Source organism: Glycomyces albidus, assembly GCF_009451885.1.
GTDB lineage: Bacteria > Actinomycetota > Actinomycetes > Mycobacteriales > Micromonosporaceae > Glycomyces > Glycomyces albidus.
Genome location: NZ_WIAO01000014.1, coordinates 1 through 57,671, shown reverse-complemented (window position 1 = coordinate 57,671; position 57,671 = coordinate 1). Strand labels below are relative to the sequence as shown.

42 protein-coding genes (1 of these 42 running past the window's edge) are annotated in these 57,671 nt (G+C 71.5%); 23 read left to right on the top strand and 19 right to left on the bottom strand.

Annotated features, from left to right (window positions below; all coding sequences use genetic code 11):
* The 3 genes from cydC to GFD30_RS12990 form a co-directional block, all read left to right on the top strand.
* Positions 1-1,094, top strand: the 3' portion of a protein-coding gene (gene cydC, locus GFD30_RS13000; protein WP_194201952.1) for a thiol reductant ABC exporter subunit CydC. The gene continues 652 nt to the left of window position 1, outside the view; 1,094 of the gene's 1,746 nt are visible here — the last part of the coding sequence; its start codon lies off the left edge, out of view; its stop codon occupies positions 1,092-1,094.
* A 97-nt stretch (positions 1,095-1,191) separates the two neighbouring features.
* On the top strand, positions 1,192-1,833 hold the full coding sequence (locus GFD30_RS12995) for a 2'-5' RNA ligase family protein (RefSeq protein ID WP_153025632.1): 642 nt from the start codon (positions 1,192-1,194) through the stop codon (positions 1,831-1,833).
* A gap of 302 nt (positions 1,834-2,135) precedes the next feature.
* Positions 2,136-3,761: a stealth family protein gene (locus tag GFD30_RS12990; protein ID WP_153025631.1), complete on the top strand. Its 1,626-nt coding sequence runs from the start codon at positions 2,136-2,138 to the stop codon at positions 3,759-3,761.
* Between the two features lie 205 nt (positions 3,762-3,966).
* On the opposite strand, the gene GFD30_RS12985 is transcribed toward GFD30_RS12990, so the two are convergent.
* Positions 3,967-6,021: a M3 family metallopeptidase gene (locus GFD30_RS12985; RefSeq protein ID WP_322633211.1), complete on the bottom strand. Its 2,055-nt coding sequence runs from the start codon at positions 6,019-6,021 to the stop codon at positions 3,967-3,969.
* Positions 6,022-6,170: 149 nt separating this feature from the next.
* On the opposite strand from GFD30_RS12985, the gene GFD30_RS12980 reads away from it, so the two are divergent.
* Positions 6,171-6,965: a metallophosphoesterase gene (locus GFD30_RS12980; RefSeq protein ID WP_153025630.1), complete on the top strand. Its 795-nt coding sequence runs from the start codon at positions 6,171-6,173 to the stop codon at positions 6,963-6,965.
* On the opposite strand, the gene GFD30_RS12975 is transcribed toward GFD30_RS12980, so the two are convergent.
* A complete protein-coding gene (locus GFD30_RS12975; RefSeq protein WP_153025629.1) occupies positions 6,962-7,285 on the bottom strand; it encodes a hypothetical protein in 324 nt (107 codons plus the stop codon). The genes GFD30_RS12980 and GFD30_RS12975 overlap by 4 nt on opposite strands.
* A gap of 429 nt (positions 7,286-7,714) precedes the next feature.
* Here GFD30_RS12975 and GFD30_RS12970 point away from each other — a divergent pair, with 429 nt between their 5' ends.
* The 3 genes from GFD30_RS12970 to GFD30_RS12960 all read left to right on the top strand — a co-directional run bounded on the left by GFD30_RS12970 (position 7,715) and on the right by GFD30_RS12960 (position 10,807).
* Complete coding sequence (locus tag GFD30_RS12970; RefSeq protein WP_153025628.1) at positions 7,715-8,953, top strand: helix-turn-helix domain-containing protein; 1,239 nt, start codon at positions 7,715-7,717, stop codon at positions 8,951-8,953.
* 248 nt (positions 8,954-9,201) lie between these two features.
* Positions 9,202-10,026 (top strand): Nif3-like dinuclear metal center hexameric protein, encoded by an 825-nt coding sequence (locus tag GFD30_RS12965; protein WP_153025627.1) that lies wholly within the window; start codon positions 9,202-9,204, stop codon positions 10,024-10,026.
* Between the two features lies 1 nt (position 10,027).
* Positions 10,028-10,807 (top strand): zinc ribbon domain-containing protein, encoded by a 780-nt coding sequence (locus tag GFD30_RS12960; RefSeq protein WP_153025626.1) that lies wholly within the window; start codon positions 10,028-10,030, stop codon positions 10,805-10,807.
* Positions 10,808-10,972: 165 nt separating this feature from the next.
* On the opposite strand, the gene trpD is transcribed toward GFD30_RS12960, so the two are convergent.
* Together trpD and GFD30_RS12950 are read right to left on the bottom strand one after the other, a co-directional pair.
* Positions 10,973-12,037 (bottom strand): anthranilate phosphoribosyltransferase, encoded by a 1,065-nt coding sequence (trpD, locus tag GFD30_RS12955; RefSeq protein WP_153025625.1) that lies wholly within the window; start codon positions 12,035-12,037, stop codon positions 10,973-10,975.
* Positions 12,030-12,479, bottom strand: a complete 450-nt coding sequence (locus GFD30_RS12950) for a hypothetical protein (protein ID WP_407649044.1) — start codon at positions 12,477-12,479, stop codon at positions 12,030-12,032. Before GFD30_RS12950 ends, trpD begins: the two co-directional genes overlap by 8 nt.
* A 203-nt stretch (positions 12,480-12,682) precedes the next feature.
* On the opposite strand from GFD30_RS12950, the gene ctaE reads away from it, so the two are divergent.
* The 6 genes from ctaE to GFD30_RS12920 all read left to right on the top strand — a co-directional run bounded on the left by ctaE (position 12,683) and on the right by GFD30_RS12920 (position 19,018).
* The gene (gene ctaE, locus GFD30_RS12945) at positions 12,683-13,297 is read left to right on the top strand and encodes an aa3-type cytochrome oxidase subunit III (RefSeq protein ID WP_322633209.1); all 615 of its coding nucleotides are present in this window, start codon (positions 12,683-12,685) and stop codon (positions 13,295-13,297) included.
* Positions 13,298-13,486: 189 nt separating this feature from the next.
* Positions 13,487-14,293: a cytochrome bc1 complex diheme cytochrome c subunit gene (qcrC, locus tag GFD30_RS12940; protein WP_322633208.1), complete on the top strand. Its 807-nt coding sequence runs from the start codon at positions 13,487-13,489 to the stop codon at positions 14,291-14,293.
* On the top strand, positions 14,287-15,411 hold the full coding sequence (gene qcrA / locus GFD30_RS12935) for a cytochrome bc1 complex Rieske iron-sulfur subunit (protein ID WP_407649043.1): 1,125 nt from the start codon (positions 14,287-14,289) through the stop codon (positions 15,409-15,411). Before qcrC ends, qcrA begins: the two co-directional genes overlap by 7 nt.
* The gene (gene qcrB / locus GFD30_RS12930) at positions 15,408-16,991 is read left to right on the top strand and encodes a cytochrome bc1 complex cytochrome b subunit (RefSeq protein WP_322633206.1); all 1,584 of its coding nucleotides are present in this window, start codon (positions 15,408-15,410) and stop codon (positions 16,989-16,991) included. Before qcrA ends, qcrB begins: the two co-directional genes overlap by 4 nt.
* 159 nt (positions 16,992-17,150) lie before the next feature.
* On the top strand, positions 17,151-17,642 hold the full coding sequence (locus GFD30_RS12925; RefSeq protein WP_153025621.1) for an SRPBCC family protein: 492 nt from the start codon (positions 17,151-17,153) through the stop codon (positions 17,640-17,642).
* Between the two features lie 242 nt (positions 17,643-17,884).
* A complete protein-coding gene (locus GFD30_RS12920) occupies positions 17,885-19,018 on the top strand; it encodes a lipase family protein (RefSeq protein WP_194201951.1) in 1,134 nt (377 codons plus the stop codon).
* 82 nt (positions 19,019-19,100) lie between these two features.
* On the opposite strand, the gene GFD30_RS12915 is transcribed toward GFD30_RS12920, so the two are convergent.
* From GFD30_RS12915 to GFD30_RS12895, 5 genes are all read right to left on the bottom strand, one after another.
* Positions 19,101-20,816, bottom strand: coding sequence for a RelA/SpoT family protein (locus GFD30_RS12915; RefSeq protein WP_227996197.1), 1,716 nt, complete (start codon positions 20,814-20,816; stop codon positions 19,101-19,103).
* A 273-nt stretch (positions 20,817-21,089) separates the two neighbouring features.
* On the bottom strand, positions 21,090-22,847 hold the full coding sequence (locus GFD30_RS12910) for a DEDD exonuclease domain-containing protein (protein ID WP_153025618.1): 1,758 nt from the start codon (positions 22,845-22,847) through the stop codon (positions 21,090-21,092).
* Between the two features lie 9 nt (positions 22,848-22,856).
* Positions 22,857-25,211 (bottom strand): transglutaminase TgpA family protein, encoded by a 2,355-nt coding sequence (locus tag GFD30_RS12905; RefSeq protein WP_194201950.1) that lies wholly within the window; start codon positions 25,209-25,211, stop codon positions 22,857-22,859.
* Positions 25,208-26,452, bottom strand: a complete 1,245-nt coding sequence (locus GFD30_RS27940; protein WP_153025616.1) for a DUF58 domain-containing protein — start codon at positions 26,450-26,452, stop codon at positions 25,208-25,210. The genes GFD30_RS12905 and GFD30_RS27940 overlap by 4 nt, the downstream gene beginning before the upstream one ends.
* A gap of 2 nt (positions 26,453-26,454) precedes the next feature.
* A complete protein-coding gene (locus GFD30_RS12895) occupies positions 26,455-27,453 on the bottom strand; it encodes an AAA family ATPase (RefSeq protein WP_153025698.1) in 999 nt (332 codons plus the stop codon).
* A 322-nt stretch (positions 27,454-27,775) separates the two neighbouring features.
* On the opposite strand from GFD30_RS12895, the gene leuS reads away from it, so the two are divergent.
* Positions 27,776-30,589 (top strand): leucine--tRNA ligase, encoded by a 2,814-nt coding sequence (gene leuS / locus GFD30_RS12890; protein ID WP_153025615.1) that lies wholly within the window; start codon positions 27,776-27,778, stop codon positions 30,587-30,589.
* 40 nt (positions 30,590-30,629) lie between these two features.
* Here leuS and GFD30_RS26280 read toward each other — a convergent pair whose 3' ends face one another.
* Entirely contained in the window at positions 30,630-31,097 is a 468-nt protein-coding gene (locus GFD30_RS26280) for a hypothetical protein (protein WP_194201949.1), read from the bottom strand.
* 238 nt (positions 31,098-31,335) lie between these two features.
* On the opposite strand from GFD30_RS26280, the gene GFD30_RS12880 reads away from it, so the two are divergent.
* Positions 31,336-32,742: an endo-1,4-beta-xylanase gene (locus tag GFD30_RS12880; RefSeq protein WP_194201948.1), complete on the top strand. Its 1,407-nt coding sequence runs from the start codon at positions 31,336-31,338 to the stop codon at positions 32,740-32,742.
* A gap of 100 nt (positions 32,743-32,842) precedes the next feature.
* Here GFD30_RS12880 and GFD30_RS12875 read toward each other — a convergent pair whose 3' ends face one another.
* On the bottom strand, positions 32,843-33,313 hold the full coding sequence (locus tag GFD30_RS12875) for a Dps family protein (protein WP_153025612.1): 471 nt from the start codon (positions 33,311-33,313) through the stop codon (positions 32,843-32,845).
* Positions 33,314-33,533: 220 nt separating this feature from the next.
* Between GFD30_RS12875 and GFD30_RS12870 the strand changes: the two genes are divergently transcribed.
* Genes GFD30_RS12870 through xylA form a run of 3 tightly spaced genes read left to right on the top strand, consistent with a single transcriptional unit; the run spans position 33,534 to position 38,426 of the window.
* Entirely contained in the window at positions 33,534-35,831 is a 2,298-nt protein-coding gene (locus GFD30_RS12870) for a TIM-barrel domain-containing protein (RefSeq protein WP_153025611.1), read from the top strand.
* The gene (gene xylB / locus GFD30_RS12865) at positions 35,832-37,238 is read left to right on the top strand and encodes a xylulokinase (RefSeq protein WP_153025610.1); all 1,407 of its coding nucleotides are present in this window, start codon (positions 35,832-35,834) and stop codon (positions 37,236-37,238) included.
* Between the two features lie 15 nt (positions 37,239-37,253).
* Complete coding sequence (gene xylA / locus GFD30_RS12860) at positions 37,254-38,426, top strand: xylose isomerase (RefSeq protein WP_153025609.1); 1,173 nt, start codon at positions 37,254-37,256, stop codon at positions 38,424-38,426.
* A 199-nt stretch (positions 38,427-38,625) separates the two neighbouring features.
* On the opposite strand, the gene GFD30_RS12855 is transcribed toward xylA, so the two are convergent.
* Both GFD30_RS12855 and GFD30_RS12850 read right to left on the bottom strand, forming a co-directional pair.
* Positions 38,626-39,174 carry a GNAT family N-acetyltransferase gene (locus GFD30_RS12855; RefSeq protein ID WP_153025608.1) on the bottom strand — a complete coding sequence of 183 codons (549 nt, stop codon included), beginning with the start codon at positions 39,172-39,174 and terminating at the stop codon, positions 38,626-38,628.
* A 59-nt stretch (positions 39,175-39,233) separates the two neighbouring features.
* Positions 39,234-39,722, bottom strand: a complete 489-nt coding sequence (locus GFD30_RS12850) for an Imm1 family immunity protein (RefSeq protein ID WP_194201947.1) — start codon at positions 39,720-39,722, stop codon at positions 39,234-39,236.
* A gap of 274 nt (positions 39,723-39,996) precedes the next feature.
* On the opposite strand from GFD30_RS12850, the gene GFD30_RS12845 reads away from it, so the two are divergent.
* Positions 39,997-42,879, top strand: coding sequence for a BTAD domain-containing putative transcriptional regulator (locus tag GFD30_RS12845; protein WP_153025606.1), 2,883 nt, complete (start codon positions 39,997-39,999; stop codon positions 42,877-42,879).
* A gap of 52 nt (positions 42,880-42,931) precedes the next feature.
* On the opposite strand, the gene GFD30_RS12840 is transcribed toward GFD30_RS12845, so the two are convergent.
* From GFD30_RS12840 to GFD30_RS12820, 5 genes are all read right to left on the bottom strand, one after another.
* On the bottom strand, positions 42,932-43,765 hold the full coding sequence (locus GFD30_RS12840; protein ID WP_153025605.1) for an ABC transporter permease: 834 nt from the start codon (positions 43,763-43,765) through the stop codon (positions 42,932-42,934).
* Positions 43,762-44,721 carry an ATP-binding cassette domain-containing protein gene (locus GFD30_RS12835; RefSeq protein WP_153025604.1) on the bottom strand — a complete coding sequence of 320 codons (960 nt, stop codon included), beginning with the start codon at positions 44,719-44,721 and terminating at the stop codon, positions 43,762-43,764. The genes GFD30_RS12840 and GFD30_RS12835 overlap by 4 nt, the downstream gene beginning before the upstream one ends.
* A 153-nt stretch (positions 44,722-44,874) precedes the next feature.
* The gene (locus tag GFD30_RS12830; RefSeq protein ID WP_153025603.1) at positions 44,875-45,810 is read right to left on the bottom strand and encodes a carbohydrate ABC transporter permease; all 936 of its coding nucleotides are present in this window, start codon (positions 45,808-45,810) and stop codon (positions 44,875-44,877) included.
* Positions 45,807-46,790 (bottom strand): ABC transporter permease, encoded by a 984-nt coding sequence (locus tag GFD30_RS12825; protein ID WP_153025602.1) that lies wholly within the window; start codon positions 46,788-46,790, stop codon positions 45,807-45,809. Before GFD30_RS12825 ends, GFD30_RS12830 begins: the two co-directional genes overlap by 4 nt.
* Positions 46,791-46,872: 82 nt before the next feature.
* Positions 46,873-48,558, bottom strand: a complete 1,686-nt coding sequence (locus tag GFD30_RS12820; protein ID WP_153025601.1) for a type 2 periplasmic-binding domain-containing protein — start codon at positions 48,556-48,558, stop codon at positions 46,873-46,875.
* A gap of 293 nt (positions 48,559-48,851) precedes the next feature.
* On the opposite strand from GFD30_RS12820, the gene GFD30_RS12815 reads away from it, so the two are divergent.
* From GFD30_RS12815 to GFD30_RS27935, 3 genes are all read left to right on the top strand, one after another.
* A complete protein-coding gene (locus GFD30_RS12815; RefSeq protein WP_227996193.1) occupies positions 48,852-50,144 on the top strand; it encodes an ROK family protein in 1,293 nt (430 codons plus the stop codon).
* Positions 50,145-50,372: 228 nt separating this feature from the next.
* Positions 50,373-53,201 carry a glycoside hydrolase family 3 protein gene (locus tag GFD30_RS12810; RefSeq protein ID WP_153025600.1) on the top strand — a complete coding sequence of 943 codons (2,829 nt, stop codon included), beginning with the start codon at positions 50,373-50,375 and terminating at the stop codon, positions 53,199-53,201.
* Entirely contained in the window at positions 53,201-54,193 is a 993-nt protein-coding gene (locus GFD30_RS27935; RefSeq protein ID WP_322633205.1) for a LacI family DNA-binding transcriptional regulator, read from the top strand. The genes GFD30_RS12810 and GFD30_RS27935 overlap by 1 nt, the downstream gene beginning before the upstream one ends.
* A 97-nt stretch (positions 54,194-54,290) precedes the next feature.
* Here GFD30_RS27935 and GFD30_RS27930 read toward each other — a convergent pair whose 3' ends face one another.
* Entirely contained in the window at positions 54,291-55,031 is a 741-nt protein-coding gene (locus GFD30_RS27930; protein WP_153025599.1) for a M23 family metallopeptidase, read from the bottom strand.
* A 428-nt stretch (positions 55,032-55,459) separates the two neighbouring features.
* Here GFD30_RS27930 and GFD30_RS12795 point away from each other — a divergent pair, with 428 nt between their 5' ends.
* The gene (locus GFD30_RS12795) at positions 55,460-57,079 is read left to right on the top strand and encodes an ABC-F family ATP-binding cassette domain-containing protein (RefSeq protein WP_153025598.1); all 1,620 of its coding nucleotides are present in this window, start codon (positions 55,460-55,462) and stop codon (positions 57,077-57,079) included.
* Positions 57,080-57,671: the final 592 nt, after the last annotated feature.

Genomic DNA, 57,671 nt, shown 5'->3' with positions numbered 1-57,671 from the left:
ACGGCGACGAGCGCCTGCGCCGCGCCCACGCCCGCATCGCCTGGACCGCCGGGCTCGGCCAGGCCGCCGGCCTCCTCGCCATGGCCGCCGCCGTGACCGGCGCACTGTGGACCGGCATCCCCGCCGTCGCCGCCGGGACCCTCGACGGGGTCCTCCTCGCCTGCCTCGCGCTCATCCCGCTCGCCGCGTTCGAACCCGTCCTCGCCCTCCCCGCCGCCGCGCAGCACACCGCCGCCGCCAAGGAGAGCGGCCGCCGCCTCCTCGAGATCACCCGCGCCGCCGAACCCCGCCCCGACCCCGCCGAGCCCCTGCGGTTCGGCCCCGACCCGCTCGGCGGCCCGCACCTCGCCGCAGCCGGGCAGAGCGCGCCCGGCATCGAGATCAAGCGGCTCTCGGCCACCTGGCCCGGCGCCGACCGGCCCGCCGTCCGCGACTTCGACCTCACCCTCCAGCCCGGCGAACGCGTCGCCGTCATGGGCCCCTCCGGCTCCGGCAAGTCCACGCTCGCGGCCGTCCTCATGGGATTCCTGCCCTACGAGGGGTCGCTGCGCCTCGGCGGCGCCGAACTCGCCGAACTCGCCGGCGACGACGTGCGCCGCACCGTCGGCCTGTGCTCCCAGGACGCCCACGTCTTCGACACCACCCTCGCCGAGAACCTCCGCCTCGCCCGCGTCGGCGCCGGCGACGACGAGCTCGTCCGGGCCCTGCGCTGGGCCGGCCTCCGCGACTGGTTCGACGGCCTCGTCCACGCCTCCCCGGACCGCACCGCCGCCGCCGCGCTCCCGACCCGCCTCGGCGAGCACGGCCGCGCCGTCTCCGGCGGCGAGCGCGGCCGCATCGCCCTCGCCCGCTGCCTCCTCGCCGACCGAGAAGTCCTCGTCCTCGACGAACCCGACGCGCACCTCGACGCCGCCACCGCCGAACGCGTCCTCAGGACCGCCGCCGCCGCCCTCGAAGGCAAGACCGCCGTCTTCATCACCCACCGGCCGCTCCCCGACGGCGTGGTCCACCGGACCGTCCACCTCGAACCGCCCGTGCCGGCGCCGCGTGACGCGCCGCTCAGTGCGCTTCTGGACCTGGCACCCCGTGGGTAGACTCCCGGAACGGTGCTACCAATACATTCAGCGGTGGAAACGAACAGAACGGCCCCGCCCCGGGGCCTTCCGACTCGCCTAAGGCATTGATGCGGCAGTGAACACATCTGCTCCCACATCCGGACCCAAGCCTCCCAGTTCAGGGCAGCGCTGGCCGGCCGGATGGACCAAGCTCCACGTCTACCTGACCGACCTCGACGAGGTCAAGGCCGTCTCCGAGTCGTACCGGCCCGTCATCGACCTCGCCGAGGGCGACCTCCCGGTCCCGAACGAGTGGCTGCACGCCACCGTCGCCTCGGTCGAGTGCGACGCCGCCACGATCGCCGACGACACGCGCGGCAAGCTCATCGACCGCCTGCGGCAGAAGGCCGCCGAGGTCCCCGCGTTCAAGCTCACCGTCGGGCCCGCGCTCGCCGCGACCGGCGGCGTCCTGCTCGACACGTTCCCCGGCACGTACTTCGACGCGCTCGTCGCGAACTGCGTCGAGGCGATCAACGAGGTCGTCGAGGGCGACGTCGGGCGCCCCTGCGGGGGGCCGGGGCACGTCTCCCTGTCCTACCGCTCCGGCAGCACCGCCGTCGACCCGCGCCGCGGCGCCATCCAGAACAAGCTCCGGGACGTGCGCCCGGGTCGGACGGAAATCACAGTCACCGGGGTAGACCTGGTCCGAGTCATCCAAAGTGAGGACGCGTCGACCTACACGTGGGAACACGTGGCACGAATCCCCTTGGGCGCGTAGACATCTCAATAACCGAGCGGGCGTCGCCTCCGGGCGGCGCCCGTTGCGGTTGACGCTCCGGACGCGAATCTGACACCATTTTGTCACTGCCCTGTGGCCTACTGTTGAGACACGTGTCAGAGCCCGGCCACGTGACGTTCAGATGTGGTCGACGGCGACCCGTCTCCACGGCGCCGGCAGCAGTCCCGGTAGACCCCGGATCGGCGAGAGCCGCAAGCGTCAGGAGGTGTCGATTGTTCGCAGCCGATGACCGTCGCATCGCAACCCGAGCGACCGAGTTCGTCCGCCCCGTCGATGAATTCGTGGAGCCCAGACCGGTCGAACCTCCCGCCGCCAAGGCCCGCACCGAGGTCACCGAGCCCTACGGCTTCTTCACCGACCTCGCCTCCGGCCACGTCCTCCACGCCGGAGAGATCCGGCCCGCCTACGCCCTCGCCGCCCCGACCCCGCTCGAAGTGTGGCGGCGCAACCTCGAGATCGTCACCGCGATCCTCACCGCCGCCGGCGTCGACTTCTTCGCCGTGCCCGGCTTCAGCCTCACCCGGCCCGTCCTCGGCGCCGCCGCGGCCGACCGCCAGCGCGTCTGCACCGCCCTCGCGATGCTCTGCGAGTCCACCGGCGGGCGGCTCTCCGTGCCCGAACCGGCCTTCCGCGAATCCGAGCTCGGCCTGAACAAGCCCGAGTGGGCCCGCCGCACCGACATGGGCGACGTCCCGCTCGTGCGCGCCTCCTGGCTGTGGACCGACACCGGACGCGACCTCGTCTTCGGCCCCGACTACGGCTGCGACGTCGAGTTCTGGACCGACACCGGCGACGGCCGCCTGCTGGCGCCGCGCCACAACCGGATCAGTCCCGTCGTCCGCCGCGACGGCGCCCGGGTGTCGGCTCCCGGGCGCCTCTTCACGGCGCTCGCCGGCGGCGCGCACGCCGACCTGCCGAACCTGCCGACCCGCGCCGAGTTCGCGCGCCCCGGACCGGACCACGTCGGCTTCCCGATCGACGTCGTCTACACCTGGGTCGACGGCTCCGACCACGCGTGGCTGCGCCGCCGCGCCGAGGCCGAGCAGTCGCCGTACCACGCCGAGTCGGCCAACGCCGCCCGCTACATCGACCGCCAGGAGCTGCGGTTCTCGCTGCGCTCCCTGCACTTGAACGCGCCGTGGGTGCGCCACGTGTACCTGGTGACCGACCAGCAGCGCCCGCACTGGCTCGACGCGGACGCGCCGGGGCTCACGGTCGTCGACCACCGCGAGCTGTTCGACGACCTGGACTCGCTGCCCACGTTCAACTCCCACTCCATCGAGACGCAGCTGCACCGCATCGAGGGCCTGAGCGAGCACTTCCTGTACTTCAACGACGACATGTTCCTGGGCCGCCCGGTCGGCCCGCAGCTCTTCTTCGAGCCGAACGGCCTCGCCCGGTTCTTCCCGGCGCAGACGTTCATCGACCTGGACCCGGTCAGCCGCGCCGACACGCCGCCGAACGCGGCGTTCAAGAACGACCGGGCGCTCATCGACCGGGCGTTCGGGCGCACGGTCTCGCGGATGATGAAGCACGTCCCGTACCCGTTGCAGCGCAGCGTGCTCGCCGAGATGGAGAAGGAGTTCGACGAGGAGATGGCCCGGACCGCCAAGAGCGCCTTCCGGAACGTCACCGACGTCTCGACGGTGACCCTCCAGCACTACTACGCGTACCTCTCGGGCCGGGCGGTCTCCGGCCACGCCCAGGACGCGTACGTGGAGCTGGGGATGCCGGACGTCGCCGAGCGCCTGGAGCTGCTGCTGGAGCGGCGCGACCGGGAGACGTTCTGCATCAACGACGCCGGGCTCGCGCCTGAGCTCGTCGAGGAGCGCTCGGAGATGATGCGGCGCTTCCTGGAGGCGTACTTCCCGGTGGCCTCGCCGTGGGAGAAGGACCTGGCGCTGTAGGGGGACGAGCGCTCCGGGGCTCGCGGGAGCCCGCCTGCCTGGCGTGCGGCCGCTGGTTCCCAGGGCCCCGCCGTCATGGGGATTCCTCAGCGGAGGGTCGCGCCGGCGGCTGCTGCTGGCACGGGCCCGTGCCGGACACGCCGTGCATGACGGATACGGGCCCGAGCCGCACCGCGGCCCGGGCCCGTCTTGTCGGGTCGTGCGGCTACTTCAGGCCGCGCCGCTCCAGGAGCGGCTCGATCTCGGCGTCGCGGCCGCGGAAGCGCCGGAAGGACTCCATCGGGTCGACGGACCCGCCCCGGCTCAGCAGCGTCCGGCGGAAGTGGTCGCCGTTGGCGCGGGTGAGGCCGCCGTTCTCCTTGAACCACTCGACGGTGTCGGCGTCGAGGATCTCCGACCAGATGTACGAGTAGTACCCGGCGGCGTAGCCGATCGAGATGTGCGCGAAGTAGACCGAGCGGTAGCGCGGCGCGATCTCGGGCAGGTGGATGCCGGCGTCCTCGAGGGCCTTGCGCTCGAACGCCTCGACGGCCGCGTACGGGTCGTCGCCGCCGTCGGGGACGTCCTCGGGGGCGAGGCGGTGCCACGCCTGGTCGAGGATCGCGGCGGCCAGGTACTCGGTGGACGCGAAGCCCTCGCCGAACTTCGCGGCGGCCTTCCACTGCGCGATGAGCTCGGCCGGGGCCGGCTCGCCGGTCTCGTGGTGGAGGGCGTAGTTCGCGACCACCTCGGGCCAGTCCTCCCACATCTCGTTGACCTGCGACGGGTACTCGACGAAGTCGCGCGGGGTCGAGGTCATGGAGGTCTTCGGGTAGCGGCAGGCCGAGAGCAGGCCGTGGAGGGCGTGCCCGAACTCGTGGAACAGCGTGGTGACGCCGTCGACGGTGATGAGCGCGGGCTGGCCCTCGGAGGGCTTGGTGAGGTTCAGGTTGTTGACGACCACGGGCCGGTCGCCGGTGAGGTCGGACTGGACGACGAGGGCGTTCATCCACGCGCCGCCCTTCTTCGAGTCGCGGGTGAAGAAGTCGCCCAGGAACAGGCCGAGCGGCGTGCCGGTGCCGTCCTGAGGGCCGTCGAAGACCTCCCACACGCGGGCCTCGGGGTGGTAGCCCTGGAGGTCGGGCCGGGGCCGGAAGGTCAGGCCGAACTCCTTCTCGGCGGCGAAGAAGACGCCGTCGACGAGGACCCGGTCGAGTTCGAGGTAGGGCTTGAGCGCTTCGGCGTCGAAGCCGTACTTGGCCTGGCGGACCTTCTTGGAGTAGTACGACCAGTCCCAGGCGGCGAGCTGGAAGCCGCCGCCGTCGGCGTCGATGACCTCCTGGAGCTCGGCGGCCTCGCGGCGGGCGTTGCGCACGGACGCCTCGGCGAGCCCGGCGAGGCGCTCGGCGATGACCGCGGCGTTCCCGGCGGTCTGGTCGGCGGCGACGTACGCGGCGAAGTGCTCGTAGCCGAGCAGCCGTGCCTTCTCGGCGCGCAGCCGCACCATCCGCAGGAGGGTCGCGGCGTTGTCCCTGCCGCGCCCCACGGTGGCCTTGTAGAGGCGCTCGCGCAGGTCCCGGTTCTCCAGGTCCTCCAGGAGCGGGTGGCGCGAGAAGTTCGACTGCGTGATGAGCCAGCCCTCGAGCCCGCGGTCCTTCGCGGCGGCGGCGGCCGAGGCGATCTGGCCCTCGCTCAGGCCCTCGAGCTCGGCGCGGTCGGTGACGTGGACGGCGGCGTCGTTGATGTCGGTGAGGATCTGCTGGTTGAACTTGGAGGCGAGCTCGGCGAGTTCGGCGTTGATCGCGGCGAGGCGCTCCTTGCCGGCGTCGTCGAGCGCGGCCCCGCCGCGGACGAACTCGGTGCGGTACCGCTCGAGGAGGCGCTCGTCCTGCTCGTCCAGGCCCAGGTCGTCCTTGCGGCCCCACAGGTCGTCCAGGCGCGCGAACAGGGCCGCGTTGAGGAGGATCTTGTCGGCGTGCGCGGCGAGCCTGGGGCTGAGCTCGCTCTCGATGGCGTTGAGCTCGTCGTCGGTGTCCGAGGAGAACTTGTTGAAGAAGGCGAGGCTGACCCGCTTGAAGGTGCCCAGCGCGGACCGCTCCAGGGCCACGACGGTGTTCTCGAACGTGGGGGCCTCGGGGTTCGCGGTGATGGCGTCGACGTTCGCGAGCTGCTCGGCCATGCCCTGCTCGAACGCGGGCAGGTAGTGCTCGTTCCGGATCTCCGCGAACGGCGGCAACTGGTAGGGGAGTTCGGACGGGGACAGGAACGGGTTGTCGGTCACGCTGGTGGCTCCTCGCGGCGGTCGGCTCGTATGGCGGTGGCCGAATCCTATTGCGCCCACCTGCCGGGCGGCAAGTGCATTGGCCCCGGTCGCGCGACAGCGGCCGACAACCTCACCGGAGCCCGCCGGCCCGCATTAGTATCGTGACCATGTCTGAATCGAGCCCGCTGTTCGTGGCCAGCGACATCCACGGCCACTACGGTGCGCTCGTGGAGGCGCTGCGCGCTCGCGGACTCGTCGACGGGGACGCCGCGTGGACCGGTGGCGACGCGCGCCTGTGGATCCTCGGGGACCTGTTCGACCGCGGCGCCGAGGGCGTCGCGGTGGTGCGGCTGCTGCGCCGGCTCGCCGGCCAGGCCGCCGCCGAGGGCGGCCACGTCGACACCCTCATCGGCAACCACGAGGTGCTGGTGCTCGGCTCGCGCCGCTTCGGCGACGTCGCGTTCACCGACGTCGACGGCATGGACCGGCAGTTCCTCCACTGGTGGGTCATCAACGGCGGCTTTGAGGACGAGCTCGGCGACCTCACCGACGACGAGGTGCGGTGGCTCGAGACGCGCCGGGTCCTCCACGTCGCCGGCCGCTCGCTCCTGGTCCACTCCGACAGCGAGTCCTACCTCGCCTACGGCACCAGCGAGGAGGCGGTGAACACCGCGGTCCGCAAGATCCTCGCCTCCGAGGAGCCGGGGGAGTGGTGGCAGCTCTTCCGGGAGCTGACCCGCCGCCACGAGTTCCTCGGCGAGCAGGGCCCGGCCCGGGTGCGGGCGATGCTCCGGGCCTTCGGCGGCGAGGAGCTCGTCCACGGCCACTCCACCATCCCGGACACGACCGAGCTCGAACCGTCCCAGGTCACCGAGGCCCGCCGCTACTGCGACGGCCTCGTCCTCAACATCGACGGCGGCGTGTACCAGGGCGGCAAGTGCCTGGTGGTCCGCCTCGACTAGTCGTCGCCCGGGGCGGTGACGAAGGCGACCGGCGGCGGGGTGGCCGCGCGGTCCGCGCGCGATTCGAGCCACAGGCTCACCGCGCCCGCCGCGGCGACGCCGAGCGTCGCCCATCCGGCCAAGGGAGAGAAGGCGACCGCGTAGCCGAGTGCGGCGGCCAGCGCCGTGGCGACGGCGGCGGTCAGGAACGCCCTGCGGAACGCGCGCCGGTGCTCTCGGCGCTCCACGACGATGCCGTGCACGACTGTGCCTTGCACGACCGTGCCGCGGACGACGGCTCCGCGGGCGGCCGCACCGGCGACGACTCTGTTGTGTCTCATATCCGACACAACGAGTAAGGCCCTTGAATCGACACGTTGCATGTGCAGATTTCACGAGTTCGAGCGACCGAAACCCGGCAAATCTCCTGATAGGAGACAGCGGGCCGGACCGTCCGAGTCAGACTGTGAGCACGCTCCACCTGAGCGTCACATTGGCAGTTCGCGGCCGTTGTGCCGGAGGCGAAAAGACGGTAAACACATAGTGTCGGGGCGCCCGGTGCGGCATGTCCGGCTTCGGCCGGACCGAACTTCGTGCGGGTCGAGACAACCGAGCACAGCTGACGGCAGCCGCACCGCGCCCCGGCACGCCGCGGCCCTCCGGTGGGAGCCGCTGCGAACGAGCGACCACAACTGCACACCGCACGCAACTGCGAGACACGAAAGTCCCGAAGTCCACGTGTAACTCCTATATAGACGGTGGGGTCTGACATGGAGTCCGAAACGCAACCGATGGGACGGCGCGTCGCCTACTGGCGACAGCGCCGCGGCATGTCCCAGCAGGTCTTCGCCGACCGGATCGGCAAGTCCAAGAGCTGGGTCGACAAGATCGAGCGCGGCGTCCGCCGCCTCGACAAGTACTCGGTCATCACCGAACTCGCCGAAGCGCTGAACGTCGACGCCGCGCAGCTCCTCGGCCGCGAACCGCGCCGCCGCCCGGGCCTGGGCGGCTGCCTCGACCAGGTCGAGGTCGAATCCATCAGGCAGTCGCTCGAACGCTACGAGCGCCTCGGCCGCTTCCTCGAAGCCGCCCCGATCGACCCGACGCCGATCCCCGAACTCAAAGGGGCCGTGAACTACTGCTGGCTCGCATTCGAGAAGGGCCACTACCCGGTCGTCGCCCGGTCGCTCATCCAGCTCCTGCGCGACACGCCCGTCGCCGAGGACCGGCCCGTCGGCGGCACCAGCGCCGACGCCGCCGAACTCATGACGCAGGTCTACCAGATCGCCTCCACGGTGCTGCGGAAGCTCGGCGAAGCCCAGCTCGCCTGGCTCGCCGCCGACCGCGCCATCTCCGCCGCCAACCGCGGCAACGACCCGCTCCTGGCCGGCATCGCCACCACGCGGGTCGCCAACGCGCTCCGCTCGCTCGGCCGCTACCAGGCCGCGCTCGACCTCAACGTCCAAGTCGCCCACGGCCTCATCTCCGAGCACGGCGGCGAGTCCTCCAGCCCGGCCGCGATCAGCGTCTACGGCGCGCTGCTCCTCCAGGGCGCCATGGCCGCCGCGCTCGCCGGCGACGCGACCACCTGCGACGACCTGCTCGACAGCGCCTCCCGCGCCGCGACCGTCCTCGGCCGCGACGCGAACTACTACTACACCTCGTTCGGGCCGACGAACGTGCAGCTGCACCGCGCCGCCGCCTTCGTCGAACTCGGGGAGGGCGCCGACGCGCTCGCCGTCCACGAGTCCATCCCGCCCGCCGCGCTGGGCGACCTCGTCGCCGAGCGGCGCGCGCACCACTACCTCGACATGGCGCGGGCCTGCGTCCAGGTCGGCGACATCGAGCAGGCCGGCCGCCACCTCGTGACGGCCGACCGCAACGCCCCCGCGGAGATCCGCTGCCGGCCGCTCGCCGTCGACCTCATCGACCAGATCCTGCACCGCACCAAGGGCGAACCCGCCCAGGACGTGCGCCGCCTCGCCGAGGAGGTGGGCGCCCTCGCCTAGGGGGCGCTCGCGCATCCCCGGCGGCCGCCCGCTCCGCCCGCTCGCCGCGCTGACGCGGCCTCCCGATACGACCGGGTATCGGAGCCCCCGCCTCGCGATCGAACGGACGGACCCGGGTGCCGACCCGCCGGGGTGCGCGAACGCACCTTCCCGCGCGCACGGTGCGCGAGTGCGCCCGGAGCCGCCGCTGCTCAGGCTCCGGGCACACCCCTCACCGCGGCCTCCGACCCGTCAATAGACTCACGGGCATGCGCACGATCAGCGAGATCACCGCGGCACTCGACGACCTGTACCCGCGCCGCTGGGCCGAGGAGTGGGACCGCGTCGGCCTGGTCCTGGGCCGCGGCGGGAACTCGGTCCGCCGGGTCCTCTGCGTCGTCGACGTCGTCCCCGCCACCGTCATCGAGGCGATCGAGGCCGACTGCGACCTCATCGTCGCCCACCACCCGCTGCTGCTGCGCGGCGTCTCCAGCCTCGACCCCGCCGCGAACTACAAGGGCGACCTCGTCCACACCCTCATCGAGTCCGGCATGGGCCTCTACGTCGCCCACACCAACGCCGACGTCGCCAACCCCGGCGTCTCCGACGCCCTCGCCGACCGGCTCGGCCTGGTCGACCTGCGGCCCCTGCGCCCCCTCGACGGCCCCGAGCACCACGGCTCCGGACGCGGCACCGGCCGCATCGGCCGCCTCCCGACCGCCCTCAGCCTCGCCGAGCTCGTCGAGCACGCCGCCGAGGCCCTCCCGCCGACCGTGTGGGGCGTGCGCGCCGCCGGCGACCCCGACCGCCGGATCAGCACCGTCGCCGTCTGCGGCGGCGCCGGCGACGCCTTCCTCGCCGACGCCGCGGCCGCCGGCGCGAACGCCTACCTGACGGCCGACCTCCGCCACCACCCCGTCAGCGAGCACCTCGCCGGAAGCGGCCCGGCCCTCATCGACGCCGCCCACTGGGCGACCGAGCGGCCCTGGCTCGATACTGTTGCCGAACCACTGTCCCGTCTGGTCGACGACGTCATCGTCTCCGACCTCGACACCGATCCATGGACCATCCACCAGAAACCCGGGGTGAACTGAGTTGAAAGCCGACCTCTTCGATCAGCGACGACTGCTCGAACTCCAGGCGGTCGACACCACCCTCACCCAGTTGGCGCAGCGCCGCCGGAAGCTCGACGCCGACCCGGCGTTCGCGACCGCGTCGCAGCGACTGCGGGCCCTGGGGGACAAGGCCGCCAACCTCACCGGCGACATCGCCGACCTCGACCGCGACATCGACCGCGTCGAACGCGAGGTCGACCTCGTCAAGAAGCGCGCCGCGAACGACCGCGACCGCATGGCCTCCGGCGCCGGCGCCAAGGAACTCGAAGGACTCCAGAGCGAACTCGAGTCCCTCGCCCGCCGCCAGGCCAGCCTCGAGGACGACGAGCTCGAACTGATGGAGCGCCGCGAAGCGCTCGACACCGAGCTCACCGAGACCCGCCGCCAGCTCGGCGAGGCCGAGCGCGTCCTCGCCGACGCCGAAGCCGACCGGGCCCGCCTCCTCGCCGAGATCGAGGCCGAGACCGCCGACGCGGCCTCCACCCGCCAGGCCCTCGCCATCAACATCCCCGACCGCCTCGTCGAACTCTACGAGCGCATCCACGCCAAGCAGCCCATCGCCGCCGCCGAACTCGTCGGCCGCCGCTGCGGCTCCTGCCGCATCGAGAAGTCCCCGGCCGACATGATCCCGATCAAGTCCGCCCCCATCGACGAGGTCCTCCGCTGCGAGGAGTGCGGCTGCGTCCTCATCCGCACCGAACTCCCCAGCACCGCCCCGCGCACGCTCGCCTCCGAGGACGAGCTCAAGAAGTACGAGTAGCGGACCGGGACGCCGAAGGGGGCGGAACGCGTTCGCGTTCCGCCCCCTTCGCCGTGTCCCACGAATCCCGAACGTCCTCGTCCCGGGCCCGCGCCGGGTGCGCGGCGGGAAGCCCCCGCGCCTCGTCCGGGCCCGCGCCGAGTGTGCGGCGGGAAGCCCCCGCGGTCAGGACCGCTTGCTGAACTCGGCCCAGCGCTCCACGAGCGCCGTCGCCGCGCCCCCGTCGATCGCCTTCGACGCCAGCTCCAGGTTCGCGCCCAGCAGGCCCCGGCGGATCTTCACGTCGTGCAGGTCCACGCCGTCGATGAGCCCCTGGCGCGACGCCAGCGCCGCCGCCGCGTTGATGAGCACCGCGTCCCGCACCGGCCCGGTCTCGCCGGCGAACACCCGGCGCGCCACGTTCGTGTTGAACTCCAGGTCCCCGCCGCGCAGCGCCTCAGGACCGGCGTTGGTCAGACCGAACTCCTTGACGTCGATCGAGCCCTGCGACACCCGGCCGCCCGAGGCGATCCACTCCGACGTCGTCGACGACGTCGAGATCTCGTCCAGGCCGTCGTCGCCGCGGACCACGAACACCGAGGCCCCGCGGGCCGCGAACACCTGCGCCATCAGCGGCGCCTTCACCGGGTCCGCGCACCCGATCAGGCCCGCCTGCGGCTGGCCCGGGTTCGTCAGCGGCCCCAGCAGGTTGAACACCGTCGGAATGCCGAGCGCGGCCCGGATCGGACCCGCGTGCCGCATCCCGGGGTGGAACGTCCGCGCGAACGCGAACCCGATGCCGACCTCGCGCACCGACGCCTCGACCCGCTCGGCCGTGGCCTCCAGGTCGACCCCGAGGGCCTCCAGCAGGTCCGCCGACCCCACGTTCGAGGACGCCGAGCGGTTCCCGTGCTTGATCACCGGCACGCCCGCGGCCGCGACCACGATCGCCGCCATCGTCGAGATGTTCACCGAGTTCGAACCGTCGCCGCCGGTGCCGACGATGTCGACCGCCACGCCCAGGTCCGTCAGGTCCAGCCGGGTCGTCTCCGCGAGCATCCGGCCCGCGATCGCACCGATCTCCTCGGGCGTCTCACCCTTCGAGCGCAGCAGCACCGCGAACGCCGCGAGCTGCGCCGGATCGGCGTTGCCCGCCATGATCTCCGCCATCGCCCAGTCGGCGCTGGCCTCGTCGAGGTGGTCGCCGCTCGACAGGCGTGCGAGGACGTCGGGCCAGGTCGGATCAGGCATTGCGTCTCCCGGGGTAGAGATATAAGGCGGCGCGCTGCGCCGGCGCCGTGCGTTCTGCCCGGCTGACCAGCAAGTCTACTACCGTCTGCCCGGTCGTCACGGGGTTGAGCGGGTGCTTGAGCACCGCGTCCGCCCGCGACCACGCCGCCAGCCACCGGTCCGCGTCCCGCGCGACCACGACCGCCAGCAGCGGCGGCTCGTCGAACTCGTCGCGGAGCTGCCGGGCGATCCCGAGACCGCCGGCGGGCTGGGCCTCCCCGTCGAGGAGGACGAGGTCGATCTCGTACTTGTCGATGAGGGCCACCGCCTCGTCGTACTCCCCGGCGACCGCGTACTCGATCGCGACCCCCTCGACCGGCTCCTCGCCGATGGCCGAGCGCATCTGCTCGATGACCGCGGGTCGATGACTGTAAAGGAGGACTGCGTACTCAGCCGTTGAGATGCTCACGCTTCGCATATTAAACCGGCCACACTGAAATGGGAAGACCGGCGCCGCCGCCGAGCCGTTCGGGAATGCCTACAGTAGGCGAACCATGAATGACCTGCGCACACGATGCGAGGAGGCCGGAAGCCTACTCCGCCCGACACGCGCGAAGCACACACCCCATGCGCAGCTTGCGCCCGCCGGACCGTAATAATGTGCCCGTGACTGCCGCCGAAGCAACTATCGACCCCAGCCGAATCCACTCACTGACCCGGCCCAACGTCGTCAGTGTCGGCACCATCGTGTGGTTGAGCAGCGAACTCATGTTCTTTGCGGGCCTGTTCGCGATGTACTTCTCGATCCAGGCCGCCGCGCCCTCGATGTTCGAGGAGGGCTACCACCACCTCGAGATCCCCTACGCGCTGGCCTTCACCGTGATCCTGGTGGCCTCCTCCGTCACCTGCCAGCTCGGCGTCTTCGCGGCCGAGCGCGGCGACGTCTACAAGCTGCGCCTGTGGTTCGCGGTCACCTTCATCATGGGCCTGGTCTTCGTCCTCGGCCAGGTCAACGAGTACCGCAACCTCGTCACCGAGGGGCACTCGATCTCGGCGGACGGCTACTGGACCATGTTCTACCTGACCACCGGGTTCCACGGCCTGCACGTCACCGGCGGCCTCATCGCGTTCATCGTCTACCTCATCCGCACGACGATGGGCCGCTTCAACGCCGCCCAGGCCACCGCGTCCATCGTGGTGTCCTACTACTGGCACTTCGTCGACGTGGTCTGGATCGCGCTGTTCGCCGTGATCTACTTCCTTCCGATGGTCCAGTACTGAGACTGACCGGCCGCCCGCGCCCCCACCCGGACGCGCCTGCGGCCCAAGGCAAGCGGCCTCGGCCCTGCGTCGAGGCCACATCCGAGAATCGCGACGGCCGCCACCCGGAGGCGGCCGCCGGCCGAGCAGAGGCTCCCGACAGGGGGCTCCCGCCCGGTCCGAGAGCTAGATAAAGGTGAGGCAACAACCGTGGCTGCATCAGCGAAACGCCGGCGAGGCTGGCGCAAGCGCCTCGGCGCGCTGGCCAGGTTCACCGGCGCACTGGTCATCGTCGGTGGGCTCTACTCGGTGTTCTCGCCGAGCCTGTACGCGCAGGAGGCCGAGGACAACGCGATCGACTCCGAGGTCGTCAAGGGCCAGGAGCTCTACGACACGAGCTGCATCTCCTGCCACGGCGACGACGGCGAGGGCATCGAGGGCCGCGGCCCGAGCCTCATCGGCGTCGGCTCGGCGGCCGTCGAGTTCCAGGTGAACACCGGCCGCATGCCGATGGCCGCCCAGGGCGCCCAGGCCCCCGACAACTACCCGCAGTTCACCGAGGAAGAGGCCGCCTGGATCGGCGCCTACATCGAGTACCTCGGCGGCGGCGCCTCGGTGCCCGACGACCTCGCGGCGCTCGTCGAGCACGCCGACGTCGGCGAAGGCGGCGACCTCTACCGCGTCAACTGCTCCTCCTGCCACGGCTACGCCGGCGGCGGCGGCGCCCTCTCCTCCGGCGCCGAGGCGCCCGCGCTCGAAGGGGTCTCCGACGAGGAGATCTACCAGGCGATGCTCACCGGCCCGCAGAACATGCCGGTCTTCGCGGACAACGAGCTCACCCCCGAGCAGAAGGCCGACATCATCGCCTACGTCCAGTACGTCGTCAACGACGACAAGGACCCGGGCGGCGTCTTCACCCTCGGACGGTACGGCCCGTCCACCGAAGGTCTGGCCATCTTCCTGGTCGGCATGACTGCGCTCCTGCTGACCACGCTCTGGATTGCAGGTAAATCGTGAGTGCCCACAACGACAGCGCCCGTGACGAGGTCGCGCCCGTCGACCTCGACGACCCGAAGCTGACCCGCTTCGAGGTCTACAAGGAGGGCCTGCGCCGCGACGACATCGAGATCATTCACTACGAGCCGCGCTTCCCGCGTCCGGGGACGAAGGCCGAGAAGCGCATGGAGCGCATCGTCTCCGGTCTGTTCCTGCTCTCGGGCCTCTTCGCGACCCTGTTCGTGGCCGCGTTCATCTGGTGGCCCTGGGAGTACGAGGGCGCCGCGACCTGGCGCGACCCGCAGACCTGGTACACGCCGGTCATCGGCGCGACGCTCGGCTTCTCGCTGCTGTTCTTCGCGCTCGGCGTGCTGACCTGGGCCAAGAAGCTCCTCCCGATCGAGGAGCTGGTCCAGGACCGCCACGACGGCGGCTCGTCCAAGGACGACCGGCGCATCGCCGAGTCCACCGTGGACACGCTGGTGGAGGACATGGGCCTGCGCCGCCGGCCGTTCCTGGTCAAGTCGGCCCTGCTGGCCGCCGCGCCGCTCGGCCTCGCGGCCGTCGCGCCGCTGGGAGCCCTGCTCAAGGACCCGGGCGACATGTACACCGTCACCGGCTGGAACGCCGAGCGGTACAACGACGGCGAGCCGATCCGCCTCATGATGAAGGACGGCGCGCTCGTGCGGCCGGACATGGTCTCCGCCGGCGGCCAGATCACCGTCTACCCGGCGATCGACCACGGCGCGACCAACCAGTTCCCGACCGCGCCGACGCTGCTCATCCACCTCCGCGAGGCGGACGCCGAGACCCTGCGGGGCAACCTGTACCCGATGTACCAGGACGTCGACGCCATCTGGGGCAACTTCGTCGCCTACTCCAAGATCTGCACCCACGTCGGCTGCCCGGCCTCGCTGTACGAGCAGCAGAGCCAGCGCCTGCTGTGCCCGTGCCACCAGTCGCAGTTCAACGTGGTGGACAACGCCGCCCCCGTGTTCGGCCCGGCCACCCGGCACCTGCCGATGCTGCCGATCACGGTCGACGACGAGGGCTACTTCGTCGCCACGTCGGACTTCCTGGTGCCCCCGGGCCCGGCGTTCTGGAACCGCCCGTCCCTCCCCGAGGAGGATGAGAAGTGAAACGCCGCAAAGGCACGAGCGACAGCCTGCTGACCAAGGCCGGCGGTGAGCTCGACGACCGCTTCAAGCTCGCCGCGCCGGTCCGGATCCTGTTCAACAAGGTCTTCCCGGACCACTGGTCCTTCCTCCTGGGCGAGATCGCGCTGTTCTCGTTCATCCTCCTGCTGCTCTCGGGCACGTTCCTGGCGCTGTTCTTCGAGCCGTCGATGGTCGAGGTGACCTACAACGGCGCGTACGTGCCGCTTCAGGGCATCGAGATGTCGCGGGCCTACGAGTCCTCGCTGGACCTCTCCTTCGAGGTCCGCGGCGGCCTGTTCATGCGGCAGATGCACCACTGGGCGACCCTGCTGTTCATGGCGTCGATCCTCATCCACATGCTCCGGATCTTCTTCACCGGCGCGTTCCGCGCGCCGCGCGAGACGAACTGGATGATCGGCATCATCCTCTTCTGGGTCGGCTTCTTCGAGGGCTTCTTCGGCTACTCGCTCCCCGACGACGGCCTCTCCGGAACGGGCCTGCGCATCATGGAGGGCATGACCGCCTCCGTGCCGTTCATCGGCCCCTGGGCCTCGGCGGCGCTGTTCCGCGGCCAGTTCCCGGGCACCGACGTGATCTCGATGATCTACATCATCCACGTCTTCATCTTCCCGCTGATCCTGCTGGCGCTCATCACGGTCCACATCGGCCTCGTGTTTGCGCAGAAGCACACCCAGTGGCCCGGACCGGGACGCACCGAGCACAACGTCATCGGCTTCCGCATGTTCCCGAACTACGTCATGAAGCAGGTCGGCTTCATGCTGTTCATCTGGGGCGTGATCGCCGCCATGGCGGGCCTGTTCCAGATCAACCCGATCTGGCTGTTCGGGCCGTACGAGGTGTCGGTCGTGTCGTCGGCCTCCCAGCCCGACTTCTACGTCATGTACCTGGACGGCCTCATCCGCCTGTTCCCGGCGTGGGAGTTCCGGATCCCGCCGTACTTCACGCTGCCGGCGGTGTTCTGGCCGGCGATCGCGGGCATGGGCCTGTCGGTGCTGCTCCCGCTGGTGTACCCGGCGCTGGAGCGGCGGTTCACCAAGGACCGCGCGCACCACAACCTGCTCCAGCGCCCCCGCGACAACCCGGGCCGCACCAGCCTCGGCGTCATGGTGGTCGTCTTCTGGGTCGTCGGCGCCGTCTCCGGCGGCAACGACGTGTTCGCCGAGAAGTTCGACATCAGCCTGAACGCGATGACCTGGGCCGGCCGCATCGGCATTGTGGTCCTGCCGATCATCGCGTACTACGTGACGTACCGGATCTGCCTGGGCCTCCAGCAGCACGACCGCGAGGTCCTCGCGCACGGCCTGGAGACGGGCATCCTGATGCGCGACCCGAACGGGCGCTTCTACGAGGTCCACCAGCCGCTGGCCGAGCCCGACGAGCACGGCCACACGCAGATCGAGTACAACGGCTGGGTCGTCCCGAAGAAGATGAACCGCGTCGGCGCGCTCCCGCCGACCGACCGCGGCTTCTTCAAGTCGATCGAGGAGCCGTCCGACAACGGCGGCGCCGCGCGCGACGAGATCGAGTCGGGCAAGCACTAGCGACGAACCGAGGAACGGGCCCCGCCGGATGGCGGGGCCCGTTCTCGTGCGCCCGCGATGAATCCGGTCGCCGCGTCTCGTCAGAACCGGTGACACCGCCGCGGGCGCGGCGCGAGCGTGCCCGCCCGCGGCACACGCATCGCAGGAAGGTTCGCACCCATGACAACCGAGACGCCCGCCGAGCGCGGTTTCGCGATCGCCCGAGAGCTCGACGCCCCGATCGAGGAGGCGTGGCGGGCCTGGACCGATCCCGAGTCGATCAAGCGGTGGTGGGGCCCGGACGGGTGGACCGCCCCGGTCGCCGAGGTCGACTTCCGCGAAGGCGGCACGACCCTGGTCGGCATGCAGGGGCCGCAGGGCCCGGTCCTGTACAACACCTGGACGTACCGGCGGATCGAGGAGCCGCACCGCATCGAGTTCGACTCCCGCTTCGCCGACGAGACCGGCGCGCCGGTGCCGCGCAGTGAACTCGGGCTTCCCGAGGGGATCCCCGAGGCGGTGCCCCACGTCGTCACCTTCGAACCGCTCGGCGACGCGGTCACCCGCGTGACGGTCGAGGAGTCCGGTTACCGGTCCGTCCAGGTCGCGGAGCTGTCGAAGGCCGGCCAGGAGCAGGTCCTCGACAAGATGGCGGCGCTCTTCGAGCGCTGACGGGCACCGAGCGGGAGCGCGGCCCGGAAGGCGAGGAGGGGGATCCGGCCCGCAGCCGGCCGCGGCGAAGCGCGCCCGCGAACTCCTGAGCGCGGCGTGCCGGGCCGCGTCGCCGGCGTAGCGGGAACAGGCCCCGACCGGCTGGACGAACGATTGCTTGAATCGAGCATTGTCGATACATTGAGGGAGGCACTGTCCTCATGCGGGCCTCCGCCCGGCTCGCTTCGCCCTCGAGGAGATCGATGCTCGGCCTTCGTCCGTCGCGCGCTGCGCGGTTCCTCGGGCTGGTGCTCGCCGCCTGCCTGACGCTGCTCGGGTTCGGGGTCCCCCACGCGGCCTCGGCGCATCAAGGGCCGCCTCCGGGATCCCCCACCGAGTTCTCCTGGCTGCCCGACCACCTGCGCCTCGACGGCGCCGGATTGGCATGGCGAGTCGAGTACACCTCGACCTCATTCGACGGCACCCGCAACATCGTCGGCGGGACGATCACCTTCCCGTCCGGTCGCCCTCCTGCCGGAGGATGGCCCATAGCGGCGCTCCTGCCCGGCGCGAGCGGGACCGCCGAGCAGTGCGCCCCCTCGATCGCCGGCAACCCCCCGTTCGCCACGCCGCTCCTGGAGTCCCTGCTCGCCGCCGGCTGGGCCGTCGCCGAGACCGACTACGAAGGCGTCAGCACTCCCGGTCCCAACCCCGGCATCCACGGCCCCTCCGAGGCCTACAGCGCGATCGACCTCGTTCGCGTCGCCCAGCACATCGGCATCGCCTCCCGCACCTGGGCCGCCGTCGGCTACTCCCAAGGCGGTCACGGCGCGCTCCACACCAGCGCGCTCGCCGCCGACTACGCTCCCGAGCTCGACCACGTCGGCACGATCGCCATCGCGCCGGTCACTCAGCTCCAGTTGCTGCTCTCGGCGCCCGCCGACGACCCTGGGTTCCCGGTCAACGTCTTCATGCCCTACTTCGGTGCCGCCCTCGCCGCAACCCACCCGGGCCAGTACCAACCGGCCGACTGGTTCACCCCGGCCGGACTCGCGCTCGTCGCCGCCGCCGGCGAACGCTGCACCGAGCAGATGGCGGCTCAGACAGCAGCACTCACCAACGCCGATGTCTTCACCGATGCGCCGGCGGCCATGGCCCAGATGCGCGAACTGCTCGCCGCGCAGGAGATACCGACCGCCGGCCACACCGAGCCGATTCGGATCGTCCACGGAACCACCGATGGACTGCCTTGGCAGTTCACCGAGTTGACCGCCGCCCAACTCGAGGGGGGCGGCGCCGATGTCGAGTTCGTGCCGCTCACCGGCGAGGACCATTTCAGCGTGCTGGCCGCCGCCGAGCCGATGGTGCTCGACTGGCTCGCGGCGTTCCTCGAATAGGTCCCGCAAGGTCACCGATCACCGGTCTTCATGCGCCGCTGCGCGAATCGGCCTGCTCGCCCGCAGTGAAAGGGCTGTCGTCCTAGAAGCGGTCGACGGTGGTGATGAGCTTCTCGGCCAGTTCGTCCGGGTCGAGTTTCTCGCGGGCCAGGGCGAGGTAGAGCGAGTCGAGGTCGGGGTAGCCGAGCGAGGACGCGACGCCGTGCAGGGGCTGTTCCCCGGCGAGGCCGCGGCCGCGCGCGATCAGCGACCGCCAGAGGCGGTTCTTCCCGGCCTTGAGCTCGTCCTCGAAGCGCTGCATGGGGATCACCGGCAGCTCGTCGGTGGAGTCGAGGTCGTCGGCGGCGGCGAACCAGTCGTTGATGTGCAGTTGCGCCTCGGGGGTCTTCGCGTGCTCCAGCCACTGCTTCGAGGGCCCGTACGGCTGCTCGGCGGTGAGGACCAGCTCGACGGTGTCGCCGTCGCGCAGCGGCCGCGACAGGGGCGCGATCTCGCCGTTGACGTACGCGGCGATGAGGCGGTGGCCCTTCGAGGGGCCGGAGCAGTAGGCCACGTCGACCGGGGTGGACGCCTTCGGGACCGTGAGCTGCTCGCCGTCGCCGGTGAAGACGAGGATGTCCTGGTCGGCGAGGTCGCAGCGGAGCGAGTCGAGGAACTGCCCGGAGTCGGCGACCTCGTGCTGCCAGTCGAGGAGCCGCTGGAGCCAGGGGAGCTGGATCTCCATCTGGTCCCCGCCGGACTGGCGGAGCCCGGCGACGATGCCGACCTCGGCGGTCTCGTGCATCTCGCGGGTGCGGATGAGGAACTCGATCGACTGGCCGCCCGGGCCGATGACCGCGGTGTGGATCGACTGGTACAGATTGAACTTCCGGGCGGCGATGAGGTCCCGGAACTTGCCGCCCACGGGCTTCCAGAGCTTGTGGATCGCCCCGAGTGCGGCGTAGCAGTCCGTCGCGGGCCCGTCGACGACGATGACCATGCGCGGCGGGTCGGCCGGGCCGGTGCCCGGGTGCTTCTGCATCTCGCGGTACACCGAGTACGGGTGCCGAGGCCGGTCCAGGAGCCGCGCGGCCACTTTGAACTCGCGCAGGGCCCGGCGCACCTGCGGGGCGATCGCCTCGACCTGGCGCTTGCGGTCGGTGTCGGAGCCGATGTGCTCCTTGATCCGCTGGAACACCTCGGGCTCGAGGGTCTCCAGGACGATGTCCTCGAGCTCGCGCTTGATGACGTACAGGCCGAGGCGGTCGGCGAGGGGGATGAGGACGTCCTTCGTGGCCTCGGCGATGCGGATCTGGCTGGGGCGCTTCTTGAACTTGATGGTCCGCATGTTGTGCAGCCGGTCGGCGAGCTTGATGATCATGACGCGGATGTCGCGTCCGGCCGTGAGCACGAGCTTGCGGAACGTCTCGGCCTCGGCGGCGGAGCCGAGGTGGATCTTGTCGAGCTTGGTGACGCCGTCGACCATCACGGCGATCTCGTCGCCGAAGTCGCCGCGGAGCGCTTCGAGGGAGTACGGGGTGTCCTCGACGGTGTCGTGGAGGAGCCCGGCCGCGATCGTGGGCGTGTCGACGCCGAGGTCGGCGAGGATGGTGGAGACCGCGATCGGATGGGTGATGTACGGCTCGCCGGAGCGCCGCGCCTGGCCCCGGTGCATCTGCTCGGCGATCCGGTACGCGCGGCGGACCAGGAGCATGTCGGGCTGGGCGAAGTGCGCACGGTGCGCCGCTTCGAGCTGCGCCACCTTCCCCGCGAGGTCCCACGGGTCGTCAGGTCTGGCAGTCCGAGTAGCCGAAAGCAATGCGCGCAACATGTACAGCCTCCGATGCCCAAGGTTGACCGCATTCTAGATGTACAACGATTCCTGGAGAGAATCGACACTAGACACTGTCGGATTTCGGCAGGGCGGCCGGAATGAGTGGATGACTCAGCGTACCGGAACGGGTGTGTCAGCCGAAACCGCAAGCGCCGCAAATGAATGCGAGACGACTCACGTCCGTTTCGCGCCCGGGGCCGGTTTCGGAGGGTGGAACCGTGCGTTCCCTTGGGGCAGCGGAGCGTCGGGGCGGTCGTCTCACCATGTGGTCGACGGCCCGCGGCGGCCGCGGGCCGGGTCGTGGTGGATCGCACCCTGCCAGCGCTCGGCGCCGGCGAGCGGGCTGGCCCAGGTGCCCTCGACGAGGACGAGGCGCACCTCGGGCCGGGCGATCCACTCCAGGAGCAGCCGCGCCTCGGCGGCGTGGGCCGCGTCGAGGACGTCGTCGGCGGGTTCGACGACGCGGGCGGTCCGGCGCAGCTTCGCGATGTACGGCATCGGGTCGGCGCGCGGCGGGGTCTTGACGGCCCCGGCGAGGATCCCGTGCCGGATGACGGCGACCTCCCAGCCGCCGCCCTTGGCGCGGCCGGCGGCGACCACTTCCCCGGCCGCCACGAAGTTCCTGACGCGCTGGGAGGCCGCGGCGAGGGTCAGGTAGGCCGCGAGCTCGTCGCGGCGCTCAGCGGCCGCCTCGAACCGCTCGGAGCCGGCGAGCTCCGCGAGCCGCTCGCCGACGGCCTCGGCGATGGGGGACGGGTCGCCGTCCATGGCGCGGGCGGCGCGCTCGGCGAGCGCGGCGTACTCCTCGACGGTGACCGAGTGGCGGCACGGCTCGGCGCACCTGCCGATCTCCCCGAGCACGCACGTGGGCGAGAGCTTCTTGGGGGACAGGCGGGTGCGGCACGAGCGGATCGGCAGGGCCGCCTCGATGGCGCTGATCGCGGCCTGGGCCTGGGTGCCCGAGGCCGGGCCGAGCCGGGGCGTGCCGGGCGCGGGCGGCTTGCGGGAGACCTGGAGCCGCGGGTACGGCTCCTCGGTGAGGCGCACCCAGCTGCGGTGCTCGGGGAACTTCGCGGCCCGGTTGTACGGCGGCTTCCCGCCGGAGATGAGCCGCAGTTCGGCCACGCCCGCTTCGAGCCGGTGGGCGCACTCGACGACTTCGACGCGCTCGGCCGAGGCGAGCATGTCCCGCAGGCGGCGGCGCTGCTCGGCCGCCGAGAAGTAGCTGCGGACGCGCGCGGCCACGTCGACCGACACGCCGATGTAGAGCGCCCGGTCGTCGGCGTCGCGGAAGATGTACACGCCCGGGGCGTGCGGCAGGCCGTCGGCGAGGTGGCGCTTGCGCCGCTGGAGCTCGGAGGGGATCGCGCGGCAGAACTCGTTGAGCTCGGCGTCGGTGACGACGCCGTGGCCGGAGGCCCGCTCGATGAGCCCGTGGAGGACCGCGACGGTGGCGCGGGCGTCGTCCAGGGCCCGGTGGTTCGGGGTCACCGGCGAGCCGAACAGCCGCGCGAGCGTGGCGAGGCGGCGGTTGGGGATCTCGCTCTTCTCGGTGAGGCGCCTGGCGAGGACCACGGTGTCGACGACCGGCGGCCGGGGCCAGCGGGTGTCGGTCAGCTCGCAGGCGTGGCGCAGGAACCCGATGTCGAACCCGGCGTTGTGGGCCACGAGGGTGGCGCCGTGCGCGAACTCCAGGAACATCGGCAGGACCGTCTCGATGCCGGGGGCGTCGGCGACCATCTCGTCGGTGATGCCGGTGAGCCGGGTGACGCGCGGGTCGATGGACTCGCCGGGGTTGACGAGGGTCGTGAACTCGCCGACGACCTCGCCGCCTCTGACCTTGACGGCGCCGATCTCGGTGATGCCGCAGGCGTCGGCGGCGAGGCCGGTGGTCTCGAGGTCGACCACGCAGAACGTGACCTCCTGGAGCGGGGTGCCGAAGCTGTCGAGGGTCGGCTGGCTGAAGCCAGTGCCGCCGTCGTCCGCCCGGCCGGCCGGTCCGCCGCTTCTGTACATGGCGCAACCTTAGGCGCGGCCTGTGACACCCCGCTTGCCGCGGTTGTTCGAACGTCGCGGACGCCGCAGCGCCGACCGCATCCGGTCGGTCGTGCGCGCCGACCGGCGCGAGATCCGGGCGCTCTGCTCGGCGCTGTCGGCGCGCAGCTTCGCGATGAGCGAGGCCGGCCAGAGCATGGCCCGGTACTTGACGCGCGGCTCGGCGCGCTTGTCGAGTTCGGCGTAGAGGTCGCGCAGGGCGTCGGCGAGCCCGGCCGGATCGGCGCCCCTGGGGGAGTACCGGTGGAGCGCCATCGCGGAACCGAGCGCGGTCGCGGCGTCGCGCGCGCCCGGCGCGGCGGTCCCGAGCACGCCCGCGGCCTGCCGCGGCGTGTAGGAGTCCGGAATGGACACGCCGTAGTCGAGGGCGAGGTCCATCGCCTCGTCCCACGCGGTCTCGGCGGTCAGGTTCCCCGCGCGCAGCCGGCGATTGCGCAGCGCCCCGCGCCACAGCGCGGGCGCGAACGGCACCGCCAGGAGCAGCAGCAGCGCCAGCCATCCGGGGTGGAACGGCAGCAGCGCGTCGCCCGTGCCGCCGGTCGCGTCGGCGGACGGCCCCTCGCTCGCGCCCTCCTCGGGCGGCAGGGTCTGTCCCGACGCGTCGGTCGGCGCCGCGGACGGGTCGGGGGTGATGTCGTTCTCGGTCGGCTCCTCGGCCGGGTCCTGGGCCTCGACCGGATCGGTCGCCCACGGGAAGCTTACCGAACCGGGGACGCCCCCGGCCGGGGTCGGGTCGTACGTGACCCAGCCGGGCCCTTCGTAGTACACCTCGACCCACGCGTGGTAGTCGTGGCTGGTGAGGATCCACTCGTCGCCGTCGACGCGCGAGCCCTGGGACATGCCGACGACGACGCGCGCGGCCACGTCCGCCTCGCGGAGCATCCACGCCATCGCGGCCGCGTACTGCTGGCAGTAGCCCTGCTTCGATTCCAGGAAGTCCAGGATCGCCTCGTCGTTGCCCGCGTCGGGCACCTCCAGGGAGTACGTGAACCCGTTCGAGGACGACAGGAACCGCAGGACCCCGAGGACCTTCTCGTGGACCGTCCCGGCCCCGCCGATCTCCTCCGCGACGATCTCGCCGAGCTCGGGCACGTCCGGGTGCGCGGTGTTGGCCTCCCAGCGCGCGTCGTCGCGGCTCATGCCGTCCGCGGCCGCGAGCGTCTCGGCGTCGGGCGCGGGATCGGCGTACGTGAGCGTGTAGTCCTCCACGTCGCCCATGTCGCTGCCGCTGCCGATGATCACGTCGGTGTCGGCGTCGCGGTCCCAGTTCCCGTCGATCGCCAGGTCCACCGGGTCCCCGTACACCGGGAGCACCGGCGCCTCGAGCCGGAGGTTCTGGATCTCGGCGGTGTAGGTGTCCCCCTCGGCCTCGCCGTCGAGCACGAGCGACTCGCGGCTGTCGTAGTCGTTGGGTTCGAACCCGTCGTTGGTGAGCTCGTCGAGCACGTGCATCCGCAGGTAGCGCGGGTTCGGGTCGTTCGTGACGACCCGCAGCACGTCGACCTCCTCGGGCCGGGTCAGGGAACCGGAGAGCTGCGCCCACGGGTTGACGTCCCCGAGGCCGTACGACTCGCCGCCGTCCATGCCCTCGGCGACGTTGTCGATCAGCCCGGACGTGTTGGCGGGCACCACGGTCAGCACCAGCAGCGTGACGGCCACGAACGCGGTCGCCGACCAGCGGGCCGTCCGCGCCATCGGCGACGGGAACGACCGGCCGACGAGCTGCCCGGCGCCGGTGAACCGGTGCCCGAACGAGGAGACCCGCCGGAGGTTGTCGTCGCCGAGGATCCACAGGTACGCGACCGCGGGGAGGATGAACCAGAACCAGGCCGTCGCCTCCGGCGCGACCGAGACCGGCACCAGGTACATCGTCAGCAGCGTCAGCCCGGCCAGGGCCGGCGTCCGCAGGCCCACCACGAACATGTCGTGCAGGATCGCCACGACGCCGACGCCGAGGATCGTCAGGAACATGATCCCGCCGCCGGCCTCCACCGGCGGCGAGTTCACGATGATCGCGGCCACGCCCTCCTGCGCCAGGTACGCCCAGTTCTCGAACGTCGCCGGCAGCGGGATGACGAACAGCAGCCCGGTGCCGTCGCCGAACCCGGCGGTAAGCACGACCAGGAGCGCCGCCGCCATCGCGAGCGTCTGGAGGCCCTGCCCGCGCCCGGCCGCGCGCATGAGCGACCCGGCCACGGCGATCACCGTGATCGTCAGCAGCACCGGGAACGCCCAGCCCAGGCCCTCGAAGATCCCGATCAGCGGCGTCAGCGTCAGGGCCAGGGTCGCGGCCGCCACGACGGTGGCGTGGCGCTGTGCGTTCATGCCAGAGTCCTCCACGCGCCCAGGCGGGTCCACACCCGGCGCAGCTCGGTCCCGGCCACGACCGGGATCACCTGCCATCCCGCGCTCGCGAGCGTCGCCAGCGCGGCGCCGTGCTGCTGGGCGAACACCTGCTCGCGGGGGTCGATGCGGCTCGACGGCGCCTTCGGGATCCACCGGACCGGGTCGACCACGAGCGCGGTGCAGTGCCCGCCCCGGCGCGCCAGCCGCCCCAGCGCGGCGGCCTCCTCCGGCGTCAGGTGCCCCAGGAACGCGACGATCCCGGACACCGAGCGGGCCCGCTGGGCCTTCTCCACCATGGACGCGACCGGCGCCTCGGGCGCGGCGGCCACGGTCGCCAGGTACCGCATCGCCTGGCTGTAATCGCCTTTGCGGCATTCGAAGTCGCGGTGCGCGGTGATCAGCCACGGGTCGATGCCGTCGCGCGAGAGCCGCACCGTCGCCGACGCGGCCGCGTCCACCATCCACTCGAAGCTCGACAGCTCCCCGCGGTGGGCGCCGCGCCGCACGTCCAGCAGGACGGCGGCGTTGTTCTCCCACGGCTGCTCCTCGCGGCGCACCATGAGCTGCCCGCGGTGGGCGCTGGCCTTCCAGTGGACGCGGCGCATGTCGTCGCCGCTGCGGTACTCGCGGACCGCGATGTCGTCGTTGCCGCTGATGGCGACCGTGTGCGCCGCGGACTCGCCCGAGGTCATGCCGGCGCCGCCGGGCAGCAGGAGGCTCCGCAGCGGCTGGATCCGCGGGGTCACGATGAGCTCGGTGGTCACCGGGAACTCCTGCACCGACACCGCCAGCCCGAACGGGTCCGAGGTGCGCACCGTCAGCGGACCGAGTTCGTACGCGCCGCGCGAGCCGGGCGTGATCGTGTAGTTGACGACGCTGCGCGCCCCCGGCGCGAGCCGCTCGAGCACCAGCCGCGGCCGGTTGCCCAGCCGGTAGGGGATGCGGTCCTCGAGCATGAGCGCCGCCGGCCGGCTCCGGCCGGTGTTCTGGATGCCGAGCCGCACCTGCGTGGCCTGCCCCGCCTCGACCTGCGCCGGGTTGAGGACCCGGTTCGACTCCAGCGAGGGCCGCGCCCACCGCAGGACCAGCAGGCCCCCCAGCGGGGCGATCGCCGCCAGGACCGCGGCGCGCAGGAGGTCGCCCTCGCCCACGGCCAGGGCGGTGAGGCCGACGACCACGCTCACCGCCAGCAGCGTCTTGCCGCGCCCGGTGAGCTCCACGGCTAGAACCTCCCCGGGTGCGACACCACCGGGACGTGCCTGAGGATGTCCGAGACGATGGCCTTCGTGTCGCCGCCGCCCATCGTCGTCTCCGTCGTGGGGATCAGGCGGTGCGCGAGCACCGGGACGGCGAGCTGCTGGACGTCGTCCGGCAGCGCGAAGTCGCGGCCGTCCATCGCCGCGAGCACCTGCGTGCACCGCAGGAGCTGGAGGGTCGCCCGCGGGCTCGCTCCCAGGCGCACCTGCGCGTTGGTGCGGGTCGCCGCGACCAGGTCCACCACGTACCGCTTCAGCTCCGGCGCCAGGTGCACCGCGCGCGCGGCCGCGATCATCCGCACGATCATCTCCGCGTCGGCGATCGGGCGCAGCGCGTCGAGCGGGTTGTACTCCTCGCGCCGGTCCAGGAGCGCCAGCTCCGCGTTGATGTCGGGGTACCCGATCGCCAGGCGCGCCGCGAACCGGTCGCGCTGCGCCTCCGGCAGCGGGTACGTCCCCTCCATCTCCACCGGGTTCTGGGTGGCGATGACCATGAACGGGCTGCGCAGCTTGTACGTGTTGCCGTCGACGGTGACCTGCCGCTCCTCCATGCACTCCAGGAGTGCGGCCTGCGTCTTCGGGCTGGCGCGGTTGATCTCGTCGCCCAGGATCAGGTTCCCGAAGATCGCGCCCGGCTTGAACACGAAGTCGCGCTTCTCGGGGTCGAAGATGCTCACGCCCGTCACGTCCGACGGCAGCAGGTCAGGCGTGAACTGGATGCGCCGCACCGAGCAGTCGATGGAGCGCGCGAGGGCCTTCGCCAGCTGCGTCTTGCCGACGCCCGGCACGTCCTCCAGCAGCAGGTGCCCCTCGGCGAGCATGACCGCCAGCGCCAGCTTGATCGTGTGCGACTTCCCCTCGATGACCCACTCGACGTTGGTCAGGATGGCCTCGGCCGTCGCCTTGAACTCCTGCGGAGAGAGCGGAGCGGGCCCCTGACCCTGCGCCGTGCTCTGGAGCGGCATCGTGCCGTCGGGCTGCTCGGGGGACGACTCGAAGGTCAACGGTCCTCCTGGGGAGTCGGTGAGGTGGGTGAACGGCGTGCGCCGGAACCGCCGCTTTCCCGCCATCCTACTCGGACGCGCCCAAGCGGTATGTCACGCGCCACCAGGGGACCGCTCGGCTACACTGAGGGGCATGACTCGGCGATTCGAGCTCCTTACGTAGCCGTGCGGGATGCGTCCCAGCACGGCAGCCCCAGCGTGTCTGGGGTTTTTTGCTGTCTAGGGTCAGTACCCGGAGAACGCCGACCGAACCCAGAGCCGCTTCAGGACACCAGGACGAGCCATGACCGAACCCGCACACCGCTACGACGCCAAGATGGCCAACCGGATCGAGCCGCGCTGGCAGGAGCGCTGGGAGGCCGAGCAGACCTTCCGCGCCCCCAACCCGGCCGGTGCGCTGGCCGAGCCGGACCACCCGCGGGCCGGCGCCCCCAAGAAGTTCGTGATGGACATGTTCCCGTACCCCTCGGGCGCGGGCCTGCACGTCGGCCACCCGCTGGGGTACATCGCCACCGACGTGTACTCGCGCTACCTGCGCATGGCCGGGTACAACGTGCTGCACCCCATGGGCTTCGACGCGTTCGGGCTGCCGACCGAGCAGTACGCGGTCGCGACCGGCCGCCAGCCCGCGGAGATCACCGCGGAGAACATCGCCCGCTACAAGGAGCAACTGCGGGTCCTGGGCATGGGGTACGACACGCGGCGCGAGTTCGCGACCACCGACCCCGAGTTCTTCAAGTGGACGCAGTGGATCTTCCTGCAGATCTTCAACTCCTGGTACGACACCGACGCCGACCGGGCCCGTCCGATCGGCGAGCTGATCGCCGCGTTCGAGTCCGGTGAGCGCCCCACTCCCGACGGCCGCCCGTGGGCGGAGCTGAGCGACGTCGAGCGCCGCCGCATCGTCGACGGCCACCGCCTGGCCTACGTCACCGAGGCGCCCGTGAACTGGTGCCCGGGCCTGGGCACGGTCCTGTCGAACGAGGAGGTCACCGCCGAGGGCCGCTCCGAGCGCGGGAACTTCCCGGTCTACACCCGCACCCTGAAGCAGTGGATGCTGCGGATCACCGCCTACGCCGACCGGCTGCTGGCCGACCTGGACGGCCTGGACTGGTTCGAGTCCCTGAAGACCATGCAGCGCAACTGGATCGGCAAGTCCACCGGCGCTTACGCGGACTTCGCGACCTACGCGGGCGACATCCGCGTCTTCACCACCCGCCCCGACACCCTGTTCGGCGCCACCTACATGGTCCTGGCCCCCGAGCACCCGCTGGTCGACGCCCTGACCGCCGAGACCTGGCCCGCCGACGTGCCGGCCGCCTGGACCGGCGGGCACGACACCCCCGCCGGCGCCGTCGCCGCCTACCGCGCCGAGGCCGCCGCCAAGACCGACGTCGAGCGCCAGGCCGACGCCAAGGTCAAGACCGGCGTCTTCACCGGCGGCTACGCGACCAACCCGGTCAACGGCGAGACGATCCCGGTGTTCATCGCCGACTACGTCCTGGCCGGGTACGGCACCGGCGCGATCATGGCCGTCCCCGCCCACGACGAGCGCGACTTCGCGTTCGCCAAAGCCTTCGGCCTGCCGATCCGCCAGGTCATCGCGGGGGCGACCCCGTGGGACGGCGAGTCCGCCTACACCAGCGACGGCGAGGCCGTGAACTCCGGCTTCCTGGACGGCCTGCGCGTCCTGGAAGCCAAGGAGCGCGTCATCGCATGGCTGGTCGAGCACGGACGCGGCGAGGGCGCGACGACCTTCCGCCTGCGCGACTGGCTGTTCAGCCGCCAGCGGTACTGGGGCGAGCCGTTCCCGATCGTCTACGACCAGACCGGCCTGCCGGTGGCGCTGCCCGAGGAGCACCTGCCGGTCGAGCTGCCGCACATGGAGGACTTCTCGCCCAAGACGTTCGACCCCGAGGACGCCGACTCCGCGCCCGAGCCCCCCCTGGGCCGCGCCAAGGACTGGGTCGAGGTCGAACTGGACCTGGGCGACGGTCCCAAGACCTACCACCGCGAGGTCAACACCATGCCCAACTGGGCCGGGTCCTCCTGGTACGAGCTGCGCTACACCGACCCGCGCTCGGACGACCGGATCGTCGACCCCGCCAACGAGTCCTACTGGATGGGCCCGAGCGGGGAAGGCGATGTCGGCGGCGTCGACCTGTACATCGGCGGCGTCGAGCACGCCGTCCTGCACCTGCTGTACGCCCGCTTCTGGCAGAAGGTCCTGTTCGACCTGGGCCACGTCTCCAGCCGCGAGCCGTTCCGCCGCCTGTTCAACCAGGGCTACATCCAGGCGTACGCCTACACCGACGACCGCGGCGTGTACGTCCCCGCCGAGGAGGTCGAGGAGCAGGCCGACGGCGTGTTCACCTACCAGGGCCAGAAGGTGAACCGCGAGTACGGCAAGATCGGCAAGTCCCTGAAGAACGTCGTCACCCCGGACGGGATCTGCGCCGAGTACGGCGCCGACACCTTCCGCGTGTACGAGATGTCGATGGGCCCGCTGGCCGACTCGAAGCCGTGGGAGACCCGCGCGATCGTCGGCTCCCAGCGGTTCCTGCAGCGCCTGTGGCGCAACATCGTCGACGAGGAGACCGGCGAGGTCACCGTCGCCGACGTGCCGCCCTCGCCCGAGACGCTGCGCGAGATGCACAAGGCGATCGCGGGCGTCCGCGACGACTACGAGCACCTGCGCATGAACACCGCCGTCGCCAAGCTGATCACGCTGAACAACCACCTGACCGGCCTGGACCCGGTGCCGCGCGAGGCCGCCGAGGCCCTGGTGGCCATGGTCGCGCCGATCGCCCCGCACATCGCCGAGGAGCTGTGGGAGCGCCTGGGCCGCACCGGCGGCATCGCCTACGTGGACTTCCCCGAGGCCGACGAGCGGTACCTGGTCGAGGACACCGTGACCTACCCGGTCCAGATCAACGGCAAGGTCCGCGGCCGCGTCGAGATCGCCGCCGACGCCGGCGAGGAGGCCGTCAAGGCCGCCGCGCTGGCCGACGAGAAGGTCGCGGCGAACCTGGTCGGCAAGGACGTCAAGAAGGTCATCGTCGTCGCCGGCAAGATGGTCTCGATCGTCGCCAAGTAGCCGAGCACCGAGGGCGGGTCCGGTCCGGACCCGCCCTTCGTCATTCCTCGGGCGGTCTCCCGCCGCCGCCCCGGTACGTGTACGCCTCGGCCGCCTCGTTGTGCAGCAGGAGGAGCAGGGCCAGGCAGAAGGCGACGACGCCGTAGGCCGGGAGGGCGACGCCGCCGACGAGGCCGGGACCGACCACCGCCGGTAGGAAGCTGAAGCCGATCGCCACGGGTATGTGCTGGAAGCACGTCAGCAGGCCCAGTGCGATCTCGACGATCCTGGCCCAGTTCTGGCGGGCGGCGATGCACACCCCCAGCGCCAGGTGCGCCGCGGCGGCCGCGGCGGCCGCGGCCGCGAGCGCCAGCGCCAGTCGCGGGTTCGGGTCCGAGGCGGAGCGGATCAGCGCCGCGGCGGCGACCAGCGCCAGCCACAGGACGTCGCAGCCGATGAGCGCGAGCGCGCCGACGATCTGCGGGGGGATCGGGTGGTGGTACACGGGTTTCGTCTGCAGGGGTTCCATCTTCGCAGGATATCGCCTTATCGTCACTATGACGAGTATTATTCGCGTCATAGTGACGATTATTCCGCCGCGGCTCAGCCCGCCGCACCCGCTCCGCCGACATATAGCGGTATTGACCAACGTAAATGCATTCGCTAGGCTGTGCTCACCTCGCTGGGAGCGCTCCGCTCCCGGGCGGGCCCCCTACTTCGCACAGCCTCGTTCCCTCACGGCGCGGCACCACCTTGAGGAGTTTCACGTGCTGTTTCACCGTCAACGCCGTCGCGTCCTGATCGCGGGGGTCGTCACCGTCGCGACCGCGGCGCTCGGCATCGGGCTCTCGACGCAGTTCGCCGGCGCCCAGACCACGCTGCGCGGGGCCGCCGACGAGATCGGCAAGGACATCGGCGTCGCCGTCTCGTACGACCAGCTCATGAACAACGCGCAGTACCGCAACATCGTCGCCACCGAGTTCAACTCCCTCACCGCCGAGAACGCGATGAAGTGGGACGCGACCGAGCCCAGCGACGGGAACTACACGTTCACCCAGGCCGACGCGATCGTGGACTTCGCCGAGGACAACGGCCAGACCGTCCACGGGCACACCTTCGTGTGGCACCAGCAGACCCCGCAGTGGGTGCAGAACCTCTCCGGCACCGCCATGCGGGCCGCCATGGTCGACCACATCAACACCGTCGCGAACCGCTACGAGGGCCGGGTCGACTCCTGGGACGTCGTCAACGAGGTCGTCAGCGACAGCAACGGCGCCATGCGCGACTCGTTCTGGCTGCGCGCCATGGGCGAAGGCTACATCACCACCGCGTTCCAGACCGCCCGCGCGGCCGACCCGAACGCCGACCTCTACATCAACGACTACTCGATCGAGGCCGACAACGCCAAGTCCGACCGGATCTACACGATCGCCCAGGGCCTGGTGAGCCAGGGCCTGCTCGACGGCGTCGGCTTCCAGTCGCACCTCATCCTCGGCCAGGTGCCCTCCACGATGGAGGCGAACCTCCAGCGCTTCGTCGACCTCGGGCTGAAGGTCCGCATCACCGAGCTCGACATCCGCATCGGGATGCCCGCCGACAGCAGCGAACTGGCCCGCCAGGCGCAGGACTACGAGCGCGTCGTCAGCATCTGCGCCGAACTCGCCGACTGCACCGGCGTCACCGTGTGGGGCCTGCGCGACGGCGACTCCTGGGTCCCGGGCGTCTTCCCGGGCGAGGGCGCGCCGCTGCTGTTCAACGACGACTTCTCGAAGAAGCCGGCCTACAACTCGGTGCTGAACGCCCTCGGCGACGGCACCACCGAGCCGCCGACCTCCGACCCGGTCACCACCACCTCCCCGCCGCCCCCCGGCGACGGCTGCACCGCGACGCTGTCGGTCCAGAGCCCGTGGAACACCGGGGCGACGTACGCGGCCACCGTCAAGGCCGACCGGGCGCTGACCGGCTGGACCGTGACGTGGACCTGGCCGGGCTCGGAGCGGATCTCCAACGCCTGGAGCATCCAGGGGAACCTCACCGGCGCCACGGTGACCGGCTCCAACGTCGGCTACAACGGCACCCTCGCCGCCGGGCAGTCGACCACGTTCGGCTTCAACATCACCAAGGCGAACGGCTCCACGGCGTCCGTGCCGACGGTGACCTGCACACCGGCCTGACCGGCCGGTCCCAGACCCAGCTCCCTTCGCAGAAAGAGGCCGGGGCCCGGGCGCATCGGCGCCCGGGCCCCGGCTGCGACAGGGGAATCCGCAGGGGTGTTCAGCCGAGTTCGGCCTGGAACATCCAGCTCTGCTTCTCCAGCTCGGCGGTGATGCCGATGAGGAGGTCCTGGGAGACCGGGTCGGCCGACTCGGTCGTCTCGATGCGCTCGCGCATGTTGGCGATGACCGAGGTGTACGCCTCGATCATGAGCGAGATGACCTCGGTGTCGGAGATGGTCCCGTCGTGGATCTTGGGGAGCGACGAGGTGTCGGCGACGGTGGCGGCGCGGCCGTCGGCGCTGACGCCGATGGCGATCGCGCGCTCGGCCACCAGGTCGGCGGCGTTGCGCGCCGACAGCACGATCTCGTCGAGCTGGAGGTGGAGGGACCGGAAGTTCTTGCCGTAGACGTTCCAGTGCGCCTGCTTGCCCACCAGGGACAGGTCGATCAGGTCGACCAGGGCGCCCTGGAGCGCCTTGGCGGTCGTGTCGCGGTTCTCGTCGGTCAGGCTCGAGCGGACGGTCGACATGGCGGTGCACCTCGCAGAGAATTCCGGCGGTTGACAATGGCGATCGTAGCCGTACCCGGCTCGTCCGGTGCCAAACTCGTGCGGTCGGCCGCCGTTCGGGGGAAGATGCGGAGAGTCAGCTCCCCGGGTCGCAATTTGTTGGGTCAGTCGATAAACTAATCCGAGTCGTGCCGATCGCGGCCCGGCCCACCTGCATCCCTGAACGAGCCAGGAGCTACGAATGCCTTACCGCCCGCCGCTGGTCGCCCGCGAGTTCTTCGTCGCCGACCCCCCGGAGCTGCCCCAGCGCGCCAACGGCGAGCAGGGCCTGTCCGCCGTCACGCGCGCCGAGGTCGTCAAGACCTTCCCCGACGCGGTCCTGCTGAAGGCCGCCACCACCGCCGGCGAGGAGCTGTACGTCGGCATCGCGGTCGCCGGCGAGGGCGTCATCGGCACCCGCCTGGCCGCCGACCCCGAGGCCCGCCCCGCGGCCGAGAAGATCATCGAACTCGTCCGCCCCGGCTCCTACGCCGACGCGAAGGTGAGCGTCGAAGCCGGCACCGTCACCGTCGACGCCGGCCCGATCCGCGCCGTCGCCACCCTCGACTCGTGGTCGCTGCGGTACGAGGACGCCTCCGGGCGGCTCCTGGTGGCCCAGAACCCCGGCGAGCAGGACATCTCCGGGCGCCTGCGGACCCTCCCGTTCGGACGCTCCCTCGTCGACGGCCGGCCCGTCGCCTTCCACGAGTCGTTCACCGCCGCCCCCGACGAGGCGTTCGCCGGCTTCGGGGAGCGCTTCGCCCCCCTGAACGCCCGCGGCCAGCGCCCGCTGATGTGGAACTTCGACGCCTTCGGCTCCGAGTCCATCCGCGCGTACAAGAACGTCCCGATCTACGTCTCCGACCGCGGCTACGGCGTCCTCGTCAACTCGGGCGCCCCGGTCGAGTTCGACATGGCCCAGCAGACCCACGCGGCCGTCGAGTTCATCGTCCCCGACGACGTCCTCGAGTACTTCGTCATCGCCGGCACCCCGCTCGAGGTTCTCGACCGCTTCGACGGCCTCACCTCCCGGCCCTCGCTGCCGCCGAAGTGGGCCTTCGGCACCTGGATCTCCTCGGGCTTCTTCGTCGACTCCGAGGCGCGGGTCATGGACCGCGCCAAGAAGATCCGCGAGCGCGGCATCCCCTGCGACGTGCTCCACCTCGACACCTTCTGGCAGCACGAGCCGCACTGGTCCGACATGCAGTGGGACGGCGAGAACTTCCCGAACCCGGAGCGGATGCTCGCCGAGCTCGCCGAGCAGGGCTTCAAGGTCTGCCTGTGGATGAACTCGTACATCTCCCACAAGTCGCCGGTGTTCGCCGAGGGCGACGAGCGCGGCTACTTCCTCAAGAACGCCAAGGGCGAGACCTACGTCGCCGACGTCTGGCACGGCTCGCACCAGGCCAGCGGCATCGTCGACTTCACCAACCCCGACGCGGTCGAGTGGTGGAAGGACCTGCTGCGCGGCCCGCTGCAGGCCGGCGCGGCCCTGTACAAGACCGACTTCGCCGAGGGCGTGCCCGCGGACGCGGTGGCGCACAACGGCATGACCGGCACCGAGCTGCACAACGTGTACACCCTGCTCTACAACGACGCGGTGGTCGAGGTGACCCGCGAGGTCAACGGCCACGAGCTCGTGTGGGCCCGCTCCTCGTTCCTCGGCGGGCAGCGCCACTCGGCGCAGTGGTCCGGCGACGTCCAGACCACCTGGGCCGGCCTGGGCGGCACCATCCGCGGCGGCCTCTCGCACGGCCTCTCGGGCGTCCCGTTCTGGTCGCACGACACCGGCGGCTTCAACGGCACGCCCTCCGACGACCTGTACATCCGCTGGGCCCAGTTCGGCGCGCTCTCGCCGCTGCTGCGCTACCACGGCACCACCACCCGCGAGCTGTGGGAGTTCTCCGAGGAGGCCGAGCGCCTCGCGGTCGAGTCGCTGAAGCTGCGGTACTCGCTGATGCCGTACCTCTACAGCGCCGCGGTCCGCGCCTCGCGCACCGGCGAGCCGGTCCTGCGCGCCCTCAACGTCGACGACCCGGCCGACCCGGTCTCGTGGAACGCCGACCAGGAGTTCCGCCTCGGCACCGACCTGCTCGTCGCGCCGGTGAACGACCCGTCGGGCGAGCGCAAGGTCTACCTGCCGCACGGGCGGTGGATCGACTTCTGGACCAAGGAGGTCCACGAGGGCGGCCGGTACATCGACACGAAGCACGGCCTGGAGACCTTCCCGGTGTTCGTGCGCTACGGCGCGATCATCCCGCGCGTCGAGCCGGGCGCGACGATCGGCGAGGGGCCGTTCGCGGGCATCACCCTCGAGCTGTGGGGCGCCCCGTCCGAGGGCGTCACGATCTCGGACGTCGACGGCGACACCGCCGTCACCGTAGAAACAGTTTCTGAAACTTCGGTGACCCTGGTTTCGACCGGCCCGGCCGACATCGCTAATGTGAGCGTCATCGACGTTGCGGGCAAGCCCGCGAAAGCAGAGCTGGAGCGTAAGTAGATGACCTTGGTGGCCGGAGTCGACTCCTCGACGCAGTCGACGAAAGTGTTGTTGGTCGATGCCGAGACCGGCGAGATCGTCGACTCCGGTCGCGCCCCCCACCCGGACGGGACCGAGTGCCCGCCCGAAGCGTGGTGGGAGGCCCTCCAGGAGGCCGGCAAGGGCCTCCTGGAGCGCGCCGAGGCGGTGGCCGTCGCCGGGCAGCAGCACGGCATGGTCGCCCTCGACGCGGACGACCGGGTCGTCCGCCCGGCGCTGCTGTGGAACGACACCCGCTCGGCCCCCCAGGCCGAGCGGCTCACCGCCGAGCACGGCGGCCCCGAGGCCTGGGCCGCCGACACCGGCCTGGTCCTCGCCGCCTCCTTCACCGCCACCAAGCTCGCGTGGATGGCCGAGCACGAGCCCGAGAACGCGGCGAAGACCGTCTCGGTCATGCTCCCGCACGACTGGCTCACCATGAAGCTCCGCGGCGCGAGCGCCGCCGAGGCCACCACCGACCGCTCCGACGCCTCCGGCACCGGCTACTGGTCCCCGCACACCGGCGCCTACGTCCCCGAGCGCCTCGTCCAGGCCTTCGGCCGCGAACTCGCACTGCCGCGCGTGGCCGCCCCCGACGAGACCGTGGGGCGCACCCCCTGGGGCGCGATCGTGGCCCCCGGCACCGGCGACAACGCCGGCGCCGCCCTCGGCCTGGGCCTCGGGCCCGGCGACGTGGCCGTCTCCCTCGGCACGTCCGGCACCGTCTTCGGCGTCGCCGACGTCCCCGCGAACGACCCCACCGGGATCGTCGCCGGGTTCGCCGACGCCACCGGCCGGTTCCTGCCGCTGGTGTGCACCCTCAACGCCGCCCGCGTCCTCGACACGTTCCGTACGCTCCTCGGTGTGGACCACGCGGAGTTCGACGCGCTCGCGCTCGCCGCCGCGCCCGGAGCCGGCGGCCTCACGCTCCTGCCCTACCTCGACGGCGAGCGCACCCCCGCGCGCCCGAACGCGACCGGGGTCCTCTCGGGCCTCACCACCGGCGCCACCCGCGCCGACCTCGCCCGCGCCGCCGTCGAAGGCATGCTCGCGGCCCAGGCCGACGGCCTGGCCGCGATGACCGCCCAGGGCATGGAGACGCGACGGGTCCTCCTCATCGGCGGCGCCGCCGCCTCCCAAGCCGTCCGCCGGATCGCCCCCACCGTGTTCGGCGTCGACGTGGAAGTGCCCCCGCCGGCCGAGTACGTGGCCCTCGGCGCCGCCAAGCAGGCGGCCTGGGCCCTGTCCGGCCGGCCGACCCCGCCACAGTGGAAGCACGGGGACACCGAGCGGCTGACCGGCAGCGCCGCCGCGGGGTCCCCGGGAACAGCAGTCGAGCAGTATTCGACGCTCAGGGACGAGACCTCGTCCTGGGCGTCGCACCGATAAAGCAAAGGACAGAAGATGACCGACAAGTATGCACCCGTGCCGGAGGACAAGTTCTCCTTCGGCATCTGGACGGTCGGCTGGGCTGCGCAGGACGTCTTCGGCTCGGCCACCCGCGCCGCGATGGCCGCCGACCGGGCCGTGCGCGAACTCGCCGAGATCGGCGCCTACGGCGTGAACTTCCACGACAACGACGTGTTCGACTTCGACGCCTCCGAGTCCGAGCGCGACGCCAAGATCGGCGCCTTCAAGAAGGCCCTGGACGAGACCGGGCTCAAGGTCACCACCGCGACCACGAACCTGTTCGGCCACCCGATCTTCAAGGACGGCGGCTTCACCCACAACGACCGCGACGTGCGCCGCTTCGCGATCAGCAAGGTCATGCGCAACATCGACCTCGCCGCCGAGCTCGGCGCCGAGATCTACGTCGCGTGGGGCGGCCGCGAAGGCGCCGAGTCCGGCGGCTCCAAGGACGTCCAGGCCGCGATGGCCCGCATGAAGGAGGCCTTCGACACCCTCGGCGACTACGTCGTCGAGCAGGGCTACGACATCCGGTTCGCCATCGAGCCCAAGCCGAACGAGCCCCGCGGGAACATCCTGCTGCCGACCCTCGGCCACGCCATCGCGTTCATCAACGAGCTCGAGCGGCCCGAACTGGTGGGCATCAACCCCGAGATCGGCCACGAGGAGATGGCCGGCCTCGACTACGCCGCGGGCATCCGCCAGGCGCTGTGGCACGGCAAGCTCTACCACATCGACCTCAACGGCCAGACCGGGCCGCGCTACGACCAGGACCTGCGCTTCGGCGCCGGGAACGTCGGCGGCGCCTTCTGGACCGTCGACGCCGTCGAGGAGGGCATCGCCAAGGGCCAGTACAACGGCCCCATCCACTTCGACTTCAAGCCCCCGCGCACCGAGGACGACAAGGGCGTGTGGGTCTCGGCCGCCGCCTGCATGCGCAACTACAAGATCCTCAAGGAGAAGGTCAAGGCGTTCCGCGCCGACCCCGAGGTCCAGGAGGCCCTCAAGGCCGCCCGCGTCGACCAGCTCGGCGTCCCGACCCTCGCCGAAGGCGAGACCTGGGCCGACCTCAAGGACGTCAAGATCGACGTCGACGGCCTCGCCGCCAAGGGCATGGCCTTCGAAGCGCTCGACCAGCTCGCCCTCGAGCACCTCTACGGCGTCCGCTAGACACCGCGAAACGGAACCGGGCCCGGAGCTGTAGCTCCGGGCCCGGTTCGCAACCCCACACCCATCAGTAGGATCTGCGCCTCGCGGCGCTGTCACCCTCAGGAGGATTTCGATCTCCCCTTGGCCCGAACATTACGGACGGGCCCTCCGCGATCGCGGTGAGGACCATTAGAGGTTCATGTGAACCGGCGCCGCCCGCCTAGCGCTCCGCCGGCAGCGTCGGCTCCGGCGGGTCCGCGAGCCCTGCGAGGAGCTTCTGCCAGATCCCGACCCCGACCCAGCCGCCGTGCTTGTACCCGGCGTCGCGGATGCTGCCGAGCAGCTCGAACCCGAAGCGGGCGTGCAGGGCCTCGCTGCCGGGGTTGGGCTGCGAGATCTGGGCCATGACGCTCCGGAAGCCCTGCTGCTCCAGGCGCTTGAGGAGCTCGCCGTACAGCAGCGAGCCGATGCCCAGCCCCAGGTGGCCGGGGGAGACGTAGACCGTGGACTCGGCGGTCCACGCGTACGCCTGCTTCGGCCGCCACGGGCTCGCGTACGCCAGCCCGGCCACGGCCCCGCCGGCCTCCGCGACGAGGTACGGGTACCGGTCCGCGTTGGCCGTGAACTGCGCCGCCCACTCCTCGGCCTCGTACGGCTCGGTCCGGAAGTTGCTGGTCGACTCGGCGATGTAGTGGTTGAGGATCGCGCTGGCCGCAGGCGCGTCCCCGACCCGTGCGAAGCGCACGGTCACGGCGTCACTGGTGGTCATGGCCGAATTCTAGCTAGCCGCACGGCCAGTGCCGGGTGGCCGTCCCGCAGTCCGGGCGGTCACCACACCGTCGAGGGCCGCCACGCGACCATGCTCGGCCGCAGACCGCCGGTCGCCCGGAAGTCCTCGACCGCCCGCGCCAGGGTGCTCAGCGCGATGTGCGCGTCGGGCGGGAACATGCTCGCGGTGTCCATGTCCCGGTACAGCCGGATCTGCGGCGCCCACCCCTCGTCCGAGTACGAGACCCAGGCGCCCGGACCGTAGTCCTCGCCGCCGGGGCCGTAGTAGGAGAGCGCGCCCACCTCGGTCTCGCGGTCCGCGATGATCTTCAGCCCGTGGTCGGGCCGCCCGCCCGGCTCGTAGCCGGGCCGGTCGCGCACGAGCGCGGTCGCCACCTGCACCAGGTCGGCGGCGACGATCGTCGCGACCGCGGCGGCCACGCCGTCGGGGTCGTACGCGAGGAGGATCTGGGTACCGTGGTCCCTGGTCTGGAGCCTGAACTCGGCGCAGTATCCGGCGACATGTGCGCCCGCGGGACCAGCGCTCATCGGCGGCGCTCCTTCCGAGACGGGAGAGGCAGACGTGCGGGATGGGGAATCGCGTGGGTACTCGACTCGGATCGCCATGGCGGACACCGCACCTCATGTTTGTCGGAGTTTGTGAACGACAGTACGTCCGCAGTCAGGCGGTTTGCTCGATCAGTCGGGAACTTGACAGAAAAGTACTGATATGCCGTGACAACCTGTCCATGCAACTGGCAGATTCCACTCAGGAGTCCGACCGGCTCGCCGCCGCGCCCGCCAGGGCGGCAAGATAGAGCCCATGCGAGTGGAGCTGCTGGGACCCGTGCGGGTCACCGGCGACGACGGCACCGAGATCCCCGTCCCGGCCGGGCGCCAGCGCGCCCTGCTGGCCCGGCTCGCCCTCGAACCCGGACGCCACGTCACCGCCGCCGCCCTCATCGACGCCCTCTGGCCCGACGCCGAGCCCGCCAACGCCCCCGGCGCCCTCCACACCCAGCTCTCCCGGCTCCGCCGCCTCCTCGGCGACCGGGTCGTCCACGGCCCCGGCGGCTACCGGCTCACCCGCGTCGAAACCGACGTCGAGGAATTCGAACGGACCGCCGCCCGAGCCGAATCGGCCTCCAGAGAGGACTCGCCGGCCGCCGTCCGCGACCTCGCCGAAGCCGCACTCGCCCTCTGGCGCGGCCCCGCGCTCGCCGGCCTCGAACCGCGCGGGTTCGCCGACGCCGCCGTCGTCCGCCTCGACGGCCGCCGCGAAGCCGTCGCCGCCCTCCACATCGAGGCCCGCCTCCGCCTCGACGGCGCCGACGCGGTCCTCGCCGACCTCGCCGCCCGCCACGCCGCCGACCCGCTCCGCGAACGCGACGCCGCCCGGTACATGCGCGCCCTCGCCGCCTCCGGCCGCCGCGCCGAGGCCCTCGCCGTCTACGAGAAGGTCCGCGCCCGCCTCGCCGACGAGCTCGGCGTCGACCCCTCGCCGGTCCTCGCCGACGCCCACCTCGACGTCCTGCGCGGCATCGAGCCGGCCCTCCCCGAAGCCCCGGCGAACCGCCTCCCGCAGCCGCTCACCGCCTGCATCGGCCGCGAGGACGAACTCGCCGAACTGCCCGCGCTGCTCGCCCGCCACCGGCTCGTCACCCTCACCGGGCCCGGCGGCACCGGCAAGACCCGCTTGGCCGTCGAGGCCGCCCACCGGCTCGCCGCCGCCGGGCACGCCGTCCGCATGGTCGAACTCGCCCCGGTGCAGGACCCCGGCCGCCTCCCCGAGGTCGTCGGCGACGCCATCGGCTCCGGCGAGTCGATCCTCGCCCGCGGCAGCGACGACCCCGCGACCCGCCTGGTCGAATCCCTGCGGGGCCGCGACCTCGTCCTCGTCGTCGACAACTGCGAGCACCTGGTCGGGGCCGCCGCGGAGCTCCTCTCGCACCTCCTCGGCCGCGCCCCCGGCCTCCGGGTGCTCGCCACCAGCCGCGAAGCGCTCGGCATCGGCGGCGAGACCGTCCTCGGCGTCGGGCCGCTGCCGCTGCCCGAACGCGCCGAACCCCTCGCCGACCTCCTCGACCACGCCGCGATCCGCCTGTTCGCCGAGCGCGGCCGCCAGAGCGACGCCGCGTTCACCGTGGACGAGTCGAACGCGGCCACGGTCCTCGAGGTCTGCACCGCCCTCGACGGCCTCCCGCTCGCCATCGAGCTCGCGGCCGCCCGCCTCGGCGGCATGACCCTCGCCGACCTCGCCGCCCGCCTCGGCGACCGCTTCGGCCTCCTCGCGCGAGGCCCCCGCACCGCCGAGCCCCGCCAGCGGACCCTCCGCGCCGTCGTCGACTGGAGCTGGGACCTCCTCGAACCGGCCGAGCGGCTCGTCCTCGCCCGCATGTCGGTCTTCGCCGGCGGCGCCGACCTCGACGCCGCCTGCGAGGTCTGCTCCGCGACCGCCGACGACATCACCGGCCTGGTCGACAAGTCCCTCGTCCAGCGCCTGCCCGGCGGCCGGTACCGGCTCCTGGAGACCGTCCGCGACTACGCCGCGGCCCGCCTCGCCGAAGCCGGCGAGACCGCCGAGCGCTACGAGCGCCACGCCGACTACTACGCGCGCCTCGCCGAAGAGGCCGAACCGCACCTCATGCGCGCCGAGCAGGTCGAATGGCTCGACCGCCTCGCCGCCGACCACGCGAACCTCTTCGCCGCGATCCGCCGGATGGTCGCCGCCGGGAACGCCCGCATCGCCTACCGGGCCCTCTCGCCGCTGTCCTGGTACTGGTGGATGCGCGGCTACCGCGACGAAGGCCAGGAACTCGCCCGGCAGGTCCGCGCCCTCCCGGTCGACGACGCCACCGGCATCGAGCCGATCCACCGCGTCAAGGTCGCGATGGCCGGGAGCTGGGGACTGTGGGCGGGCCGGCTCGACCCGGTCGAGATCGACGCCCAGTTCGCCGAGGCGCAGCGGATCGGCGAGCGGTACGGCCTGCTCGAGGCCGAGCCGCTGACCCGGATGATCCCGCTGATCCGGTCGCTCGTCGCCGGCGACGAGGCCGCCCTGCGCGCCGTCACCGACGGGCTCGACCCCGAACGCAGCCCCTGGGTCCGCGGGATCGCCCTGCTCTTCTGCTCCGACTACTCCCAGCGCGCCGGCCGGCCCGAGGACGCCGCCGCCGAACTGGCCGAGTCGCACGCGATCTTCGAGCGGCTCGGCGAGCGGTTCGGCCTCATCCTCACCCTGCAGGGCCTCGCCGCCGACCGCATGGCCGCGGGGGACTACCAGGGCGCCCGGAGCCTCCTGGTGCGGGCGCTCGCGGCCGAAGCCGAGTTCGGCGCGGACCCGACCGACTCGGTCATCGCCGAGCACCTGTGGCGCATCGACGCCGAGCACGGCGACGACCCCGCCGCGATGCTCGAGCGGCTGCGGGCGCTGGCCGAGCGCGCCGAGCGGTTCGGCAACGCCGAGAACGTCATCGCCGCCCGGACCTCCGCGGCGGTCTGCCTGCGGCGCCTGGGGAGGCTCGCCGAGGCCCGCGACGCGCTGCTCGCCTCCGAGGACGACCTGCCGCAGTTCCTGAGCTTCTCCGAGAACGCGGTGCACCTGTACCGCCAGCTCGCGGTGGTGGCGCGCGAACTCGGCGACCCGGACCTGGAGGCCCGGGCCGCCGGGATGCTCGCGGGGAGCAACTGGCCGTTCAGCTCGTGAGCCGGGACCGGTCCCGCGAGAGCGCTCCGCTCGTGAGCGCTCCTCGGGCGGTTCAGCCGGTGAGGCGCCGCCGGTAGGCCCGCAGCGACAGCGGCACGAACACCGCGAGGATCGCCGCGCACCAGCCGAGCAGCGCCAGCGTCTCGCCGCCGGGCGCCTCGCCCGCCAGGAGCACGCGCATCGTGTCGGCGAGCGCGGTGAGCGGGTTGACCCGCGCCCACCACTGGACCGGCCCGGGCAGCGTCTCGATCTCCACGAACATCGTCGAGGTGTACGCCAGCGGCATGAGCAGGCTGACCATCCAGGTCTGGATCTGCTCCTCCGACTTCGCGGTGAGGCCGACCAGGACCATCGACCACGAGCAGGCCGAGAGGAACAGCACCACGACCGCGGCCGCGGCGGCGACGCCGAGCGCGCCGCCCTCGGCCCGGTACCCGATCGCGAACGCGACCGCGCCGACGGCGATGAGCGCCCACGTGTGCTTGACCATGTCGGCGGCGACCCGCCCGGCCAGCAGCGCGAACCGCGACACCGGCATGGCGGTGAGCCGGTCGAACACCCCCGACTTCAGGTCGGCGAACAGGCCGAGCCCGGTGGTCACGATCGCGAAGAACAGGCCCATCGCGATGAGCGTCGGTCCCGCGTAGTCGAGGAACGCCTGCCAGGTCCCCATCATCTGCCCGCCCATGAAGAACGTGATGGACAGCAGGATCATCATCGGGATCATCAGGTAGTCCACGAGCTGCGCGGGCTGGTTCCGCACCGACACGAGCGAACGCGCGGTCATCGAGGCCGCCTGGGCGAGCGGCCCGCGGGTCGTGGTCCACGTCGTGGTCCCAGAACGCGCGGCCTGCGGACGCGCGGCCCGGGAAGGCATGGCCGTCATGCCGCCACCTCCTCCTTCTCCTCGGTCCCGGTCCGGTGCCCGGTCAGCGTCAGGAACACCTCGTCCAGAGTGGGCTCGTGGAGCCCGAACGCGGCCAGGTCGGTCCCGGCCTGCACGACCCGGGCCATGACCGCGGTGGCCTCGCCGGGGTGGGCGACCGGGACGGCGACCTCGTCGTGCTCGATCCGCGGCGCGGCGGCGGCCGACCAGCCGGCGAGTTCCGCGAGCTGCCCGAGCGCCTCGGGCCGCGCCGGGCGCATCCGCAGCACCAGGCCGCCGACGGCCTGCTTGAGCTGCGAGGGCGTCCCGGAGGCGATGACCCGGCCGTGGTCGATGACGGCGACGGTCCCGGCGAGCTGGTCGGCCTCCTCCAGGTACTGGGTGGTCAGCAGCACCGTGGTGCCTTCGGCGACGAGGTCGCGCACGACCTCCCACAGTCCGCTGCGGCTGGTCGGGTCGAGCCCGGTCGTCGGCTCGTCGAGGACGAGGACCTCGGGGCGGCGCACGATCGACGCGGCCAGGTCGAGGCGGCGGCGCATGCCGCCCGAGTAGCCGGCGACGGGCCGGCTCGCGGCGTGCGCGAGTGCGAACCGCTCGATGAGCTCGTGCGCACGGGCCTTCGCCTGCGCCCGCGAGGCCCCGAGGAGCCGGGCGATGAGGACGAGGTTCTGCTCGCCGGTGAGGCCGTCGTCCAGGCCCGCGTACTGGCCGGTGAGGCTCAGGCGCTCGCGGACGCGCGCCGCGTCGGCGACGACGTCGAGCCCGAGGACCCGCGCCGTCCCCTTGTCGGGGCGCGCCAGGGTGGAGAGGACCCGGACGGCCGTGGTCTTCCCGGCCCCGTTGGGCCCGAGCAGCCCCAGGACCGTGCCGGGGGCGGCGCCGAGGTCGACGCCGTCGAGGGCGCGGACCTCGCCGAAGGACTTCACCAGCCCCCGGACTTCGATCGCGTATCTCATGGGAGGCACCTCTCTGGTTTCGGTGGGTGTGGAACCAGCTTGGGGCCCTTCGCTTTCACTCGGCTTTCGCCGCGCTGTCACCGGCGCCGCCGCGGCCCGCGGCACGCGAAAGGGCCGCCCCCGCGCAGCGGAGACGGCCCTCGAGCGGCGTGGCTAGCCCTTGATGGCGCCGGTGATGACGGCCTTCGTGAAGTGCTTCTGGATGAACGGGTACATGATGACGATCGGGACGATCGTGCACACGACCACGGCCATCTTGAGCGCCGAGTCCGGCGCCTGCGTCTGGTACTGCGAGACGTCGGCGGCCGACCCGGGCAGGCCCTGGGTGGACATGAGCATCCGCTGGAGCACCACCTGGATCGGCTGGGTGTCGAGCCCGGGGATGTACAGGACCGCGGAGAAGTAGATGTTCCAGTAGCCGACCGCGTAGAACAGGGCGATGACGGCGAGGATCGCCTTCGACATCGGCAGCACGATCTTGAACAGGGTGCGGAACTCGCCGGCGCCGTCCATGCGGGCCGCGTCGAGCAGCTCGCCCGGGACGCTGTTCATGAAGAAGGAGCGCAGCACGATCAGGTTGAACGCGTTGAGCGCCATCGGCAGCACCAGCGACATGTAGTTGTCGAACAGGCCGAGCTTCTGGACCACCAGGAAGCTCGGGTACAGGCCCGGCGCGAACAGGAACGTGAACAGCACGAGCATGAGCAGCGGGCGGTGCAGGAGCGAGCCGGGGCGCGAGAGCCCGTAGGCGGCGCCGATCGTCAGGACCATCGACAGCGCGGTGCCGCCGGCGGTCAGGCCGATCGTGAGGATCAGCGACCGGGTGAGCGCGCCGCCGTCGAAGATCTCCTGGTACGCCTGGACGCTGAGGTCGGTGGGGATGAGCAGCAGGTTGCCGCCGGCGCGCGCGAGCGCCTCCTCGCTGGCGAAGCTGGTGGCCACGACCGCCCAGATCGGGAGGACGATGGCGGCCGCGTAGCAGATCAGGAAGAGCGCCTTGGTGAGCTTTCCGAACCAGGAGGGCTCCTCGTCCCAGGAGGGCCGGGCGCTCTTGCGGCGGGGCTTGAGTCGGATGTCGGTGGCGGTCATGACTTCTGGTAGATCCCTTGCTCTCCGAGGCGGTGGGCGACGTTGTTGGCGACCAGGACCAGGATCAGGCCGATCACGCCCTTGAACAGGCCCGCCGCGGTGCCGAACGAGGGACCCTGGGTGCCGATGACGCTCTGGTAGTACACGAACGTGTCGAGCACCTCGGTGGTCTGGAATCCGACGGCGTTGCGCTGGAGCTGGTACTGCTCGAACCCGACGTTGAGGATGCCGCCGATGTGGAGGATCAGCAGCAGGACGATGACGGGCCGGATGCCCGGGAGGGTGATGTGCCACATGCGCCGCCACCGGCTCGCCCCGTCGACCGCGGCGGCCTCGTACAGGCTCGGGTTGATCGACGCGAGCGCGGCCAGGAAGATGATCATGCCCCAGCCGGCGTCCTTCCAGGCCCACTGGAGCCAGGCCAGGAACAGGAAGCTGTCGGGGTCGGACATGAACGTCAGGCGGTCGCCGCCGAAGCCGAGCAGCCAGTTCGAGACCAGGCCGTCGGAGCCGAGGACCTGCACGAAGACCGTGACGACCAGGACCCACGAGAAGAAGTAGGGCAGGTACACGACCGACTGGAAGAGGCTGCGGATCTTGGTGGAGACCACCGAGTGCATGACCAGCGCGAGCAGGATGGACAGCGGGAACAGGAACAGGAGGTTCGCGAACGCGAACTTCAACGTGTTGAGCAGCGCGGGGAGGAAGTACGGGTTGGCGAACAGCCGCTCGAACCAGGCGAAGCCCACGAAGGGGTTCTCCCAGAAGGGCCGGTGGGGGCTGTAGTCCATGAACGCGATGATGTTCCAGGCCGAGGGCCAGTAGAAGAACACCGCGAGCTGTGCCAGCGCCGGGAGGGTCAGGAGCAGGAGGGGCCAGTCGTGCCGGAGCCGCTGGGCCACGGTCCGCTTGTTCTTGATGCGGACGCGGTCCTGCCTCCGGCTCGGGGCCGGGGGCGCTGAGGTCTGGAGAGCTGCCATCGCTTGTGAGAGTCCAGTCAGTGAGTGCGTGCGGGGACGGGAAGCCGGGCCGCGACCCCTGGTCGCGGCCCGGCCGGGCGTCTTAGCCGTGCAGCTTTTCGTAAGCGGCGGTGTAGTGCTCGCGGCCGGTCTCGCCGCCGTTGTTCTTCCACGTCTCGACCATGTCCGGGATCGACGACAGCTCGGCGCGGCCGAAGGCGATGTCGTTCTGCTGGTCGGTGAGCACCTGGCCGGCCGACTTGAAGTCCGCCGGGCCCTCGACGCGCATGCCCTCGAAGATGTTCTCCTCGGCGAAGTCCTTCACGGAGGCGTTGTACTCGAAGCGGGCCTGGACCATGTCGGGCGTGCCGGTCAGGAACTGCTGGACGTGGCCCGAGATCGTCTTGTAGTTCACCGGGGCCTGGACGACGGAGGTGCCGGTCTCGTTGAAGACCGGGACGCCGTCGGGGCCGTAGGTGAAGTGGGTGCCCTCGACGCCGTAGTTGAGGATCTCGTACTCCCTGGTGCCGTAAGGCGCCGAGCAGAAGTTCGCGAAGTCGAGGAACTCCTCGACCTGCTCCCGGGAGAGGTCCTTGTTCAGGAACGTCCAGGACTCGACGTTGAAGTTGACGTGCACCAGCGGCTCGCGGCCGTTCGCGGCGAGCGCGCCGAGCGGCGCGATGGTGCCCCCGGTGCCCTCGGCGGTGCTCTGGTCGATGAACCCCTGCCACCAGGAGATGCCGTCGAGCTGGAAGACGATCGTCCCGGCCTTGTGGAGGGCCTGGCCGTCGAGCGTCCCGGACGGGGTGTCGGGGTGGACGAGCTTCTCGTCCCACATCTGGCGGCGGAAGGTGAGCCACTCGGTGTACTCGGGGCGCTCGCAGTTGTGGACGAGCTTCCCGTCGATGTAGGCCCAGCCGTCGCCGGAGGCGAGGCCGAACCACTGCGGGGTGAGGTAGTCGAGGCCGCCGAAGGCCCAGCGGCCGCCGGCGTCGTCGCTGACGGCGCGGGCGACCTCGATGAGCTCCTCGACCGTGGTCGGCATGGTCTGGCCGAACTGCTCGAGCAGGTCGGTGCGGGCGAACATGGCGTTGCCCGGGCCGCCGGTGAAGGAGCCGGGGATGCCGAAGACGCGCGCGGTCTCGGGGTCGGCCGGGTCGGTCGACCAGACCGCCTGGCCCCAGGAGGAGGTCGGCAGGCCGGCGAGCAGGGGCCAGCGGTCGGAGATGTCGCCCTTGACGATGTCGGTCAGGTCGTAGAAGGAGTTGACCACCGTCTCCTGGAAGTTCGGGTGGGCGAACAGCATCCAGGCGAACAGCATGATGCCGTCGCCGAACTCGTTGGCGTTGAGCCACTGCACCGAGGTCTCGGCGAAGGTGTTGCCGTCGGCCTGGCGCAGGTTGACGGTGGTCCCGCCGTTGGCCTCGGCGACCGCCGCGAAGTACGGGTCGTCGTTGGAGGGGGCCTCGCCCCACATCGGGACGGTGATCTCGAACGTGCCGCTGTTGGAGGGGACGTCCTCGATGGCCTGGATCGGCTCGGGGTACGTGGTGAAGCCGGAGGGGTGGTTCGGGGGCTCGCCGACCAGGTCGGGTTCGAACGGGAGGGGCCATTCCTTGTACTCGGGCAGGAAGTCGAAGCCTTCCGTGGCCTGCGAGGTGCCGCCGCCCGACTCGATGTCACTGCACGCGGCGATGAAGGGAAGGCCCGCGGCCCCGGCGGCGCCGAGACCGGCGGCCTTGAACAGGGAGCGGCGCCGGAAGACCGACCCGTCTGAGGGAGTAGCCACGTTGCTGTCCTTTCGGTCGTACTGCGTTGTGAGGGTTTTCGATGGGGGGTACAGCCGGTAATTAGTTCGGCTATTCGATAAACTAAAGTAGCGCACGGTGACAGGCTCCACAAGCGGGGGGTCAGGCGAAACGGGCGCGGATTGATCACGATTCGGGAACGGGCCTTGTAGTTGAACGTGCACATAGACCACTGTCAGGGACTGCCCGACGACCGCTTGTCGCCATCCACGACAATGCCCGATGACACCGGCTTCGGTGCCACGGGGCCACAAGCTCGCAACAGGAGGAGAACATGGCGATGCGCATAGCGGCGAAGTCCGCCGGTCCGGGCGACGCCGACGAGGAGTCCGGCCGCGCCAAGCGGGCCGACTTCACCGATGTGCGGGCCAACAACCTCGGCTTCGTGCTCCGCCAGGTCCGCGCCGAGGTCCGCTGCTCCCGCGCCGACCTCGCCGCCAAGACCGGCCTGAACAAGGCCACCGTCTCCTCCCTCGTCGCCGAGCTCATCGAGCGCCGCGTCCTGCGCGAGTCCGGCTCGGTCATCGGCAACATCGGCCGCCCCGCGGTGCTCCTCAGCGTCGACACCGGCTACTACGCCTCCCTCGGCGTCGAAGTGAACGTGGACTACATGACCCTCGTCGCCGTCGACCTCGCCGGGAACCGCCTCCTGTCCTGGCGCCGCGCCCACGACGGCGCGAACTCCACCCCCGGCAAGTCCGTCTCCGCGCTCGCCGGCCTCGCCAAGCGCGCCGTCGACCGCATGGACTCCGAAGGGCGCCAGATCCTCGGGCTCGCCGTCGCCGTCCCCGGCATGATCGACAACGACGGCGTCGTCCAGCGCGCCCCGATGCTCGGCTGGTCCGAATTCGACCTCACCGGCCGCCTGCGCCAGGCCATGCGCGACCCCAAGTACGCCGTCACCGCCGACAACGACGCCAACCTCGGCGCCGTCGCCGAGCAGCGCTTCGGCTCCTGGGCAGGCGTGTCCAACATGATCTACCTGACCGGCGAGATCGGACTCGGCGCCGGCCTCATCATCGACGGCGAACTCCGCAGGGGCGCAACCGGGTTCGCGGGCGAGATCGGCAACCTCCTCATCGAGGTCGACGGCCGGGTCGGCCGCGTCGAGGACTTCGCCGGCGTCCGCGCCGTCCTCAACGAACTGTCCGAATCGGACGAGATCGCCGGGACCGAGGTCGAGGCGGAGGTCGAGGACATCGTCACCCGCGCCCGCGCCGGCGAACCCCGCGTCCTCGAGGCCCTCGACCGCATCGGCCGCTCCCTCGGTGCCGGCATCGCGCTGGCCGTCGACCTGCTCAACCCCGAGGCGGTCGTCCTCGGCGGCCACTACCAGGCGCTCAGCCCCTGGATCGCCCCTGCGGCCGAGACCGAGCTCGCGGCCCGCACCCACGCCTCCGGCGCGGGCGGGGCCGAGATCGTCGTCTCCGCCCTCGGCCACGAGGCCCCCGCCCTCGGTGCCGCCACCGGCATCCTGAACGACATCGACGCCGGCCTCATGCCCACCCCGATCGGCCGGTTAGGCCCTTTGTTTCGGAACTGTTACCCCGCCCGTTTCCGCAGGTAAGCCCTGACGTAACCAGACAAACCGCACCATTCGTGCGCACCTCGGCGCCCCGCCCGCCTTGACCGGCGGGCGGGGCGGGGTGTAGAAATCTTGCATTCCTCAATCGAAGCGCTTCGACAAGTTTCCTTAACGAGAACGTGCCACCAGTGGAAACACCGTGGTCTTCGAAGCGCTTCGATGACGCAAGACACAGCCAGCGACAGCGACGTCCAAGCAAGGAAGACCCTCATGACCGAACGCGACCCGCGCCCCGCCTTCCGCGACCCGTCCCTGCCCCGGGAGGAGCGGATCGCCGACCTCCTCGCCCGGCTCACCCTCGACGAGAAGATCGGCCTGCTGCACCAGTACCACCGGCCGGTCGAACGGCTCGGCATGGGCCCGTTCAAGACCGGGACCGAAGCCCTCCACGGGCTCGCCTGGCTCGGCGAGGCCACCGTCTTCCCGCAGGTCGTCGCCCTCGGCGCCACCTGGAACCCCGAGCTCGTCGAGCAGGTCGGCGCCGCCGTCGCCGACGAGGTCCTCGCCTTCAACCACGACGACCCGGTCAAGGTCGGCCGCAACGTCTGGGCCCCCACGGTCAACCCGCTGCGCGACCCCCGCTGGGGCCGCAACGAGGAGGGCTACTCCGAGGACGCCTGGATGACCGGCCTCATGGGCGGCGCCTACGCGCGCGGCCTCAAGGGCGACAACGGCTCCGTGTGGAAGACCGCCCCCACCGTCAAGCACTTCCTCGCGTACGGCAACGAGGCCGACCGCTGCACCACCTCCTCGAACATGCCGCCGCGAGTCCTGCGCGAATACGAGTTCGCCGCCCACCGCCCGGCACTGGCGAGCGGCGACGCGGTCGCGGTCATGCTCTCGTACAACCTCGTCAACGGCCGCCCCGCGCACGTGACGCCCCTGGTCAACACCGAGCTGCGCACCTGGACCTCCAGCGAGGTCTTCATCGTCTCGGACGCCTACGCGCCCAACAACCTCGCCCAGCTCCAGGGCTACTTCGAAGACCTGCCGACCGCCTACGCCGCGGCCGTCAAGGCCGGACTCGACTCCTTCACCCAGGACGACGACCGCGCCGAAGGCGTCCTCGCCCACGTCCGGACCGCCCTCGACCGCGGCCTCCTCGACGAGGCCGACATCGACACCGCCGTGCGCCGCAACCTGTTCGTGCGCTTCGGACTCGGCGAGTTCGACCCCGAGGACCCGTACGCGCACATCGGCTCCGCATCGGTCAACTCGCCCGAGCACCAGGCCCTCGCCCGCGAAGCCGCCGCGCAGTCGATCACCCTCCTCAAGAACGACGGGATCCTGCCGCTGGCCGCCCCGAAGAAGATCGCCGTCATCGGCCCGCTCGCCGACGTCCAGATGCAGGACTGGTACTCCGGCACCCTCCCGTACGCCGTCACCGCCCGCCAGGCCCTCGGCCGGCGCGCCGAGGTGACCTACTGCGAAGGCGTCGACCGGATCCGCCTGCGCCACAAGAGCGGCTACGTCACCGCCGTCGAGGACGGCGCGGCGCTCGCCCTCACCGACACCACCGGCGCGCCCGCCCAGTTCGACCTGTTCGACTGGGGCGGCTGGTCCTACACCGCGCGCAGCGTCGCCACCGGGAAGTTCGTGGACGGCCGCCTCGACGGCACCGTCGGCGCCGACTCGCCCGGCCCGCACGAGTTCGACGTCCACGAGACCTTCAAGATCGTCGAGGTCGAGGGCGGCAAGGTCGCGGTGCAGCAGATCCACCGCGCCGAGGGCGCCGAGTCCGGCAAGTGGTTCGCGATCGAGGACGCCCGGATCGTCCTCGTCGACGACCAGGCCCGCGCCGCCGAGTTCGACTTCGAGTTCGTCACCAAGGCCAGCGCCGTCGCCACCAGGCTCGCCCGCGAGGCCGATGTCGTGATCGCCGTCCTCGGCGACCACCCGCTCGTGAACGGTCGCGAGACCGAGGACCGCCGCGACCTGCGCCTCCCGCACGCCCAGGAGTGGCTCCTGCGCGACCTCCACGAGGCGAACCCGAATACCATTCTGGTCATGTCCTCCTCCTACCCGTACGCCGCGAACTGGGCCGCGAAGCACCTGCCCGCGGTGGTGTGGTCCGGCCACGGCGGCCAGGAGTGGGGCAACGCGATCGCCGACGTCCTCTTCGGCGACCGCGACGCCGAGGGCCGCCTCCCGCAGACCTGGTACACCGACGCCGCCGAGCTGCCTGCGATGCTCGACTACGACATCGTCGCCTCCGACGCGACCTACCTCTACTACCTCGGCCAGCCGCTCTACCCGTTCGGGCACGGCCTGTCCTATGCGGACTTCACGTACGCGAACCTCGCCGTGGACCGCGAGCAGGCCCGCCCCGGGGACGAGCTCGTCGTCACCGTCGACGTCACCAACGCCGCCGACCGCGACGGCGTCGAAGTGGTGCAGCTCTACTCGCACCAGTGCGGCTCCCGCGTCAAGCAGCCGCTGCGCCAGCTCCGCGGCTTCGCGAAGGTCCGCCTCGCCGCGGGCGAGACCCGCACCGTGGAGTTCCGCGTCGCCGTGGACGACCTCGCCCACTGGGACAACGTGACCGGCCGCATGATCGTCGAGAAGAGCCGCCAGCGCCTCATGGTCGGCCGCTCCGCCGCGAACATCGTCCTGTCGGCCTCGGTCCGCATCGACGGCACCACGGTCGGACCCCGCGACCTGTCGCGCCCGCTCGCCGCCGCGTCGAACGACGCCTACGCGGGCGTCCTGTGGCGCGACGAGACCCGCGCCTCCGGCGACGTCATCGCCGCCGAGGAGGCCGGCGGCTGGATCATGCTGGGGGACTGCGACTTCGAGCCCGGGTACACGACCGTGACCGCCCGCGTGGCGGGCGCCGCCGCGCAGCTCACCCTCCGCGTCGACGACCCGCTCGACGGCGACGTGCTCGCCAAGATCGACACCCCCGCGACGGCCGGGATCTACGACTACGCGGACGTCGCCGTCGAGTTCGGCGGCGCCGAAGGCGTCAAGGACCTGTACGTGACGTTCGAGTCCGGCCCGGTCCGCCTGGCGTCCCTCCGGTTCGGCGGGGAGCGCTAGTGGCCGCCCCGGGCCGCGGCGTCACCATCGCCGACGTGGCCGCCCGCGCCGGGGTCGCGGCCAGCACCGTCTCGTACGTGCTCAGCGGGAAGCGGTCGATCTCCCCGGAGACCGCCGACCGCGTCATGCAGGCCGTCGCCGACCTCGGCTACCACCCGCACGCCGGGGCGCGCTCGCTCGCCTCCCGGCGGGCCGGCGTCATCGCCATGATGTTCCCGATCCGCGACGGCATGCACCTGCCGGTGCTCATGCAGTTCGCGGCCGGGGCGGTCGCGGAGGCCCGCCGCCACGACCAGGACGTGCTGCTCATGACCGCTGACGAAGGCCCCGCGGGCCTCGCGCGCGTCGCCGCCTCGGCGATGGTGGACGGCCTCATCCTCATGGACGTCGAGGTCCGCGACCCGCGGGTGGAGGCCCTGCGCCGCCTGGGGCTCCCCAGCGTCCTCATCGGCTTCCCCGCCGATTCGGCGGGACTGACCTGCGTGGACCTCGACTTCACCGCGGCCGGCCGCGCCTGCGCCGACTACCTGGCCGAGCGCGGGTGCGGCGAGATCGCGCTGCTGGGCGCGTCCGAGGCGGTCTACGAGCGGCGCACCGGCTTCGCCGAGCGCGTCCGGGAGGGCTTCCTCAGCCGCCCGGGTCTGCGCGCGGAGGTCCGACCGTGCCCGAACTTCCCGATGGAGGTCCAGCGCGCGGTCAAGGAGCTCCTCGCGGCCCGGCCGGACCTGACGGGCCTGGCCGTCCACAACGAGCCGGCCGTCGGCCACGTCATGCACGCGCTCGCCGACGCCGGGAAGCGCGTGGGGGAGGACTTCCACGTGGTCGTCATCGGCCCCGACGAGGTCGCCGAGCGGGTCCACCCGCAGCTCCCGTCGGTCCTGGTCCCGGCCGAGACCCTCGCGCAGACGGCGGTGCGCCACCTGATGCGCAAGCTCGACGGCTTCGACGTCCCCGACTCCACCCTGGTCGAACCGCAGCTCACCATCCGCTGAGGCCCGGACGCGGTGCGGCGCCCCGGGGGAGGGAGGTCCCCCGGGGCGCCGCCTCCTTAAGGAGGGAATTCGGTCTGCAGGTATCCGGTCCGCCCGGCTATGAAACCTCGAGCCCCTGGTCTTCGAGCCAGGCCAGGGAGTCGACCTTCTCGCCGTCGATGAGCACCTCGAAGTGCAGGTGCGGGCCGGTCGAGTTTCCGGTGGTGCCGGCGAGGATCAGGGTCTCGCCCTTGCCGACCTCGTCGCCGACGTCCACGAGCACCTCGGAGGCGTGCGCGTACCGGGTCTCGACGCCGTCGCCGTGGTCGACGTAGACCACGTTGCCGTAGCCGCCGGCCTCGAAGCCGACGTAGGTCACCGTGCCGGCGCCGACGGAGACGATCTCGTCGCCCTCGTTGTTGCCGAAGTCGGTGCCGCCGTGCATGGAGCCGTTGCGCATCCCGTAGTAGGACGTGATCGCCGCGGTGGACGGGACGGTCCACGGGTTCTTGGCGGCCTCGGCCGCCGCGGCCGCTTCGGCCTCGGCGGCGGCCTGCGCCTCCGCGGCCGCCTCGGCTTCGGCCTCGGCCTTCGCGGCGGCTTCCGCCTCGGCCCTCGCGGCCGCTTCGGCTTCGGCCTTCGCCTGAGCCTCGGCCGCCGCCTGGGCGGCGGCCGCTGCGGCCTGCTCGGCGGCGTACTCGGCGGCCATGTCGGACAGGACGTCGTCGACCTTCCACTCGTCCTGGACGACCGTGGCCTCCATGTCCACCTCGGCGTCGGCGGCCTGAGCGGCGGCCTGCCCCGAGAGGGCCGACACGATCCAGCCGGTGATGATGGCGGCCGCCAGGCCCCCGCTCACGAACCGCCAGGTGTGACGTTCGCGACGGATGCGGCGGCGCCGAACCACGGCCCGGTGTCGGCGGCTGGTCAGTTCGTCTGCTGCGTTCTCGCAGGTCTCGTCATGATTGCCCATAGGATCGGGAAACCTACATGATCAAAATCGGGCAAAACCGCCTCTATTTGTGAAACCACGCCCGAACTGGTCCCCTTTCAGCGGAGGTCGGCACCGGGGGACGGCCGCTTCTCCTCCGAACGGATGAGACCGGTAACTCACCGTGCGGCGCGCGTCGCAGACCGTGCCGCCGACCGCCCGGCCCGCGTCACACGCGGGGACCCCGGATATATCGGTAGCCCCGTGACCCACGACTCCGCCTAAACTTGGAAAGTCCGCGGCCGCTGAGCCGCTTCCCATCACGTCCCACGCCGTCGCCTGCTGAGGAGCGCCCCATGATCACCGCCACCGGTCTCGAGCTGCGCGCAGGATCGCGCATCCTCCTGTCCGGGGCCGATCTGCGCGTGCAGCCCGGCGACCGGATCGGCCTCGTCGGACGCAACGGCGCCGGCAAGACCACCACGATGAACGTCCTCGCGGGCCTCACCCAGCCCTACACCGGAAAGATCGAGTGCAACGGCCCCTTCGGCTACCTCCCGCAGGACCCCCGCTTCGCCGACCTCTCGCAGACCGCCTCGAACCGGGTCCTCTCGGCCCGCGGCCTCGACCAGCTCATCGCCGACCTCGCCAAGACCGAGGTCGAACTCGCCGAAGTCGCCGACGACGACCGCCGCGACAAGCTCGTCCGCCGCTACTCCCGCCTCGAAGAGCAGTTCTCCGCCCGCGGCGGCTACGCCGCCGAGTCCGAGGCCGCCCGCATCTGCTCCAACCTCGGCCTCGAGGACCGCATCCTCGGCCAGCCGCTCGCCACCCTCTCGGGCGGCCAGCGCCGCCGCGTCGAACTCGCCCGGATCCTCTTCGCCGACGACGGCGACGGCATCCTGCTCCTCGACGAGCCCACCAACCACCTCGACGCCGACTCCATCAACTGGCTCCGCGGATTCCTCGCCGGCCACAAGGGCGGCCTGGTCCTCATCACCCACGACGTGGAGCTCCTCGACGAGGTCGTCAACAAGGTCTGGTTCCTCGACCCGACCCGCTCGGTCATCGACGCCTACAACCTCGGCTGGAAGGCGTACCAGCGCCAGCGCGCCGAGGACGCCGAGCGCCGCCGCCGCGAGCGGGCCAACGCCGAGAAGAAGGCCGACGCCCTCACCCGCCAGGCCGCGAAGCTCGGCGCCAAGGCCACCAAGGCCAAGGCCGCCAAGGGCATGCTGCGCCGCGCCGAGGCCATGATCGACAGCCTCGAAGAGGACCTGCTCCAGGAGAAGGTCGCCGACGTGCGCCTGCCTGAGCCGGCCCCCTGCGGGAAGGTCCCGCTCACCGCGACCGGCCTGTCCAAGTCCTACGGCTCGCTGGAGATCTTCACCGGCGTCGACCTCGCCATCGACCGCGGCTCCCGCGTGGTCATCCTCGGCCTCAACGGCGCCGGCAAGACCACGCTCCTGCGGATGCTCGCCGGCACCCTCGAACCCGACACCGGCGAGGTCGTCCCCGGCCACGGCCTGCGCATCGGCTACTTCGCGCAGGAGCACGACACGCTCGACCACACCGGCACCGTCCTCGAGCAGATGCAGTCGGCCGCGTCGGCCAACGGCGCGGACGTGCTCGAGCCGGAGCTGCGGAAGATCCTGGGCGCGTTCCTGTTCCCAGGCGAGGACGTCTACAAGCCCGTGAGCGTCCTCTCCGGCGGCGAGAAGACCCGCCTGGCGCTGGCGAGCCTGGTCTGCTCGGGTGCGAACGTGCTGCTCCTCGACGAGCCCACGAACAACCTCGACCCGGCCAGCCGCCAGCAGGTGCTCGACGCCGTCGACAGCTTCACCGGCGCGATCGTGATGGTCACCCACGACCCGGGCGCGGTCGAGGCCCTGCGCCCCGAGCGCGCGATCCTGCTCCCGGACGGCGACGAGGACCTCTGGTCCGACGACCTGATGGAGCTCGTCGAACTCGCGTAGGACGCCGGCGGCTCGGCAGTGCGCCGTCTCGGCACTGGTCGCGAGTGCGGCCGCGGCGTTGCCCGCGTTCCCCGCAAGACGCGCCTCGGGCTCGCGGCGTCTCCCGCTTTCGGGTGACGCGCGAGCCGCAGGCGGCGCGCTAACGGCATCGCCTGGCGGGTACACGGCCTGACGATGCGCGCTTTTCACGCCTGCACAGGCGTTTCCGTGCTCACGCGATCTCAGTGACGGACGCAGTGTCTGTCCTGTGCCAGTCTCGTCGATTATGGACGCACCCTTCGCTCCCCCTGGCCAGCCGGACAAGGGAGCCTGGTGCGGGCTCGGTTGCGTGTTGCCGGTTCACGTAGTTCGAGGTCAGGGCGGCAGCGACGGAAGCCGGTAAGTGGCGCAGGCTCGGGGGCGGGCTGAGGGTGCATCCGGGTCAGGGCGGCGGCGACGACAGCCGGTGCATGGCGCAGGCTCGATGGCGTGTTGCCGGTTCGTGCGGGTCGGGGTCAGAGCGGGCGACGAGGGAGTGTCGGCCGGGCGGGTGTTCGAGGCTCGGGCCGGGGCCGGTTGCGCTCGCCCCGGGTTCGGGGTCGGACCATATCGA

Coding starts and splice junctions, on each gene's coding strand:
- xylB (WP_153025610.1), top strand. CDS start 35,832: ATGACCTTGGTGGCCGGAGTCGACTCCTCGACGCAGTCGACGAAAGTG.
- GFD30_RS12830 (WP_153025603.1), bottom strand. CDS start 45,810: ATGACCGCCACCGACATCCGACTCAAGCCCCGCCGCAAGAGCGCCCGG.
- GFD30_RS12870 (WP_153025611.1), top strand. CDS start 33,534: ATGCCTTACCGCCCGCCGCTGGTCGCCCGCGAGTTCTTCGTCGCCGAC.
- GFD30_RS12910 (WP_153025618.1), bottom strand. CDS start 22,847: ATGTACAGAAGCGGCGGACCGGCCGGCCGGGCGGACGACGGCGGCACT.
- GFD30_RS12825 (WP_153025602.1), bottom strand. CDS start 46,790: ATGGCAGCTCTCCAGACCTCAGCGCCCCCGGCCCCGAGCCGGAGGCAG.
- GFD30_RS26280 (WP_194201949.1), bottom strand. CDS start 31,097: ATGGAACCCCTGCAGACGAAACCCGTGTACCACCACCCGATCCCCCCG.
- GFD30_RS12850 (WP_194201947.1), bottom strand. CDS start 39,722: ATGAGCGCTGGTCCCGCGGGCGCACATGTCGCCGGATACTGCGCCGAG.
- GFD30_RS12835 (WP_153025604.1), bottom strand. CDS start 44,721: ATGAGATACGCGATCGAAGTCCGGGGGCTGGTGAAGTCCTTCGGCGAG.
- GFD30_RS12970 (WP_153025628.1), top strand. CDS start 7,715: ATGGAGTCCGAAACGCAACCGATGGGACGGCGCGTCGCCTACTGGCGA.
- GFD30_RS12845 (WP_153025606.1), top strand. CDS start 39,997: ATGCGAGTGGAGCTGCTGGGACCCGTGCGGGTCACCGGCGACGACGGC.
- GFD30_RS12810 (WP_153025600.1), top strand. CDS start 50,373: ATGACCGAACGCGACCCGCGCCCCGCCTTCCGCGACCCGTCCCTGCCC.
- GFD30_RS12795 (WP_153025598.1), top strand. CDS start 55,460: ATGATCACCGCCACCGGTCTCGAGCTGCGCGCAGGATCGCGCATCCTC.
- GFD30_RS12905 (WP_194201950.1), bottom strand. CDS start 25,211: ATGAACGCACAGCGCCACGCCACCGTCGTGGCGGCCGCGACCCTGGCC.
- GFD30_RS12920 (WP_194201951.1), top strand. CDS start 17,885: ATGCTCGGCCTTCGTCCGTCGCGCGCTGCGCGGTTCCTCGGGCTGGTG.
- GFD30_RS12815 (WP_227996193.1), top strand. CDS start 48,852: ATGGCGATGCGCATAGCGGCGAAGTCCGCCGGTCCGGGCGACGCCGAC.
- GFD30_RS12875 (WP_153025612.1), bottom strand. CDS start 33,313: ATGTCGACCGTCCGCTCGAGCCTGACCGACGAGAACCGCGACACGACC.
- GFD30_RS12965 (WP_153025627.1), top strand. CDS start 9,202: ATGCGCACGATCAGCGAGATCACCGCGGCACTCGACGACCTGTACCCG.
- xylA (WP_153025609.1), top strand. CDS start 37,254: ATGACCGACAAGTATGCACCCGTGCCGGAGGACAAGTTCTCCTTCGGC.
- GFD30_RS12855 (WP_153025608.1), bottom strand. CDS start 39,174: ATGACCACCAGTGACGCCGTGACCGTGCGCTTCGCACGGGTCGGGGAC.
- GFD30_RS12840 (WP_153025605.1), bottom strand. CDS start 43,765: ATGACGGCCATGCCTTCCCGGGCCGCGCGTCCGCAGGCCGCGCGTTCT.
- trpD (WP_153025625.1), bottom strand. CDS start 12,037: ATGCCTGATCCGACCTGGCCCGACGTCCTCGCACGCCTGTCGAGCGGC.
- GFD30_RS12980 (WP_153025630.1), top strand. CDS start 6,171: ATGTCTGAATCGAGCCCGCTGTTCGTGGCCAGCGACATCCACGGCCAC.
- leuS (WP_153025615.1), top strand. CDS start 27,776: ATGACCGAACCCGCACACCGCTACGACGCCAAGATGGCCAACCGGATC.
- GFD30_RS12895 (WP_153025698.1), bottom strand. CDS start 27,453: ATGCCGCTCCAGAGCACGGCGCAGGGTCAGGGGCCCGCTCCGCTCTCT.
- GFD30_RS12925 (WP_153025621.1), top strand. CDS start 17,151: ATGACAACCGAGACGCCCGCCGAGCGCGGTTTCGCGATCGCCCGAGAG.
- GFD30_RS12975 (WP_153025629.1), bottom strand. CDS start 7,285: ATGAGACACAACAGAGTCGTCGCCGGTGCGGCCGCCCGCGGAGCCGTC.